Here is a 57671-nt window from a genome sequence, read left to right on the forward strand (position 1 = left end):
AAAGTCCAACATTTATTGCTGTATTATCCAAGTATGAAAAACATTATTTATTAGCGATAAGAAGTAATCATCGAGAGTTTAGCTTGCCAGAGCAAGAGGCTAAGTATGGTTTGTGGCAAGAGTTTGATATGAATCCTGTGTCCAAATATCGTGCATACCTCATCAGTTCTTCCTCAAAAGCTTTTGGTATACGGATTGTGCTTGTTTCTTTATGATTCCATGTAGATTTCCTGCCAGATTTTTCTCTATACCCTCCCCAGCTAGGGTTTAAGGCTTTTTTAGTAGTTTTTTTATTCACGTTCAACATGATTTTGTGGCTAAATCATGTTACCTCTAATCTATGCCATGACTTGGTTTTTTCACGGATATATTTGATTACTTCTCAATATTTCCGACATAGCAGCGCCTGTATTGTTCACAGTCTTCAAGGAATTTCAAAAATCTCAGCAAATCAGAGCATTTTTCTCTCACCAGAGACATAAAAGAGCGTTAGCCATTAATACCAATGACTAAGGACAAATGACTAATGACTAAAGATTTTCGTTAACCAAACCAGTGAGAGGGTTCACAAGCTGATTGAACTGTTTCACAAACATGATGGCTAATCCAATCTGACTTTTCTTGAACAATTAAACAAATGCCTTGGTGAATCAAATTCTGTAAATGTAGTTGCTGCTCTAAGGGTTTACGAGGCAATTTGTAATAAGCCAAGCTTCCTTCTTCAGCCTCCGCTAGCGGAATATGTCCGTCAGACATCGTGCTGTAAAAGGAGGGAATACGGTTGAGAACGAAAGTAATTAACTCTTGGCGTAAGTCAGGAATTGCAAAGGCTTGTTGATATGGATGGTATGGATATGTATCCAAAACGCTTTCAATCTCTCCTACTATCGATTGCTGTGTTAAATTGACTACCGTTTTCATGATTTTTAAACTCCTTTTTTAATCCCAATAGGCTTGGTGTTCGCGATATTTTGCCCCGGAAGCTCCCCCCAACCCCCCGATAAATTGGGGGGCTAAATTCCCTCCTTTTTAAGGAGGGTTAGGGAGGATCAAGTCTTAACTGAATCGTATTGTTTTTAATCCAGTCAATGATTGGTGGAAAAAACAAATTTTTTAGATGGCAACGTCGTCATGACAATCAGTTAGAAGTGATTCAACTGACAGATGCAATAGACACTGAAACTAGCCTTTTATCTTGGTCGAATATCAGACATTTGGCTTCGCTTATTTTAGTTAAAGTTTATACTGTTTTACAGCATGACTTATTAGAGCAGCGTCCAATATGCTGGGAAGTTCGCTACATTTTATATTTATAATCCTAATTATTTCAAATTTCTGCCTTTTTGGCAGAAATCTTCTACATAAAACGCAGCATCAAGGCTAGGGGATCAAGATTAACGGCAATAAAACAACTTGAATTAGGAACAAGTTTTTAATGAAGTTAAGCTCTGTTTTTAATTTACATCACTTTTTAGAGTTGCGGCAAAATTTGCTGTTTCATCTAAAAAACTTATTTGTTGCATGTTGATTTAGTAACTCAGAAAAATAGCGACTCGCTAGAGGGCAAAATCAGTCTAGCGACAGATGAAGGGATCAGACAAAAACGTTTAGAAAGTTCACATTATCTAAAGGTAGATGATGCAACTTATTATTAATTTCATCAGCAGCAGCTAATCCAGAAAGCATTGCACCTTCGGCAAGATTGCCGCCACACCAATCACCACAGCAAACTAAAGGTAAGGGAGTTCCGGTAGACAAAAAAGCTTCATGCCAAGGACGGCTAGGAAAGGCATAACGCCAACGATGTACTTGCATCCATTCGGGTGTATTCAGCCAAGGAAGGGACAGAGATTCAGCTGCTGGTTGCAACATAAGCTGTCCGACAGGTTGTAAATCCTGGGATTCTAGATGGCGTTGAGCGAAATCAGCGCTACTTTGCACCACAAAATGTGGTTGTTGAGGGTTTGGACGCTTGCTACTGTCCAAACCAATCCATGCTAAATCAGCATCATCCACAAAAGTTAGAGCTTTCCACTGAGGGAGTGGTTGGGATGTGGGAGAATATCCAGCGATGTCTGACGACAAGCCGCTTTGCGTCTACGCACTAATTGAAGGGTAAAATTCTACAGAACGCAAATTTTGAACCTCACACGACTCAAAGTCGCGTGATTCCTGCTTCAACGATCTCTGCCTGAAGTAATTCAGGACTTACAAGTTCTCGACAAGCGTTTAGAGCCTCCGGGATACCCACGGCGGCTATTAATCTCAAGCCCTCTCCCAATATGTTTAAACTTGCGTTTACGTCTCTCAAGTTGTAATTACTGCAACTAGGACAACACCATTCACGCAACTTTAAATCTTTAACTAGTGGGTTGACAAAACCACAACAGTTGCAAGTCTGAGATGAGGGATAAAACGTCCCAACTTTTTGCACAATTCTGTCATGCCACAAAGCTTTATATTCAAGCATGGTAACGAATTTTGACCAACTAGCGTCTGAAATACTCAAAGCTAATTTGTGATTTTTAACCATGTTAGCAACTCGCAAATCCTCGATACAGATAATACTGTTTTCTTTGATTAAACGAGTTGACAACTTATGCAGAAAATCATCTCTCAAATTCGTAATTCGTTCGTAAGTACGAGCCAGCTTGGTTTTTGCTTTGACTCTATTATTACTACCTTTTATACTGCGGGATAGCTTTTTGTGGCATGAGCGTAACTTACGAGTTTGAGTCCGGTAATATTTGGGATTATCTACAACTCCACCACTGCTTGTAACAAGATAAGATTTAATTCCCAGGTCTAGCCCAATATTTTTTGTGACTTGAGGGTATTTTTCTATCTCAGTCTCACACAAAATACTAGCAATATATTTACCAGATGAAGTGCGAGTTATGGTAACGTTTACAAGCTTACCTTGAATGTCTTGTGATTTGTGGAACTTTATCCATCCCAACTTGGGAAGCTTTAAACGATTCTCTATAATTTGAATATTGCCATTGGTGAGATTAGTTTTATAAGACTGCTTGCATCCATACTTCTTTTTGAATTTAGGAAAACCTACACTTTTCTTCCCTTTAGCCTTTTTAAGGTCAGCAAAAAAGTTTTTATATGCTGTCTCTAAATTCTTGAGGGAGTTCTGTAACGCAAACTTATCTACCTCTTGGAGCCATTCAATTTCTTTTTTTAGTGCAGTTAGCTGCTGACTGCAAGCATGATAGTTTAATGTTTTTTGCTCGGTACTGTATAACTCCTTTCTTAATGCCAAAAAGCGGTTGTACACATACCTGGCACAACCAATAGTCTTGTTGATTAAGACTTCTTGATTGTGGGTGGGAATGAGAGTTACTTTAAATGCTTTTTGGATGGTTGGCAACTTTTTGCAATTACTAGGATACATTTTAATTTTAACACGAACTCACACTCAATATAGAACGCCTAACTCATGACTTCTAGTCACGAGTGTGCGGCTAAAGACATCAAGAAAGACTGCATCCAATACACTTTCACCCAAAGGTTCCAACAGCATCACAGCTTGAGGTGCAGGAATGGCGACAACTAAAGCTATTACCCAGTTTAAAAAGAAGACACTGGTATAAGCGGAAAGTGCCACAAGATACAAAGTGTCCACAGCCTATGTCCCACGCTGTTGCGTGTTGGTTACTCCTACCTTCTACCTCCTGCCTCACCTCGACTGCGCTCGGCAACCACCTGCCTCCTGCCTTCTGAATTGTCATTAGTTATTCGTTATTATCAAAGGACAAAATTACTACTAATGACTGCTGAAAGCTAATAGTAGAATAAGGTACACAAAGCTGCATAGAAGGGAGGAAGGGAAATTGGATGAAATGAGGGCGGCGCTAGAGTTAGCGACCGAAGAAGAATTACAAGATTTAACGGCAATTCTATTTAGTCGTAAGTTCAATCCCCTAGACTATGTACACACACCCGAACCCATTGAAGTGCAAAGCCAAGACCGCAAAGCTTGGCTAGACGCACTAGAGGGCCGCTTTCGCTTTTTGGCGGCAGACGGGATGACAGTATTGCGGGGACGCACAGGCCAGGTAACTTACCGAGAAGCATTAGTTCACGTATGTAAGTATCTAAAAATTACCTATTCTAATCAGCTGGCAACCATTGATTTAGAATCAGAAGTATTTTTGCATCTGCTAGGACAAGTGTGGAAAAAATTGCCTGAACAAGAAAAGCAAAAATTGACTCTACAAGTGCAGCGTCAGCTTGTCAAATCAGAATTAAAAGAACCGCTACCACTTTTATTGCAACGTGACCCCTTGGGCTTACTTTTCAAAGGCGGTAGTGCGATCGCTGTTACTTCTATGCTTCAGCCACTTGTACTTAAACAAATTGCCCGTCAATTTGCCATCCACTTTGCTACTTATGAAGTAGCCAAACAAGCGGCGATTACAGGCTCACAAGCAGCTACAAAGCAGTTTCAAAGCTATGTAGCTATGCAAATGGCGCAACGGGGTATGACTGTGAATGCAGCTCGTTATGGGGCAGCCCGGACTATGTTTGCTGTGATTGGGCCAATAATGTGGACTTGGTTTTTTGCGGATTTAGGTTGGAGAGCGATCGCCACTAACTATGGTCGGATCATCCCGACTATTTTCACTTTAGCTCAAATTCGCCTCACTCGTGAGGAATGTTGGGAGCCAGCTTGAACAAGGTTTTTGACTATTTCAAGTCTCGTTGGCAATCTTCTTGGAACTACTCTCTATGGGCACTGTTAATCTTCCCATTGAGTCCTTTGGTGGGGGCTGTGACTATCGGTTTTGTCTCATTAATCACTTGGTTGAAACAATCCCGCAAAATTAGTCGCCGCCCCCTCAACTGGGGATTTGCCCTTTTGAGTGTCTTGCTGATCGTGAGTGCTGGGTTTGCCGATGATAAGACAGCAGCTTTCCTCGGCTTATTTAATTTATTACCCTTCTTTTTACTTTTCGTTGCCCATAGCGCCCTGATTCAAACATTTACCCAATTGCGGCAAATGGCTTGGGTTTTGGTGATCGGTTCCATGCCCCTGGTAATTATCGGCTTGGGGCAGTTATTTTTAGGCTGGAGTTTGAATTTAGAGATTTTATGGGTTGTGTTGAATTGGATAATCGTACCAGGAGGAAATCCGCCAGGTCGCATCGCTTCACTCTTCTTGCACGCTAACACCTTCGCAGCTTATCTAGCGATAATTTTCATTCTTGGTTTAGGGTTGTGGCTAGAAAACTATCAGCAACTAAGAGTCAAAAATAAACAGTCATTTCTCCCCCATCTCCCCAGTACAGACGGGATTAATCGCGTCTCTAGCCACTCTCCACTCCCCTTTCTCTTCCTAAGCGTGGCGATGATTACAAATTTCATCGCCTTGATTTTTACCAACTCGCGCAATGGGTGGGCGATCGCTATTTTTGCCTGTTTAGCTTATGCACTCTACCAAGGTTGGCGCATTCTTGTGGGTGGCGTCGCTGCGATCGTCTCTAGTGTGCTTTTGGCAGCTTTTGCTCCCTCGCCAGTCGCTCAAATTTTTCGTCAGTACGTTCCTGCCTTCTTTTGGGCAAGGTTAAATGATGACATGTATCCAGATAGACCAGTCGCTTTAATGCGAAAAGCTCAGTGGCAGTTTGCCTGGTCTTTAGCTCAGGAACATCCTTTGACTGGCTGGGGGTTACGCAGCTTTAGTGGACTCTACCAAGCGCAGATGCAGATTCCCTTGGGTCATCCCCATAACTTGTTTTTGATGTTATCTGCTGAAACTGGTTTTCCCAGTACTCTGTTATTTTTTGGCTTACTCGCTTGGATTTTGATTACAGGTGTCCAATTACTGCGAAAGTCAAAATATATAAATAAAGAAGACAGATTGATATTTTTCAGTTATCTTCTGGCTTTTGTTGGGTGGGTTCTATTCAATACAGTAGATGTAACCATATTCGATTTTCGTTTGAATGCGTTTTCATGGTTAATTTTGGCTGGCATCTGTGGAGTAGTACATCGTTATAACCTACATGACAGGCTTGCATCTCATCCAAATTAGTCAAGTCAGGAAATGACAAACAGCAACTTCAAATATCCATCATTTCATTTTCAGTGTATGCACTGGGGACATTTAGAGTTTCAAGTTAATAAGATTACTATATTCACGTCTGTGAGTGTGACTAATACCTAATTAGTTACTGTTGCTGATTGTTGGGAAGGTGTAGGGACAACCCTTTGGGGTTTTCCTGCATGACGGGCATCTCTTGTAGATGCCTTTTTGTATATATATTTATTATTTCTCTTCAGTTAAAGCACAATTTTAAAACCTATTGATTTGACGGAATATCTAAAAAAATCTTATCTTTCATCAAGGAATGTAAAACATGGTCACTGAAATGAAATTAGGTCTTTGTAACCCGCCAGAACCTATTTATTTGCATGTGAAAAGCGGAGAATTAAACGGAGAATCCTACCTATGGTATAACTACGATATAAATAATGATCAAACTATTCCTGTCCACAAAACAGGGCTAACTGGGTATATCTCTGAACTGAAATTAAAATCGGGAGAATTTAAGGGAAATGTCAACAATAAATTACACATCGTTGTTAGAGCGGATGAAATTTATGTTGTTAGGACTGGGATAGAAACGAACTTTGCTAAAACTTTCCTTTTAGCTGCATCATGTGTCCAGGATTTTTCCAAGCCCCTGATTATCGCTGCAATTGCTGGAAAAGAGAATGTGGTTTTTTGTAACCTCTACGACGCGGCGACTAAAACCAGGATTCGCTCTGAATGGAACAGAGATGCCGATTGGCTAGCAATCATTGATAGTGTTCAAACTAAGTTGCAGACATCTCAAAATTCCCATATTGTCTCTGGTGAGCCAATACTATTCTAGAAAAATTGTGGAGGCTGGGGAAGTTGGTTAAGCAATTTCTTTCCCAGCTTTATTCGCTACAACCTAACAAAATCGCATTGCTCCCTAACGGAGTGATGATTTGTTTTTTAGCTATGGCTCTAAGCCTTGGTTACGTTTTTCTTGGATGACTTGTTGTAGTTCATCTACTGAATTGAGACGTTTGCCATTAGACTGAACGTGTAATGCTAGGGCGTGAATTGCTTCGGTATCGCCACGATTTTGTAAAATATAATCTCGCAATTGCTTGCGTGTCATTTCTCTAAAGTTAGGCTTATTCATAATCAACCTCTGCTTCTGGATTAATTACTACAACTGTCTCTTCACTGCTATTACTACGATGTTATTTGTTCGCTCATCTAAGGTAACTCGGTATAACTGTTTCAATTGTTCTGAGGTTGGCTCCATTTCACCGCTCAACTTAGGCTAAACCCAAGTTTAAACTTTATTATGACTGCGATCGCACCCAATATTCTTAGGACTTACTCAAAAAACCTCTCAAACTCTTATTCCTCCGTGTCGCGCCAGTTGCTTCAAGTCGGGGAACCCGCAAGGGCGCACTGGCTTCTCTGCGTCGCGCCAGTTGCTTCAAGTCGGGGAACCCGCAAGGGCGCACTGGCTTCTCTGTGGTTCGATTTTCCGTTCCTTGTGCGTAAGTCCTGATTCTGATTGGCATTAAAGACTACGATAATCAGTATGGTGTAAGCTCTCGGTAAAATGGGTGTGTCGGTAACGAAAAAAAAGACGCATCCATAACCAACCTTATGCTCACAACAGCTAACTTTCTTCAGTACACCCAATGGTCAGGTATAGCTACCTTGCTATTTGCTGCCTTAACAGTTTTGGCTTTTATTCTCAAATGGGGCCTCCGCTTTCGCTTGGTGGGTACGACTGGCTTTATGCTGGTGGTGACGGCTGGTTTATTTGCACTCTCGATAGTCCCCTTGAGTCGGACTGTGATTCCAGGAGCAGCCCGGTACACTTTAGTTTATGACAATGGGTCAACACAAGCCGTGATTGCCACATCACCCCAAATTACACCCACACAATTAGATGCAACTTTACGTCAAGCAGTTAGTAATCTGTTTTCTTCTGGTCGCTCAGGTACACGGCAAGACGATAACTTGACAGTTCGCGCTCGTACCATTATCCACCCAGAGCCAGGGACTTCTGTACCAGTTTACTTGGGTGAGGCCAAGCGATCGCTCGTTTCTCGTGAAAATTCTGCGATCGCAATCGAAATTTACACAGAAAAATTCGCCCAATTGCCAAAACCTACCGCTTAAGAGGCAGTTCTTGCTGGGGGCAGGGGGAATTTTTGTACAAGTTTCTCCTTATCCCCTGTCTCATGCAAGAGGACAAAAATAATTTACCTGTTATCAGGATGACATAATTTATTTTGTATTTACCGATACATTTATAGTTATTTTTAGATTAAGATATTCACACTTTTAGTGGTTACACTTTGGGAAAAAGTTAATTAGCGTGCAGGTAATGGGTACTGGCAGTTGTGATTTGTCAGTTGTTATTCTAATTACCACTGTTGACATTTTCACAAGTCTTTGCAGCAAATGAATTAGCTGTCGGGGCGTACAGATAAATGTTCGCCCCTACGCACCTATCCATAGCTGGAATGACCATTGACAGATTATTCAGTTCTCAATCCCTTTTCTTGAGAATCTGAGAATGGTAATGTTAATTAATTATACGGTTATTCAAAACTTTGATAGTTCGGAATTTCAAGCTAATGGGCATTATAGATTCAAGCAACTTCGTGAAACTACTCTGTCTAGTTGATTGCTTGGCTCAAATCCAAATGAGTCGGGTGTAAGGTTGGAGCCATCCAAAAACCAGTTTGGCAACAAGTATTCCTTGTCACCAGTCTATTAGATTAAGAAATATCAAGGTTTTGGCAAACTAGATTATATGTCTAATCAAATTTCTACTCAACCTTCTTTGTCTACTCAAACCTCTAGTTCATTATTTACGCTCACAGTTGCCCCAGCAAAGGTAATCCGTGGTTCTGGGGTGTTGCAAGCAGCCGCAGCAGAGATCGCCTGTTTGGGAAGTCGTCCCTTAATTGTGGCGGGTGAGTCTACTCTCGCCATCAGCCGAAAAAATTTGCTCCCAGTTTTAGAAACGCAACAGTTACATACTGCCCAAGCTTCCTATGGTGCAGATTGCTGCGAAGCTAGCCTGAAATCTTTACAGAAGAAAGCAAAAGAACATAAAGCTGATGTAATTATTGGTGTTGGCGGTGGCAAAGCCTTAGATACAGCGAAATTAGTCGCGCATCAGTTACAGTTACCAGTGGTGACAATTCCGACATCAGCGTCTACTTGTGCAGCTTGGAGTGCCCTGTCGAATGTTTATTCCGAAGAGGGGGCGTTTCTTTACGATGTGGGGCTGTCTCGTTGTCCCGATTTATTGATACTTGATTATGACTTGATTAAAACTGCACCACAACGGACTTTAGTAGCTGGAATTGGTGATGCGATCGCTAAGTGGTATGAAGCGTCAGTTAGCAGTGGGCATTTGCAAGACACTTTAATTATTGCTGCGGTGCAACAAGCACGAGTTTTGCGAGATATCTTGTTGCAAAAGTCAGCCCCCGCCCTGAAAGAACCAGCTAGTGAGGTTTGGCGAGAAGTCGTAGACGCGACTGTTTTATTAGCTGGGGTAGTTGGAGGACTTGGAGGGGCACAGTGTCGCACAGTTGCGGCCCATGCCGTGCATAATGGTTTAACGCACATTTCAGGGCATGGCAGTATTCATGGCGAAAAAGTTGCTTTTGGAATTTTGGTGCAATTGCGTTTAGAAGAAATGCTACAAGGCAATCAACTAGCAGCATCGGCACGACAACAATTGTTAAAGTTCTACACAGAAATTGGACTGCCCCAAAAATTAAGTGATCTGGGATTGGGCAATATTACATTAGGCGAGTTGCAAACAGCGGCCGAAATTGCCCTAGTTCCTAATTCTGACATCCATCGACTACCGTTTAAAGTCGCGCCAGAACAGTTGATGGCGGCAATGGTTTCTACCACTGCACCCATAGATAGTAAAGATATGAATCGAGTTTCGCCCAAGGGAATCAGTGACGAGGTTGAAGCATGAGTTTAAATTGGATTGTCCCAGCAGAACGTATACAAAAACTGCCGCCCTATGTATTTGCCCGTTTAGATGAACTGAAAGCTAAAGCGCGGGAACAAGGGTTAGATTTAATTGATTTGGGTATGGGAAACCCCGATGGTGCAACACCAGCACCAGTTGTAGAAGCTGCGATCGCCGCCTTGAAAGATCCCGCCAATCACGGTTATCCTCCTTTTGAGGGGACTGCTAGTTTCCGCCGGGCGATTACCAACTGGTATCATCGCCGTTATGGTGTGGTTCTCGATCCTGATAGCGAAGCTTTACCGCTACTCGGTTCTAAAGAAGGATTAACCCATTTAGCACTTGCCTACGTTAACCCTGGCGATTTAGTTCTAGTTCCTTCCCCAGCTTATCCCGCCCATTTTCGGGGGCCAGCGATTGCAGGGGGGAAAATTCACAGCTTGATCCTCAAACCAGAAAATGACTGGTTAATTGATTTAGCTGCAATTCCTGACGAGGTTGCAATACAAGCTAAAATTCTCTATTTCAACTATCCCAGCAATCCCACCGCTGCCACCGCACCCCGCGAGTTTTTTGAAGAAATCGTCGCCTTCGCCCGCAAATATGAAATTTTGCTGGTGCATGACTTGTGTTACGCCGAGTTAGCTTTTGATGGTTATCAACCCACTAGCTTGCTAGAAATTCCTGGCGCCAAAGAAATTGGTGTGGAATTTCACACCTTATCTAAAACCTACAATATGGCTGGTTGGCGCGTTGGGTTTGTGGTGGGTAATCGCCATGTAATTCAAGGTTTACGGACACTAAAAACTAACTTGGATTACGGCATTTTTGCCGCATTACAAACAGCAGCCGAAACCGCCTTGCAACTGCCAGATGTGTATTTACACGAGGTACAACAACGCTACCGTACCCGCCGCGATTTCCTGATTCAAGGGTTAGGAGAGTTGGGTTGGGATATCCCCAAAACCAAGGCGACTATGTATCTTTGGGTGAAGTGTCCTGTGGGTATGGGTTCCACGGACTTTGCCTTGAATGTATTGCAGCAAACTGGCGTTGTTCTTACCCCAGGTAATGCCTTTGGGGTTGCAGGTGAAGGTTATGTCAGGATCAGTTTGATTGCCGACTGCGATCGCTTGGGTGAAGCTTTACATCGCTTCAAGCAAGCGGGCATCCGCTATCAACCTGAAAGCGTAGTTTCTACTTCAGAAGCGATCGCCGATCTCGTCAGTTGATTAGAGGAAGGAAACCCAACATTACATGACTAAAATGATTGCTGATCGTGTTTGGTATAATGTAAAAAAATAGAAAGAGTTAACAATGATTGGTACTAATATATACATCAGTCAAGAAACTCAAGAATCTCTAATTAAAGCTGCGGCTTTAAAAAAAATGTCTGTTGAAGAACTAGCTTCTTCTATTTTGAGTGAAAGTATCCAAGAAAAATTGGGGCAAATCAGCTATTCTTCGGAAAATAAAAGCAAATTTGCCGTTAATCCTCTTGGAGAAATGCAACCCTATGCTTATTTGGCAGATCCTAATGAACCCGTTATTTCTGATGATGATTGGGAAATGAATGAAAATTATGAAGTGAACGATTTGTGATCATTCTTGATACTCATATTTGGGTTTGGTGGAATCACAATGATTCAAAGTTGACTCCTCCCCACCGTGAAGCAATAAATAGGGAAAGACTTCATGGTTTAGGTGTTTGCTCCATAAGTTTGTTAGAGATTAGCAGACTTGTTACCCAAAATAAGTTAATTCTTCCATGTTCGATTCAAGAATGGTTCGATATTGCTTTGGCACAAGAGGGAGTAATTCTTCTATCAATCACTCCCCAAATTGCCATTGATTCATACTCCCTTCCAGGAAATTTTCATAAAGATCCAGCCGATAGAATTATCGTTTCAACAGCAAGAATGTATGATGTTCCTTTGGTGAGTGTAGATGAAAAAATACTTGCCTATTCTGATGTAAAAAGAATTCTTCCTTAATCTTTAGTGCGTAGACGCTTCTTCGGCTTGTCGTCAGACATCGCTGTTCTTATAGTGTCAGCATTCCACTCAAAAATTGCTAAACCCATAAAAGCATAAATGCCAATGCCCACGCTAGAATCTCTGAAACTGTAGTCTCTGCTGCACAATAGAGATAGCATACCCCGATCGAAATCTAATTCATGCAAACCCCCGCCGCCACTATTCCTCATTTAATTGCTGCGGGCTTTCACGCCCTTTCTGATCCACTCAGGATTAGTGTGCTGGAATTGCTACGAAAACGAGAATTATGTGTATGTGATTTGTGCGAAGCCTTGGGGGTTAGTCAGTCGAAACTATCTTTTCATCTGAAAACCCTCAAGGAAGCTGGCTTAGTTCACTCCCGCCACGAAGGACGCTGGATTTACTACAGTTTGAATTTACCCCAATTTAGTGTTTTAGAGGAATATTTGGCAGATTTTCACCATAATGGTGTAATTTCATCGGTGCGTCCCTGCTGCGATTAGCGACAAGTTTATCTATGCTTGGGTAATTGTCTAATATCATGTCCGCTTGATTGCTTATTAAATCCGAAGAACCCCACCCCCGCCAAAGCTACGCTTTGTCTCCCCTCCCCGCAAGCGGGAAGGGGCTGGGGGTAGGGTGCAATGACTGTGGGAATCATAACTAATTACCCGAACATGATATAACTGGTTCACGTATCAATATAGTTACAAGACGGTTGTTTTGTAACTATATTGCTTGACATATCAACTTTTTTTGAAATAAGATATATACATCAACTTTTCTTGAAATGAAGGGTTCTAAAGTGCCTACCAGAGGCATGAAATCAAATTTACAAAAATCGCTGGCGTATTGCTGGCGAGAAGCTTTAGCAGAAGGAATTGGCACCTTTATTTTGGTGTTTGCCGGGACTGGTGCAGTCATGGTGAACTCGATTAGTGGTGGCAGTATAACGCATATCGGTATCAGTTTTGTATTTGGTGCAGTCGTGACTGCGTTGATTTACGGAATTGGCCATCTGAGCGGCGCACACTTCAATCCTGCGGTGACCTTGGCATTTTGGACGAGTGGTTTTTTTCCAAAACAGCGAGTATTGCCGTATATTTTGGCACAATTAGTAGGTGCGATCGCAGCTTCAGCTTTACTACTAATTAGTTTAGGGCGAGTTGCGAATTTAGGGGCGACTCTACCACTGAATGGGAATTGGTTGCAATCTTTGGTGTTGGAGTTCGTTCTCACCTTTATATTGATGTTTGTAATTTTGGGTTCTGGACTAGATCGCCGCGCCCATATTGGTTTTGCTGGGTTAGCGATCGGGTTGACGGTGGGGATGGAAGCAGCATTTATGGGGCCAATTACAGGTGCAAGTATGAATCCAGCGCGTTCTTTAGGCCCGGCTTTGGTGGGAGGAATTTGGCTGCATCATTGGGTTTATTGGGTTGCACCCATTTTAGGAGCGCAATTAGCAGTAATAGTATATCGACAACTTTTCAACGGATTTAGCGATTTCAAAGAATAAAGGAGCAAGATTTATGGCGATTTTATTTCTATGACTGAAACAGAAAAGGATACAGAGCAACTAAATTTCTTTATGGGGATTATTAATTTTGAATTTTGTTAGCGCAGCGTAAAGCCTTCGGCATGGCAACGCTATGAGCGAGTCCGCGAGCGTCATTTTGAATTTTGAATTCGGAGCGAAGCGACGTGACCTCTTTCAAACATCCACCAAAAATATTGTTTTTATATGGTTCTTTGCGGGAGCGCTCCTATAGCCGCTTGTTAGCAGAAGAAGCCGCTCGAATCATTGAGGGATTGGGTGCAGAAGTCCGGTTTTTCAATCCTCATGAATTACCCATTTATGGCAGTGTGCCAGATACTCATCCCCAGGTACAAAAATTACGGGAATTGAGCATCTGGTCTGAGGGGCAAGTGTGGTCTTCTCCTGAGATGCACGGTAATATTACTGGCATTATGAAAAACCAAATTGACTGGATTCCTTTAAATTTAGGAGCAGTTAGACCGACTCAAGGCAAAACATTAGCAATCATGCAAGTAAGTGGTGGTTCTCAGTCTTTTAACGCTGTTAATACGCTACGAATTTTAGGGCGGTGGATGCGAATGTTTACGATTCCCAATCAGTCTTCGGTGGCGAAAGCTTACCAAGAGTTTAATGAAGACGGAACGATGAAGGATTCACCTTACCGCGATCGCGTCATCGATGTTATGGAAGAACTTTACAAATTTACGGTGTTATTGCGCGATCAGGTTGACTACCTAACAGACCGCTACAGCGAACGTAAAGAAAAAGCAGTACAAGAAACCGTTAGAGTAGCCAATAGTGCGCTTGAAATGAATACCAATTAAAGTTTATCAGATTTTTCTTCTGTCAACTTATCAAAAAATAACAACATCATGAAAAAAGTAATGTTTGTTTGTAAGCATAATTCCCGCCGCTCGCAAATGGCAGAGGGATTTACGCGAATATTAGGAGAAGGTAAAGTAGTTGTTGCTAGTTCAGGTTTGGCAGCAAGTGAGGTAGATCCTATCACTGTTAAAGTGATGTCAGAAGTTGGGATTGATATTAGCAATCAGACTTCTAAAGCTTTAAGTAATTTCAATGCTGATGATTATAATGCTGTGATTTCATTATGTGGTTGTGGTGTTAACTTACCCGAAGAGTGGGTGTTAAGAGATGTCTTTGAAGATTGGCAACTTGATGATCCAGCAGGGCAATCAATTGAAGTTTTTCGGCGGGTTCGAGATGAAGTTAAAGAACGAGTTGTGCAGTTAATTGAGTCTCTCAGTTAATTATGTCTTTTTAGATTTTAAAAGGATCGTAAGTTAGTTTGCAGGTTGCTACAACTATAAATCAGGTTTGCGATCGAGTTAATTATGTCTTTTTAGATTTTAAAAGGATCGTAAGTTAGTTTGCAGGTTGCTACAACTATAAATCAGGTTTGCGATCGCTTGAAGTAACTTAGCTGGTTCCACAGGCTTGGTGATATGTTGCCCAAATCCGGCGGCAATTGCCTGTTGATAATCAGCCTCAGCTGCGTAAGCTGTAAGAGCGATCGCCGGAATTGTCCCTCCCATCTCTTGTGACATGGCTCTGATTTGACGCATCAGCATATAGCCGTCTACTTGCGGCATTCCAATGTCGCTTAACAGCAGATTTGGCTGGAACTCAGGCATAATTCGTAGTGCTTCCATAGCAGATGCTGCCTGAGTTACTACCGCGCCAGACTGCTCCAGAATGAAAGCAATTAACTCTCGCGTATCACGCTCATCATCCACAAGTAGAACTTTCACCCCATTTAGATCAGGCGAATTATCAGGTTGTCTATCAATTTGATGGCTATTGAGATGAATGTTTATTAGAGGTAACATGACTGTAAAGGTTGCTCCCTGTTCTTCGCCCAAACTTTCAGCCTTAACTGTGCCGCCATGTAGCTCTACGATGTGACGAACAATAGCTAATCCTAATCCCAGTCCGCCGAATTTCCTGGTAGTTGCGCCATCAGCTTGTCGGAAGTAATCAAATACAAATGGTAAAAAATCGGGGCTAATTCCTTTACCTGTATCACTGACTCGAAGTTGAGCCTGAGAACCAACAGACTGTAAACTGATTTCTACCTGTCCACCTTGGGGCGTAAACTTAATAGCATTGGAAAGTAGATTCCAGATAACTTGCTGCAAGCGACCGGAATCACCAGTTACTAGGAATTTTGGATCGCACCTTTGGGACGCTGGAAGTGCAACTTGGATTTGGGATTTTAGATTGTCAGGTTGGTTGTTAAAATCGATAGATTCTAAATTTCTGTGAGAATTTTCTAATCCAAAATCGTTCGATGGTTCCTGAGCGTTCGCGTAGCGTCTCGTAGAGAAGTCGTTGGCGTAGCCGTTTGCGTAGTGTTCTGCAGGAAAGTCTAAAATAGTAAATCGCAAATTGATAGATTTGGCTTGGGCGGCTAGACGTATAGTTTCTATTGCAGATGCGATCGCAGTTTCCAGATTCACAGGAGCAATATTCAGACTGAGTTTACCTTGCAAAATGCGAGAGACATCCAACAAATCTTCAATAAGTTGAGTTTGAAGCTTGGCATTGCGCTCAATGGTTTCCAGAGCGCGAGTGGTGGTTGCTTGATCATACTTTTTAGTTTGCAGTAACTTCGACCATCCCAGGATCGGGTTTAGCGGTGTGCGAAGTTCGTGGGAAAGAACCGCCAAAAATTCATCTTTGATCCGATTAGCTTGGACTAATTGCTCTTTTTGCTGCTGTAACGAATCCATCAACTGAGCGCGTTCCAGAGCAACCGCCACCTGATCGGAAGTTGCTTGCAGCAGTGCAATTTCCCCAGAAGTGAAGCGGGTACGGGTGGAACTGGCAAAGGAGAGGACACCAAGCAGTTTTCCCTGAGCAATTAATGGTTGACCTGCATAAGCTGTGATTCCCAAAGCAATAAGGATGTCGGCATTTGGATGAGTAGAGTGCAGCACGTCATTGAGGACAATTTGATGACGTTCTTGCGCCACTAGTCCCCACATTCCTTGATTAAATTCCAGATATTGAATTGCTTGAAATACTTCATCAGTAATCCCGTTCCAACCCACTAACCGAAGTTTCTGCTTATTCTCGTGCGTCTCAATTAAATAGTGGAAGTAAAAATGCAAATCCATCTGCGCCGAGAGCTTGCTAAATAAGCTGTTCATTAGATCCAAGGGGCGCTCGGTTGAAAGCAAATCACTGGTTGTTTCAGAGAGCAGTTTGAGTCTTTCACTGCGCTCTTGCAAGGCAAGTTCTGCAAGCTGCCGTTCACGAAGGGTGCGTTCGCGTTCAGTGATGTCAACTGCAACCCCTCCTACCAGACATTGCCCAGATGCATCGGCAATGGGAAACTTATATACTAAAAATTCCCCCAGAGTACCATCTGTGCGTGGAGCAGACTCGATCGCTTCAATAACCTGATTTGTCTGGGCAACCATTCTAATGTTATCAAGGAAGGGTTGAGCGATTTGGGCTGGGTATAGGTCAAAAATGTTTTTATTAATCGCCTTATTTGTTGCTACATCGAATGTACTCAGATAAGTGGGGCTGAGGTAAAGTACACGTCCGTCTGCATTCGTAATCCATGCTGCGGCTGGAATATTGTCCATAAAAGCTTGAAATTGCTCTTGACTCTGACTCAGCGCTTTTTTAGCTTGCTGGAGATCACTAATATCAAGAATGAATGCAACTGAGTTCTGTTGAGATTCGCCTAACAGAGAGTAGCCAACTACAACCGGCACACTAGAACCATCCTTGCGAATGCATTCCTTCTCATAAGGAGTACAGGTTCCCTTTGCTGTTGCCTCGGCAATAGCCAGTTCATCTAAATATTGGTATTCAGGAGGCGTGATATCAGTCCAGCGTAGTCTGCCTGCCTGGATATCTGCTTGGGTATAGCCCACAATTCGCAAGAACTCGTCGTTGGCTTCAGTGATGCTACCGTTCACATCACCAAAGAGAATGCCAACTATATTCGCTTTTACAAAACTCCTGAGGCGTTCTTCACTTGCTTGGACTGCCTTCTCTGCTTGCTTGCGTTCGCTGATATCTGTAGTGCTGCCAACTAAGCGGACTGGTTTTCCATCACCATCTCGCTGCACCACTATTCCCTGATCCAATACGTAGACGTACTGGTTATATTGGTTGCGAATGCGATACTCGGCAGCATAGCGATCGCCATTTGCCAAAGCGATCGCCGCATCTTCTTCTACACGTTGCAAATCCTCTGGATGGACAAGCTGACGCCACCAACTACCTGTTGGTTGGGCGATGTCGAGAGAATAACCCAAAATTCTGGTTAACCCCTCGGTTCTTTCAACGGTATCCTGCTCTATATTCCAGTCATAAATGAGACAGTTGACCGCAGCAGATGCTAACTCAAAACGCTCGTTAGCTAATCTCAGGCGTTCCTCTTTCTCCCGCAAAGTTTGTTCTACTTGCTTGCGTTCGCGTAGTGCAGCTTGCTGTTCGCTCAAATCAACAACGAAGCCAATGACCTTTTCTTGAGTATCTCCCACGAGGACAGAACCGAGCAAAACGGGAATGCGATCGCCATTTTTGCAGATGTATTCCTTCTCAAAGGGTTTACATACTCCGGTTGTTCTAAGTTCTTCTACTGAACGTTCACTTAAAAGAAGATACTCGTGTGGGGTAATCTCACGCCAGTTCATTTGGTTAGCGGCAAAATCTTCTCGTGTATAGCCCACCATCTTCAGAAAAGCATCATTGGCTTCTATGATCGAGCCGTTGTTCATATCAGTTACGATAACTCCAATGATGTTGGATTCTGCTAGGCGGCTAAACCGCATTTCGCTATTTTGCAACAACTTTAAGCTTGTCTCTGCCTTGCGTCTGGCAGTTCGTAACTCTGAAGAGAGGGCGGTAATTAAGAAGGATACTAGTGAGAATGAGGTTAATCTTACCAAGACGTTCGGGCTGAGGAAATCGAAGGAGTAGACTGGCTCGATCAAAAAATAGAGCGCAGTTGTAACAGAAAGAGCGCTCGCTAGTACTCCAAGTCTCATGCCGCCATACCAGGCACTGATTGCCACAGCAGCATAAAATAATGTAAATACGCTCGGATCGAAGACTGGCAACAACAGTCGCGTCAGCAGCAGTGCCGCCATGACCGCCAGAATCATCACACCATAGGTTAGTAACCAAGAGCGCATCATCAAAATTTTTTCGAGTACTTTTACCATCATCTTAAGAGTCCTCCCGTTGCTTTGCCTTTAGGAGATACTCGTTCAGTAGTCTTTTACCTGGTTCGCCCATTTTCTGTAACATTTCTTCAATTAGCTTTAGTGCCATCTGTGAAGGCACTGTAGATCCGTTCTCCCAGCGATTAACTGTTCGCAGGGAAACTCCCAACTTGGCTGCAAACTTTTCCTGAGAGAGATCGAGCTGCTGCCGAAGTTCACGGATTAAATCTGAAATTTTTAGTGACTTTCCTAGTTCCATAATAGGAAGAGTAGGACAGGTGTCTCGCCATTTGTCTCCAGCTTGAGGAAGAATTTAAACTGTCATTAGTTATTATCAATTTCATCTTTTGGCTAAATACCAATATTATTTATTAGTCCTCATGAATTCCTGTTCACTGATTTAAGTCCTCACCATACTTTTGATAACTGTTAACTGTTTTAACATGGTGCGACAAAAACTTCTTGAGACAAAATAACTGTAGAAGGTAACTATAAAATAAATATTAATTTTTGTCAGGTGCGTGATGCCAAAATAATATTATAAGAGCTTTAATAATTTTCAAGGATCATGCACCGCCAAAAATCTATGAGTGGTGTATTACATGTCATAGTTCGTAACCTACTTAATATTTTATAATACAGCAGATTTCAAGGAAAGTGAGGTACACAAGCTCGCGTCTGTTATCCAAGTATAAAGCGTGTTTTACTCCTGAATTCTGTATTCTGAATTCTGAATTCTGCTGTATATATAGCAGCAATCCTAAATCATTCGTGAAAAGTTAGATCCGGCGAATTTTAACAACTTAGATAGGATTGCTACAGATATGCTGAATACATAAGTTTTATCTAATACTTTGCATTTATAAGTGTTTGCAAAACATCTAGTTAATTTTACTTCTAAGGTAAGATGCCAATGGCAAAGCTATAAAGCTACAATAAGATTTAAATAAAATTTTTGCCTAATTAACTAGTTCCGTGGGTTTAAGTCCCCCGGTTCTATAATCGGCAAGTTTTGTGTTGGGGTTAAATCCACATTACAAAACAAAATTTACGTTAGCGCAGCGTAAAGCCTTCTCTTCTCCCAAGGGGAGACGCTAACGCGAACGAGAGGCTTCGCCAACGGCATGGCTTCGCTTAGAGCGAGTCCGCGAGCGTCATTACGAATTACGAATTACGAATTATTTAATATCATTGTTTTGATTAATCAACACTCCGAAAACCTCCTAAACACTCAACTGGAAAATGCACCAGGTGAAGACTATATATTTAGCTGGTTTGATTGGTTTTGTCTTTGGTATCCTCCAGGCTGGCTAATTATATTTAACCGTCATTGGCAGCACTATCATACCGATTCAGACGGTTGGAATTGGCCCGAATATGGATTATTTTTAATTCCTGGCGGATTTTATCTGGCGCTGCTGAGTCGTTGGTTCCGTCTTGGTTTTCGTTCACCCCGAACAGAAGTTAGTGAATTTGATTCCAAATATCAACAAGCTTTTCGCAAAGAAGTTCTCGGCCCCATCGTCAAATACTATTTTCGTGGAGAATTACAACAAGTCGAAAACTTGCCGCAAACAGGGCCATTGATTGTGGCGATGAACCATGCAGGGATGAGCTTTCCTTGGGATTTTTTGACTTTAGGTTATTTATTAAGTGAAGCTAGAGGATGGGTGTTACAACCCGTAGCAAGTCCAGCATTATTTGAGCATCCTTGGATGATTTGGTGGCTACCACCTAAATGGTCGCAGGTTTTGGGTGGTGTGCGAGCCGAATTAGATGATTTTGAAGCAGCGATCGCCCAAGGTAAAATTCTCTTATATGCACCCGAAGGTATCCGCGGCCCTCTGAAAGGTTGGAAGAGACGCTATCAACTAGAAAAGTTTGATGTAAGTTTTATTAAGTTGAGCGATCGCTATCAAATTCCTATTCTGCCAGTAGTTTGCATCGGTAGTGAATCTTTACATCCTTGGGCTGTTAATGTCAAAAAATTACAACGACTAGTCAAATTACCATTTTTGCCTATCTCGCCTTTAATGCTTGCCTTAATTCTGTTTCCTTCAATGGGAGTTTGGGCAATGAGAACTCGCCTGCATTACTTTATTCAGCCTTTGGAACCAGCAGAATTGCACAACTATTCAAACAAAGGGCGTACAGTAGCTTATCGGCAGGCACAACAATTACGAGAAAAACTGCAAATTAAAATTAATCAGTTATTGAGATAAATTTAATCCTATAGCAATCCGATTTGATTTTTGGGCGTTGCTGAATCAAGGGATGATTCTTGTAGGGTGGGCGTCTCGCCCGCCCTGAAATACAAGGGACGGGCAAGATGCCCATCCCACAAAACTAGCAAAATCATCCCGCAAATATGCAACGCCGATTTTTGAACTTCTTTACGTTTGTCAGTCTTCTTTAGAAAACTTTAGCTAAATGAAGTACACAGGTAGGGGCACAGCACTGCTCATTGGTGTCAACTTAAGCTCAAACCTATGTCCCACAACCGTTCTACCCCACCCCTCAATCCCCTCCCCAAAGCATCGGGGAGGGGAGGTTTTGCGTCAGCAAAGCCGGGGTGGGGTAATGCGGATCGTGATGGTAAGTGAATGAACTCAATATCACGTCTTGACAAGGGTTTCACGTTAAGTTGACACCTATGAGCACTGCTGTGCCCTTAAGATCATCTGTACCTCACGTAATTATGCAATCTGCTGTAAGCTGTTCCACATTTAAATTGCATAATTACGGCGGGCAAGATGCCCACCCCACAAGAGTTATATAAATTTTAGATATGCAAACTAGATGTGGTTTAGCTTATTAGCCTCAGAATTCATTGAAAGTCGGCGGGAAACTCAATTCCCAAGAGTTGGGTGTTCCGGGATAGTCGCCCCGTCGCTTGGGCCAAACAGGGCATTGGGCATTGGTGACTCTTCCCCATGACGGCAGTTGCTCTCGCGCGGGGTGAACCCCTGCGTACCCGTCACTGCCTCCCCCATACTTCGGCTTCGCTCAGTACAAGTGCCCTATTCCCCATGCCCAAAAACTCCATCCCGCAAGTGGCGTGGAGTTTTTTATTCTGAGGCGGTTGCTGAAACTCGTGCAAGATATCAGTTTAACCAAAATTACGATATTCATAACCAACATCACGACATTCATAACCAACATCACGACATTCATAACCAACATCACGACATTCATAACCAACATCACGACATTCATAACCAACATCACGACATTCATAACCAACATCACGATATTCATAACCAACATCACGATATTCATAACCAACATCACGATATTCATAACCAACATCACGATATTCATAACCAACATCGTAATATTTCGGTGTAATTATTCAATTGATTTTTCCATAATAAAATTTATTAGCTTTTGCCCTCTACGTTCTACCTCTTGCTGTTTTACAACAATAAAGTTCTGGCTTTCAAAAAAAGGTTTAGCTGTAATACTAGCTTCTGTAAATAACTTTTCAATTTTCAAAGATTTTGCTTTTAATTCAAGCTGTTTTAATATTTTCTTACCAATCCCTTTTCTTTGAAAATCTTTATGACAGTAAAAACGATCAATATGTCCATTAGCCTCTAATTCCCCAAAACCAATAATTTTACCCTGCTCCTCTGCTACATAAGTAAACTTACTTCCTAAACCTTTAATCCATACGTCAATATCCATATTTGCTGGCGCCCAAGCGTCTACTTGTTCTTGTGTGTAATCATGAATATTCACTTCATGAACAGTGTCGTAGAACAATTTCATAATTTCTTCGGTATCAGCTATTTCGTATATTCTTAATCTCATAAAAAAGGTAATTAATCACAAATAACTCTACTAGAAATATTATCAGCGCTGGCGGGTCTACTTCAGCTTCCGAGTGCAGTACAGTTTTGACCTCACTTCCATTCCTCTCTCCTAAAAGGAGAGAGGCTTTGAGTCTTACTCCCCTTCCCTTGAAAGGAAGGGGTTGGGGGTTAGGTCTGTATTGGACTCAACTGCAAGCTGCTATATACAGCAAAATTTATTAGATGAAACTTTTATATACACAATTTTATAGTACAAGTATACTAATTAACTGCTAAAATGCCTTAAAAGTCAGCTAGCTTTGCTTGAGGTAGTATGAAAAAAATCCAAGACACGGACAAAAAGCCCATTTTGCTGTTCCAGCCTACATCTGTAATTACTGCTATAGTGCCACTGCAACCCCAAGAGGAAAAAATCATCAGTGAACGGGAGCGTTTTATAACACAAGTCGAACGCATCAATCAGATGGCGGGAGAGTTAGAAGCAGCGATATTAGAGTTGAAAGCGATCGCTAACACACTGAATACTCAAAAACCTTACCCATTCTTGATAAAGCAGCTATGCAAAAATATTTGTCAGTATTTCGCAGTTAGGGTGCCTTGGGTGAAGCGAAAGTCTAACGAATCATTTATTTTGACAACGCGAAAAGTTGATTTATTCCGAGCTGAAAGGGAAGCCGCACTGCTAGCACAGCAACTTCGTCAGCAAACCAAAAAAAGATTAGCATCGCAGCGACACAGAAAAAACAAGAATGGGGCTGAGGCTGACACAAAACGCTTCCTCAAAAAGGTATTAGTCAACAAATCTTAAAATTATCAACATTTAACGCCAGATCACCCTGAGGTTGTAACAGTTATGCTGATTAAAGTGGCAGAAGGAAATTCTTGCTCAAAATTACTCACTACACTGCCATTGCTAATTGCTACCAACTGTGGTATTAAGTAGGCAAACCTGCCCTAATATTTGCACTTCCGTAAAACCAGAGTGCAACATCAGGCACAATCAATCAGCGCACAGAAGAGGTAAAAAGAAGGTGTTAAAGACACTTTTAGTGATTGCCGTTGGTTTTTTACCGTCCCTGATTTCTCTGTGGGCGATCCGCAAAACCCATGCGCGATCGCGCTTACCGATGAGGCAAGCAGCCATGAATTTTCCAGTAGTGCAGGGACGACAAAACCTTAGACCTGTAGAAGGCGATCGCTATTATTTAGAAGGCGTGGGTTATCTGATTGGCGATATCAGCTGCAAATTTAATGCCCGATCTGGCTACATGCGTTGTGCTGTCAATCCTGAAGGCCCCTGTAATGGTTGCCGTCACTACGAACCTAAGGAATTAGCTGGTAGTGAAAAAAGGGCTTAATAAATTTTACCTGCCTAATACTCAAACAATCTCAAATTACTAAAGAAGGGGAAGGGGATAACTGGGGAGAGAGCAATTTATCCGATGTCCTAAACTAACCCTACCCTTCACCCTAGAGAAAAACCTCTGTAACTATGGGCCAGCATTAACAAAAAGTGCATTATTGGTTCCTAGACCGGCACAGATAACCTGACTTGTGCCTAAAGAAGCACAACTAGGATCTGAGACGTATGTACCTCCCAGACCCTGAGGCCCACTCCAGGAACTGCCATTGAACTGATTAACAAAAAGTTCATTATTGGTTCCTAGACCGGCACAGATAACCTGATTGGTACCTAAGGAAGCACAACTAGGATTTGAGGCGTATGTACCTCCCAGACCCTGAGGCCCACTCCAGGAACTGCCATTGAACCGATTAACAAAAAGTGCATTATTGGTTCCTAGACCGGCACAGATAACCTGATTGGTACCTAAAGAAGCACAACTAGGATCTGAGACGTATGTACCTCCCAGACCCTGAGGCCCACTCCAGGAACTGCCATTGAACCGATTAACAAAAAGTTCATTATTGGTTCCTAGACCGGCACAGATAACCTGACTTGTACCTAAGGAAGCACAACTAGGATTTGAGGCGTATGTACCTCCCAGACCCTGAGGCCCACTCCATGAAATGCCATTGAACCGATTAACAAAAAGTGCATTATTGGTTCCTAGACCGGCACAGATAACCTGATTGGTACCTAAGGAAGCACAACTAGGATCTGAGGCGTATGTACCTCCCAGACCCTGAGGCCCACTCCAGGAACTGCCATTGAACCGATTAACAAAAAGTTCATTATTGGTTCCTAGACCGGCACAGATAACCTGACTTGTGCCTAAGGAGGCACAACTAGGATTTGAGGCGTATGTACCTCCCAGACTTTGAGGCCCACTCCATGAAATGCCATTGAACCGATTAACAAAAAGTGCATTATTGGTTCCTAGACCGGCACAGATAACCTGATTTGTCCCTAAGGAAGCACAACTAAGATTTGAGACGTATGTACCTCCCAGACTCTGAGGCCCACTCCAAGCTGCAAGAACTGGTTGGCTTACCAGGGATAAAATTACTGATGTTGTGCCTGTTAAAATTGTAAATTTCTTTTTCATAGAATCTAATGTCTTCCTCCTTAATACAGCTCTGTGTTTTGTTGCAAAGATTTAGACAGATGTAAAGTTTTAATTCCTGAATTTTTCTTTCAGTTTGATTGGTATTGTACGATGAAACCACGTACCTATTTTGGATTCAGTTTCAGTTCTAAAAGCTACAGAAATCAGTTACAAACCTTTACATTATCCAGTTCAAACTCAGAACCTTCGTGCGATAGAACTGCTATTATCAGCCGTTACATTAACACTCATCAAATTCAACTCTAGCAAAGTAAATTTTAGGTAAAACTTTGTTTATACCAGAGTTTAAGTCTGAACAAATCATTCATCAACTTAGTCTGATACTCCGCCGTTAATCGGTTGCATGAGTTGAGACACTTAAGTTTGACTTGAACATCTGACACCTAACAGCGCTCACGCTTAACGATTCCCAAGTTTTACCTGGGAATGGTAAAATTATGGCTAATTATAATTTGTATTTACAAACACTTTGAAAATTTGCCTTTGCATGGTCAAATAAGAATGATTTAATATAATTAATTCGTGCAAAAGTGGAAATCTGCGTCATTTTCTTTGCAGATTATGAACTTTAGTATTAGCTTTTGTCGAATATCTAATAACTACATGATTATTTAACGATGAACAACGCGATCGCTCAGACAACAGCATTATTATCAACTTGCGCTTTACTACTAACAGGCTGTGGTGGTGGCGGCGGCCCTGTGACTGTGACAAATTCTCCAAATATTACCAGAAATAACACTACAACTGACACCGCCGAGACAACGACTACATCAGGTGCTATTCCCATCGGTATTGCCTTAGCACAAACCAGCAACGTAGCATTACTTGGTCAAGAGGGATTTGTTGGAGCCAGAATTGCCGAGAAGTATTTCAATAGTAAAGGTGGTATTAATGGCACTCCGATTAGATTGGTAAGCCAAGATACTAGCGGTGATGAAGCTGGAGCAATTAACGCTTTTCAAACTTTAATTAACAAAGATAAAGTTGTTGGTATTGTTGGCCCTACTTTGTCACAGCAAGCTTTTAGTGCTGACCCCATCGCCGAACGTGCTAAAGTCCCAGTTATTGGCGCATCAAATACCGCAAAAGGAATTCCAGAAATTGGTGATTATGTAGCTCGTGTATCTGCCCCCGTGTCTATAGTTGCCCCTAATTCGCTGAAAGCTGCACTAAAACAGAATCCTCAAATTAAAAAAGTGGCAGTTTTTTACGCCCAAAATGATGCTTTTAACAAATCAGAAACGGAGATTTTTCAAACAGCAGTAAAAGAACAAGGGCTAGAATTAGTAACAGTTCAAAAGTTCCAAACTACTGATACAGACTTTCAAGCTCAAGCTACCAATGCAATTAACTTAAAACCAGATTTGGTAATTATTTCGGGACTAGCTGCTGATGGTGGTAACTTAGTGCGACAACTGCGAGAACTGGGTTATAAAGGCATAATTATTGGTGGTAATGGTCTGAATACACCCAATGTTTTATCAGTGTGTAAAGCACTTTGCGATGGTGTACTGATTGCTCAAGCTTACAGTCCTGAATATCCTGGTGAGATTAATAAGGTATTTCGCCAAACCTATATTGAGCAATATAAGAAAGAACCAGCCCAATTTACTGGTCAATCTTTTGCGGCGGTGCAGGTGTATGTTGAAGCTCTTAAAGAGTTGGATAAAAAAACCAAAATCAGCACATTACCTCTTGAGAAACTGCGGACAGAATTGAACAAGCAAATACTTGCTGGAAAGTATGATACTCCTTTAGGTGAGATTGCTTTTACACCAGTAGGTGATGTGATTCAAAAGGAATTTTACGTTGCCCAAATTAAGATGGATAAAGATGGAAACACTGGAAAATTCGTATTTATAAAATAGTTGCAATATGGATATAACTCTATTTCTGCAACAATTTTTGAACGGATTATCTATCGGTAGTATCTATGCAATTTTTGCTTTGGGCTATACCTTAGTTTATTCTATTTTGGGCATCATCAATTTAGCTCATGGTGCGATTTTTGCCTTGGGTGCATATTTCACTTATGCACTCATGGGTGGTAACTTTGGATTTAACGGCTTGCTAGCTAATGTAGCCCTGCCGATAAAATTACCATTTGTTATAGCCTTGATTTTAGGAAGTACCTTGGCGGGATTGGTAGGGGTAGTGATGGAACGGGTTGCTTTTCAACCTTTGCGCCGTCAAGGATCTGATCCCTTGCTAACTGTTGTTTCCAGCTTGGGGGTAGGAGTGGTAATTGTAAATTTAATCCAGTATTTAGTAGGAGCAGAAAGTTACACATACCCCGCAAATACTTACGGTAATTTGCCACCTGCGATTAATTTTGGTAGTCCAGATAATCCAATTCCTATTCGCAGCGTTCAGGTGGTAATTTTTGCTGTATCAGTGGTGATTGTGGCAATTCTTACCTATTTTATCAATCGGACTAAATATGGTAAGGCAATGCAGGCGATCGCAGAAGATCCAACTACAGCTAGTTTGTTAGGAATTAATAGCGATCGCTTTATCATTCTAACATTCTTCATCAGTAGTTTTTTAGCAGGATTAGCAGGAACTTTAGTTGCCTCTAGTGTTAGTATTGCTGGGCCATATTTTGGCATTACTTTTGGGTTGCGGGGTTTAGCGGTAATTGTCTTAGGTGGTTTAGGTAGTATTCCCGGTGCAGTGGTGGGAGGCTTAGTAATTGGATTAGTTGAGGCGTTTGTTCCTGCTGAATTCTCTGGATATAAAGACGCAGTAGCCTTTGGAATTTTGTTTATCATGCTATTAGTTAGACCCCAAGGTTTGTTAGGACGGCGGTTTATTCAAAAAGTTTAAATAGATGTAGCACTATGAAAACATACACCAGACAAAAACTAACTTTCGAGCAATTTGTAGAACAGTGTCCAGAAGAAGGTTTATATGAACTTGTAGATGGAGAAATTGTAGAAGTGCGTGCAACCAGAAATCATGATGATGTCGCCAATTTTATATTGTTTGGTTTCAATGATGAAATTAGGCGACTAAACTTAAATTATGTAGTTAATAACACAGCAGTCTTTAAAACTATAACTGCCAATGAAATAGAACAAGGGCGTAAGCCTGATGTAAGTGTTATAGATAAAGATACATGGCGCTCAAATCGTTCTGCGTACTCTGCACTTGAAGAACCTATCCAGTTAGCTGTAGAAGTGACATCAACTAATTGGGAAGATGACTACATTGATAAATTGGATGAATATCAACGTTTAGGTATTACAGAATATTGGATTGTAGATTATTTGGCAATTGGACTAAGAGAGTATTTAGGAAATCCAAAAGTTCCGGCTGTATTTGTTTTTCTATTAGATGCTGAGGGAAAATACCAACGGACACTGTTTAGAGGTTTAGAACGGATTGTGTCACGAACTTTTCCTGAACTGGCGCTGACAGCAGAGCAAATATTAACAGCTTAATAGTTGATAAAACTGATAGTTTGATTAAGCTTAATCAAAATGTTTTAAAATGGCTGATTTTTTCGCTACTTATGGTTCTCTAATTGTCTCTATGGTATTAGGGGCGCTAATAGGATTATCGCTTTACTTACCGCTAATGACAGGACAATTGTCTTTAGCTAGCCCAGGATTTTATGCTTTAGGTGGGTATATTGCAGCAATTTTATCCACAAAAGTTTTGACATCTAGCAGTACTTTATTTCCCATTCCATTGTTATTATTGGAGATGTTAATTGCTGGTGTAATTTGTGGCTTTTTGGGTGTAATAGTGGGAATTCCAGCGTTGAGATTGCGAGGAATTTATTTAGCGATCGCTACTATCGCTTTTGTGGAAGTTCTGCGCGTCATCTCCCTCAATTTGGATATTACAGGCGGTGCTGTCGGAATTTTTGGCATTCCTCAACCTTTCCAAACACCAATTGAATATTTATGGATTGCTCTGCCCTTACTATTAATTAGTATGGTGCTGCTTTATCGTTTAGAACGCATCCGTGTAGGAAGGGCTTTTATCGCTATCCGCGAAGATGAATTAGCTGCGGGTGCAATGGGGATTGATCCTACTTATTACAAAGTTTTGGCGTTTACATTAGGGGCTATACTTGCAGGGGTTGTAGGTGCAATTAGCGCCCACTTCCTTAATACCTGGAATGCTCGTCAAGGTACTTTTGATGCTAGTATTATATATTTAACTTTTGTTTTGATTGGTGGTTCGAGAACTTTTTTAGGTTCGGTAGTCGGAGGTATGGTGTTTACAGCCTTACCAGAAATTCTGCGAAGTCTAGCTGATACTGGTGGTTTACCTAATTGGCTAGCACAATTTTTGCGCGATGGTAGATTAATTATTTTTGGCTTACTAATAGTAATAGGTACAATATTTTTTCCCCAAGGGCTAATTACTCCAGATATTTTTCAAAGACGGAAAATCATGAATAAACGAACCGCGAAGGACGCATAGACACGAAGTGGCTTCCCGCAGGGTAGGGCGCGTTCGCGCAGCGTCTCGCAGAGAAGTAAGAAAAGTTTTAGAGAGTTATTGCGTAAGTTTTATATTCATAATAATATGCACAAATGTCACATAGTATTCCAACAGGTAACAGCAGTATTGTCTTAGAAGCAAGAGCATTGACTCGCCGCTTTGGTGGTTTAGTGGCGGTAAATAATGTATCTTTTAGTGTAAATAAACATGAGATTTTTGGACTGATTGGCCCTAATGGTGCTGGCAAAACAACACTGTTTAATTTGATTACTGCTTTCATTCCACCTTCTAGCGGTAAATTAATTTATCAAGGTGCAGAAATTTCCCAACTGCGTCCTCATCAAATTGCTGCTTTAGGTATCGCCCGTACTTTTCAAAATATCCGCTTGTTTGGGGAATTATCGGCATTAGAAAATGTGATTATTGCTCGGCATTTACATACTAAAAGTAATATGATTGCAGGAGTTTTGGGATTACCACCAGCGCCTAGTGAAGAACTTAAAACTAAGCAGAAAGCTTTAGATTTATTGGATTTGGTGGGATTGAGCGATCGCGCCCACGAAAAAGCCAAAAACTTTGCCTACGGCGATCAACGTCGCTTAGAAATTGCCCGCGCTTTAGCATTAAAACCGCAAGTCTTACTTCTCGATGAACCTGCGGCGGGGATGAACCCCAACGAAAAGCAGCAACTCAGTGAATTTATTCGTAGCCTGCGCGATCGCTTCAATTTAACGATCATCCTCATTGAACACCATGTACCATTGGTTATGGGTTTGTGCGATCGCATTGCTGTATTAGATTTTGGGCAATTGATTGCTTTGGGTGAACCAGCAGTTGTCAGAAATAATCCGGCTGTAATTGAAGCTTATTTGGGAAATGAATAATATCTGATTATCTATCTTACAATTACAAAACCTGTTGTAATTCCTCAATATTATTTGCTGTTACAACGTTCCGTAAAATTATCTTCAAACGCTCTATATCATTAATTTCCGTGATTTGTGGCATTAACTGTAACCCGTTGTTGCCAAATTTTAACTCCAAATTAATTTCAATACTAGAAAGTATTCCTCGCAGCTCTCCGCGTGCTTCTCCGCGTGCTTCTCCGCGTGCTTCTCCGCGTGCCTCTCCGCGTGCCTCTCCGCGTGCCTCTCCGCGTGCCTCTCCGCGTGCTTCTCCGCGTGCTTCTCCTTCGCGTAAAATTTCTTGATACCAAGGCGACTCACGTAACACAGCCATATCCCACCTCATGATTTCTTGAACGAGTGCAGTTTCTAAAACAAACGTAGCAAAAAAAGCTAAGACCGTTTCCAGTTGGTTCAGTTGTTCATTAGCACGGAGAATTTGCAATGCTTCTCTAATAGTAGATTCATTTTCACCACCTTTGAGAATGGGTACAAACGGCAGTAAGGATGGTAAGGGTTGTTGAAAAGCAATATTGACATCAACTTCCCACAGGTTAATTACCCGATAATCTTGTATTGCCCGTAATCCAGCAATATTTGATGTAAAGCTTGTGGGTATTTCGTTGTTGCCAGTTTTAAGAATGTTAATGAGAACCGGGTATGTTGGCAAGTTATATTTTTCTTCCGCAAGTGCAGCGTATGCACGCATCCGACGTGGCATTTTGGATTGATAGCGTAATTGCAATTCGTTAAGAAGCAGAAATTCTCCGTGTTGGGGACTGTTGACACGCATTAAAACATCAGTTTCCCGGCTAATCCACTGAAATTCGCCACTTACAATTTCTTCAGCAACGACATCAGAAATCTGCGTTACCCATCTTACCCAGTTATCGGGTGCAAGGCTAATTAATTTTTTGGTGCTGACATCGGCAGGCCTTGTCATCAGGGTGTAAATGCTCTCAATAAGTAAGATTTATCGTAACTTGAAGTGTGGCATTACACCAAAGAATATCTGTCAGGTAAGATTTTGCCTGACAAATATTCCTCAGCAATGTTGGTAACGGCTAGTGATGGGTTTGTGCGATCGCAAGCTATTAAGAATGAGTTACGAAAAAATTTATTTCGAGATTGTAATGGGATTACAGATTTTTATCCACTTCATCATCATTGCACTTGCCGACTCGAAAATTTCGATTGCATCGTCTGAAATTGTTTAGAGAATGCGATACTCGCCTTGATCAACTCGATAAACACCTAAATATTCCTTGAGTTGCTTACAATCTTGAGGTCTAGGATCTTCCGGTAGCAACAAAATTTTAGTCATCACCTGCTTAAAAAACTTCGGCTGCAAGGCGATGTCTGACGACAAGCCCTCCGGGTTCGGCAGTTGCTTCAAGTCGGGGAACCCGCCCAACGCACTGCCTCACCGATGCAGCGTCTACACTTTGTATCAGTTCAACTCTTGCGTAAACGTAGCCCGTCACAAACATCGCTTTCGTGTTTAATAAAAGCAAATTTGCTAAGTTCCTATATAGAATTTGGACAGTCGTTGATTGAATTTGGACAGTCGTTGATTGAATTTGGACAGTCGTTGATTGAATTTGGACAGTCGTTGATTGAATTCGGGCAGTCGTTGATTGAATTCGGGCAGTCGTTGATTGAATTCGGGCAGTCGTTGATTGAATTTGGACAGTCGTTGATTGAATTTGGGTAGCCACAAAGGGCTTACGCACCCTGCTGAATACCTCTTTGCTCAATTTCTTGATACCAAGGCGATTCTCGCAATACTGCCATATCCCACCTCATGATTTGTTGCACTAAAGGCGATCGCACCTGTGAAATTTATATAAACAAAATATTCACAAATTCGTCTAAAGAACTCACAGCGATCGCACTATCCATTAAGCTTTCTAATTTTTCCACACTCTCGCCTTCAAACCTTACTTCCACTTCATGAGGAATTTCGCCAAAGCGTTGTTCTAATACCCGGATTAGCTGCCGTCGCGCACCCTGCTGAATACCTCTTTGCTCAATTTCCTGATACCAAGGCGATTCTCGCAATACTGCCATATCCCACCTCATGATTTGTTGCACTAAAGGCGTATCTAACACAAAGCTAGCAAAAAATGCCAGCAATGATTCTAACTCGTTCAACTGTGCATCTGCTCGTAGCGCCTGTAATGCGCGTTGCACAACTGATACCTCTCCCCCTCCTCGCAGAATTGGCACAAAGGGTAACAACGATGGTAGTGGTTGCTCAAATACTATTTCAGCATCAATTTCCCACAAATTAATCACGCGATAATCTTGGATAGCACGTAATCCCAAAAATTCCTGCTCGTAACTATTGACAATAGTTAAGGTGGATGGGGGCGGTAAAATGTTGATCAGTACTGGGTAAGTTGGCAATCGGTAGCGTTCTTGTGCCAAGGCAGTATATGCTCTCATCCGTAGAGGCATCTGTGCCGTGTAACGCAACTGTAGTTCGTTAAGTACCAGAAAATCTCCGTGAGTAGCACTGTATGCCTTCACCAACACATCTGTTTCGCGGCTAATCCAGTGAAACTCAGAGCCAAGAATTTCTTTGGCCACAACTTCAGGACGCTGTGTCACCCATTTTACCCATGCATCGGGAGCTAAATTAATTAGTCGTTTGCTACCAATATCTGCTACTTTTGCCACAGGACGCTTGATATCTTTATCAGTAACTAATAGTACATCATAAAGATTGCAGTATTCTGGCGTTGGTTTTTAAGGTCAAGCAAAAGTATTTTTAACCCACGGAGGTGGGTAAAGTCTCGTGTAGCCGCGACTTCTAGTCGCTAGGACTTTTCTGCATCGCACTGTTTTAAGAAATGTATGATTGATGTATCTTAAGTTTTGAATCAACATTTCTGGATGTAAACCGCCATGAAAGCCGATAGTAAGCCAAACTATACAATTTTAGAAGTTCAAGAACTTGATGTTAATTATGGCGGTATCCAAGCTCTGAAAAAAATTAATTTAATTATTCAACAAGGGGAGGTAGTTACTCTAATTGGTGCTAATGGTGCTGGTAAAACTACCACACTCCGCGCCATATCTAAAGTAGTTAATCCTAAGAGTGGTGTAATTATCTATAATGGACATAATATTAACCGCCGCCAAACTCACGAAGTTGTACAACTTGGCATCGCCCACTGTCCAGAAGGACGGAGAGTCTTAGCACGGCAAACAGTATTGGATAATTTACTTTTGGGTGCTTATATTCGCTCCAATCAAGCTGAGGTAAAAGCAGATATTGGGCGCCAATTTGAGCTATTTCCACGTTTGTCACAAAGACGCAATCAACTAGCAGGAACCCTCAGTGGTGGTGAACAACAAATGTTAGCGATCGCTCGTGCTGTCATGAGTAAACCACAACTATTACTTTTAGACGAGCCTAGCTTAGGTTTAGCACCTGCGATCGTCCGGGAAATCTTCTCTATTATTGAAAATCTCCGGGCTACAGGCGTGACTATTTTGTTAGTTGAACAAAACGCTAATCTGGCACTACAAATTGCCGATCGCGGTTATGTTTTGGAAGCTGGTTCTATTACCTTAACAGGTGCAGCCTCAGAATTAATTAGTGATGAGCGAGTTAAAAAAGCTTATTTAGGGTAATTAATTAAATGAAAGTTTTTGAGGTAGAAGCAGATGGTAAAATCACCAACTAAACCCCTAACTTTAGAAGAGTTTTTGAAACTACCAGAAACAGAACCTAGTTCAGAATACATCAATGGTCAAATTATTTAAAAGCCAATGCCACAGGGAAAATATAGTAAATTACAGGGGAAGTTAGTCACAGGTATAAACCAGGTAATTGAAAGTCGAAAGATTGCCCTAGCTTTCCCAGAACTGCGGTGTACTTTTGGCGGACGTTCAATTGTCCCTGATGTAGCTGTGTTTGCTTGGGAACGGATTCCCATAGATGAGCGTGGAGATGTGGCTAATGTTTTTCACACATATCCAGACTGGACAATTGAGATTCTTTCGCCGGATCAAAACCAGACTAAAGTAACCGGAAATATTCTACATTGTTTAAAACATGGTAGTCGTTTAGGTTGGTTAATTGATCCAGGCGATCGCTCTGTTTTAGTTTATCCACCAAAGCAGCAACCAGAACTTTTACAAGAAGAACAAGAAATATTACCAGTTCCTGATTTAGTTAGCGGCTTTCAATTAACTGTAGGGCAATTATTTGGATGGTTGAAGTTGTAAGTAATTGTATAGATTCATGTCTAGCTTTGGGAATACTAAAGGCAATACGCTTGGTTAAGGCTAAAACTCTTTATCAAAGTCAAATTTTTAACGTAGACGCAAAGCGGTGAAGCAGCGCGGTCTTCTCCCAAGGGGAGACGCCAAGGGCGATGGGGGTTTCCCCCATGAGCGACTGCACCAAGCCGGAGGGCTTGCCGCAGGCTACCGCAGGGGCGCAGAGAAGCCAGTGCGTTGGGCGGGTTCCCCGACTTGTTCGCGCAGCGTCTCCCCTTGGGAGAAGCAACTGGCGCGAAACAGAGAGAAGAGAAAAAAATCCTTAACTGAACTGTATTGATACTAAAGATAGTAATTTACTGAAGTCAGAGCGAGATAATGGATTCCGTAAATTTAATAAAAACGGGTGATAGTTGGAAATTTGCGACTGAAGCTGATTTAGAAGATTTTGTCTGGGCGAATTTAAAGGAACTTTTCGGGTTAATTCCGCTAAAGCGACAATATTATATTAAAGGTCAAATTTGCGACATTTTAGCCTTGAATGAGAAGAGACAGTTAGTAGTGCTGGAATTGAAAAACGGTGAAGACAGATATATTGTTCAGCAACTAACTCGATATTATGAAGCTTTAATTGAGAATAAACCCTTTCAGGAAGAGGTTGATTATGGACAACCCATTGGTTTAATAGCGATTACAGCCAGGGAATACATCAACGAAGACAAAAGACGACATCAAGAGTATCAAAATGCTATTAAATCTCGAAAAACTTTGAATGAGCTAGTCGATATTGCTTTAGAGACTTGGCTAAAAAGGCTTTAAGAAAAGCTACATTGACAGCATTTATAACTTTTCCTAATCATTAGTATTATTAAATATTATTACGATTTTTGTCATATATTAATATTTGCAGCCCTCCTTGCAGATATCTATATATTTGTTTAGCGGCGAATTCTATTCACCGGAATAATTAAACCCATGAGTCAAATAGTCTGGATAGCAAGACACGCTAACCGCCTCGATTTCGTAAACCCTGATTGGTTTCTCACCGCCGAACGACGCTACGATCCACCCTTGTCTGATGATGGTATGGTGCAGGCACAACAGTTAGCTAAACGATTAAAAGGAGAAAATATTGCCCATATTTTCGCTTCTCCTTTCCTGCGAACCGTACAAACGGCAAACGCAGTTGCAGAAATACTCAACTTACCAATCAAATTGGAAACAGGCTTGAGTGAATGGCTAAATCCAGTTTGGATGACAGAAGAACCCGAAAGACTCTCAACTCCAGCATTAGCAGACTTATTCCCCAGAATTGACACCAGCTACACGTCGCGCATCGCCGCTAAATATCCTGAAACTCGCGAAAAAGTCCGAGAACGTTCTGGGCAAACTGCGAGATGTTTAGCTACTGAGTTCCTCCCAGAACATATCCTGCTAGTAGCACATGGTGCATCTGTGTTGGGGGGAGCAATGGGGTTAGTGGGGGAAATTGCCAAAACAGAAGTCAAGGCTTCTTTATGTTCTCTAGTGAAAGTGGTACGCGAAGATCCAGAATGGTTATTAGAACTAAAGGGAGATACTTCCCATTTAACCCACATAGAAGAAGTTATTCGATTTGCTTAAACCTCTGATAGAGATTTGGGTTCATGACTTCTGCTAGGTTGGGTATATCCTACAAAAAAAGTAATTTAATTCACCAATAAATTCTATGACTTTGTTACTAGCTGGAGACATCGGCGGTACGAAAACTATTCTGCAATTGGTTGAAAAATCAGACTCACCAGCAATACATACTATTTATCAAGAAAGTTACCACAGTGCCGATTTTCCTGATTTAGTACCGATAGTGCAGCAGTTTTTGGTCAAAGCTAACACACCAATACCAGAAAAGGCTTGTTTTGCGATCGCAGGCCCCATTGTCAAAAATACTGCCAAACTGACCAATTTAGCCTGGTTCCTAGATACCGAACGTTTAGAAGAAGAATTGGGTATCCCGCATATTTCTTTGATTAACGACTTTGCCGCCGTTGGCTATGGCATTTCAGGTTTACAAAAACAAGACTTGCTGACGTTGCAAGTTGGCAAACCTCAACCCGAAACCCCCATTGGAATTATTGGTGCTGGTACTGGTTTAGGACAAGGATTTTTAATTAAGCAGGGAAACGAATATCAAGTCTTTCCCTCAGAAGGTGGACACGCTGACTTTGCCCCTCGGAACGAGATCGAGTTTCAACTATTGAGATACCTGCTGGATAAACATGATATCCAGCGCGTTTCTGTGGAACGCGTGGTTTCTGGAATGGGAATTGTGGCAATTTACCAATTTTTGCGCGATCGCAAATTTGCCGCCGAATCACCAGATATTGCCCAAGTCGTCAGAACTTGGGAACAAGAAGCTGGACAAGAAGAGAAAAGTGTCGATCCCGGTGCTGTCATTGGTACAGCTGCATTACAAGGTAGCGATCGCCTCTGTGAACAAACTTTGCAATTATTTATAGAGGCTTACGGTGCAGAAGCTGGCAATCTTGCCCTTAAACTCCTACCTTACGCTGGCTTATACATTGCTGGTGGAATTGCGCCCAAAATCCTGCCCTTAATTGAAAACAACGGTTTCTTATTAAATTTCACCCAAAAAGGCAGGATGCGCCGCCTCCTTGAAGAGATCCCCGTGTATGTTATCCTCAACCCGCAAGTGGGGCTAATAGGTGCTGCTTTATGTGCTGCTAGGTTATAACAGCTAGCATCATCAGTGAGATCAGCATCTCAAAAGGCAAAAAATATGACAATTAAAAGTCTGTTGCCATTAATCGCCGCCACACTTGTCTGTGGTGGTTCTGTTTTTGTGGAAGCGCGTCAACCCAAACCTCCGGCGGCTGTTGTCAAACCAAAGGTTTCTCAACCCGTGCAGCCACGATGGAAGTTATACACTGCCCCAGATGGGCGCTTTAGTATTTTGATGCCGGGAAACCCCAACAGAAATACTCAATACCAAAAAACTTACATGGGGGAAATTACCTTACAAATATTTGTCGCTCAACCACTAAAACAGCAAGTAGCTTATGTAGTTACTTACAATGATTTTCCTTATAGTTATGGTCAAATAACTGACCCCCAAGCTTTACTTAATAATGCACGGGATATGGCTTTAAAGACTACGAAAAGTAATTTAATTAGTCAAAGGAATATTCGTAGTTCCAATAATCATCCTGGCAAAGAAATTGAATATATCAATTCTGGAGGAAAAATCACTAAAAGTAGAATGTATGTTGCTGAAGGAAGGTTATATCAAGTAATGGCAATAACTACAAAAAAACAGCAAAAGACATTAGCTAAAACCATTACGGGATATTTAAATTCTTTCCATGTAGTTTTGAAAAAGTGAAATAATTAAAACCTCTACTATATTAGTCTTGGAATCAATTGCGTGGTTTATATAGCGTATTTGTCGCATTCTTTTTTCAAATTGGTATCACTTTTATTCCTCTTTCCTAAAAGGCTACGGTCTACACACAAGTCAGATTTACCCCCCTTAATCCCCCCTTATCAAGGGGGGAAATAAGAAATCTAGTTCCCTTCCCAATACATCGGGGAGCCACTGCGTTGGGGAGCCAGTGCTGTGGGCGGGTTTCCCGACTTGAGGCACCTGGCGTCCGGCTCTGCCGACTTGTTCGCTCTTAGCGTTCCCGCAGGGTAGCAAGTGGCGTGAGGGTTAGGGTGGGGTAAAACTGATACTAAAACCTCGTTTTCTTACAGATTCTGCGATACACCACAAACCGGATAAAAAATTTTGGATTGTCGCTAACAATATTTTTCCAGGAACTCCAAACTTCTAACTCCTAAATTCTGCTGTATTTTAATTTTTTTAGCTTATATCATACAACTTATACGCTACTCAACCGCTTATTAAAACATGATTTCTAACACTAGGATGTCATGTTAATAATCATTCATGACCAAATTAAATAAAACCAAGTGAAATAAATGGCTAATACTACTGATACTGGCGTTACCTCTAGTTCTTTTAGCACCCTGGTTGATGCAATCAAGGCTGCCAATTTGATAGATACTCTCAAAGGTGTTGACTCATTTATCGCCTCTCCATCCACAAATCAAGCTTTTGCAAAGCTTCCAGCAGATACTGTAGAGACATTGCTTAATAATATTAATAAGCTCCAGGAACTCCTGACGTATCATATTGTTTCCGGCAAGGTGATGCCCATAAAGCCGATTGAAGGTTCAAGTTTTAAAATTGACCCTTTTTATCGTTTCAATGCAAATTATGAACCACAGCCTCAAAACCCGATGCTGTTGATGATAACGGTGTCATCCACATCATTGTTGATTCCTCAGTCAACAAACGTATAGATAGCGAATAACGTGTGTGGGCTAGAAACTATTTATAGTCATAGTCACTACCTCACGGCTGGCTAAATATATTTTCAGGAACTTAACCAAGTTAAATGTTATACCTACGCGCGTTTAAAATCGCTTGCTCTAAACCAACCTGAGTTCGCTTTATCATTCAGAATCCCCAAGCTGGATTCTGGCTCACCTCGACTGCGCTCGGCGACCACCTGACTCCTGAATTCTTCTTCGGTAACTACTCTTCTCCTGAGACAGAAGCTGCGCGTAGCTTACTTAGAGTGCTACGGAAACGTTTCTAATGAATGCGCTTTTTGAGCGAATCAACTAGAGACGCCTTAGAGGATGAATGAACAAGTCTAATTTATTACTAGCCCTAGCGACTATAAGTCGCGGCTACACGAGACAAAACCCACCTCCGTGGGTTATAAAACCCTTGATTTTGCATTCAGTCTACAGAGGTAGACTTTGATTGTGTAGTAGCGAATTCTATTCGCCTAATACTTTTCAAACATCCTCTTAGCGTAGCGGGGCGTTCCCGTCTCTAAGAGTTGCCCAGTGTCATTTTCCATCTCTAGTTACTCATTTTTAAGCCCACTTTGCACTTAGAGCTTTAATAGCAGGTCTTGTTATGAATTCACTCAATGGCTCTTGCTTGACAGATGGGATACTCAAAGGTGTACAAGTACTCGTTGTAGACAACGATCGCGATAGTAGAGATTTGTACAGATTTTTACTTCAAGACGAGAGCGCAAATGTGATTACTGCTGGTTCGATAAAAGAAGCTTTAGAAATCCTGAGTTGGTTCACACCCAACATCCTTGTCTGCGAAATTAGGTTTTTAGGTGAAAGTATTTATACATTACTAAATACATTCAGTGCTATGGAAGCAAACAATGGTAATCATATCCCCATTATTGTGACCTCAACATCTACCACAGGTACTAATGACCAAATTCCGGATGTCGAGTTTGAAGAATATTTACTCAAACCATTCGACCTTGACAAATTTGTTTCCATGATTAGGAATCAAGTACAGGAAGATGTGGCGGAAAATTTTTACCATGTATTAGTTTACACTAATATACTAAGCACTTCTCAAGGCCACAATCGGGTCGAGTTTAGCAGCGCGACGTGCAGGAACAACACCAAAGAATAAACCAATACCACCAGAGACACCAACTGCCATAGTAATCGCTGCTGGAGAAAGTGCCGCTTCTAAGGGAGTCAAGGCTCCCACTAATAGAATGCCACTGATGCCAACCGCAGTCCCAACTAAACCGCCAGCTGCGGAAACTATCACTGCCTCAATGATGAACTGTAGCAAAATATCTTGTTCAGTTGCCCCGATCGCTTTCCTTAATCCGATTTCTTGAGTGCGTTCGGTGACGGAGACAAGCATAATATTCATGATACCAATGCCGCCGACAAATAAAGATATCCCAGCGATCGCAGCTAGCATGATTGTCAATGCACCTGTAATTTGACCGACAGTTTGCAAAGCATCCTTTTGAGAACGGATAGTAAAGTCATCTTCACCATTAATTTTGTGCCGTAGACGCAGTAAATTAGTAATTTGAAATTCTGCTGCATCCACACTCTCTGAATCACGAGCGGCAGCAACGAGATAATCTAAAGCAATACCATAAGGAGAATTTTTTCCCACAAGTCGGTTTGCTGAAGTCGTGATTGGTATTAAAGCAGCATCATCATAATCTGCTCCCACGCTGGAACCTTTAGCTATTAACGTCCCAATCACTTGAAAGCTAGTATTTCCAACTCGCAATTGTTGACCGATGGCGTTACTATTACCGAATAGTTTTTCTGCCAAGTCTCCACCTAGCACAACAACTTGGTTACTTCCCTTGATGTCTACCTCAGAGAAAAATCTGCCTTTAGCAGTTTCAAAATCCCGCACCGACAGGAAGCTAGGAGTTGTACCAATGATGTTGACATCGGTGTTTCTGTTGCGGTATACAACTACCTGTCTCCTGTTTAACTCCGGTGCAACTCCTACTACTGTTGGGACTTGAGAGGCGATCGCTTCAGCATCTTGTAACACCAGAGTTTTTGGCACTTCAAAGGAGATACGCTGAGTTTCTCGATTACCTGGCAGTACAAACAGCACATTTGGCCCTAATGACTCCAACTGTTTATTAACGTATTTTTGCCCACCTTCACCAATGCCAATCATGGCAATCACTGAGGCATTGCCAATAACTATACCCAACATAGTGAGGGCGCTACGCAGCTTATTCGACAGCAGAGTTTTCCCCGCCATTTGAATACTTTCTAAAAAATTCATGTCTTAAAAATTACGAATTACGAATTACGAATTACGAATTATTCTGTTCTTTTTTGTAGTCTTTGGGTGGATTAACAAAAACGCGATCGCCTTCTTTAACTCCACCTAAAATCTGAGTTTCGTTTTGGATTTGTGCCCCAACTGTAACTTCGCGGAACTGGGGTTTATTGTTTGCATCTGGTACAAGTACGCCAGTTTGACCCTTTTCGGTGACGATTGACACCGTTGGTAACACCAAGGCATCATTGACGCGATCGCCCAGGAAGGTAAGATCCACATTTAAGCCAGAACGCAGTTTATCTGTACCACTATTCAGAGCAACCCGCACCTGGAAGGAAGTCACACCTTGTTCCACTACAGCTTCTGGAGCAATTAGGCGCACATTACCTTTAAAAACTTGATCGGGATAAGCATCAGCGACAATTTCCACCTGCTGTCCCGGTTTAATTCTGCCAAGATCAGCTTCGGGAACTTGAGCTAATATTTCTAACCCGCGTGCTACAGCGACAATTGAACTGGAAGTTGCCGACGCACTAGTAGAAGCAGAGGTTGTGGGTGTCACAAAAGCACCCACGTTAGCATACTTTTGGGTGACAATTCCCGAAAGAGGAGCGCGAATAATAGTCTCATCTAACTGCACTTGCACACCCTTCAACTGAGCCTCAGCAGCTGCAACAGCTGCTTGACGCTGGACAATTTCTTCAGAACGAGTGCCATCTTCTAACAGTACCAATGCTGCCCGTGCTTCATTAACTGCTGCTTGACGTTGGGCGATTTCTTCAGTGCGAGTACCAATTTGGAGTAACGACAATCGTTTTTTAGCTTCTTCTAAACTGGCTCTAGCACTTTTGTCTTCGCTGATGGCTTGATCGAGTAATTGTCTTTTCTCTGCTCCCTGTTCGTATAGGTATTGATAACGCTTTACCTGTCCACTGGTGTAATTCACCTTTGCTTGAGCCGCATCCACTTGGGATTGAGATTGAGCAATCTCTTGAGGACGATTACCAGCTTTAGCTTGGGTTAGCTGGGCTTGAGCTTGTGCTAATCGCGCTCTGGCTTGAGCAATTTCTTGAGGACGACTACCGGCAAGGGCTTCGGCTAGTTGTGCTTGACTTTGGGCTAAGTTAGCACGGTACTGGCTTCTTTGAGCCTCAATACCTGCGCTATCCATACGGGCGAGAATTTGCCCTTGTTGAATGCGATCGCCTTGTTCTACATATAATTGCGACAGCACTCCGGGGTTCTTCGGACTAATATTTACGCTCTGAACTGGCACAACTTTGCCACTAGCTGTAATCCGCAAGGTGACGTTTTTCGCTGCTACTGGCACAGTCAATTGAGCAATGTCTTCTTTTGTCCCTTGGTTTATCAAAGTATAGGTTGTGGCTGTACCAACAACCAAGACACCCCCTGCTATCACCCCCATCAGCCAGCGTAATGGATATTTAACTTTGCCAATAACAGGAATTTCTATGTTCGTAGCCATATCTAAAAGCCTATAAATCTTATTTTATGAAAGTAGCTTGTTGTTATATGATTCCCATCGAATTGCCCATAGTAAAATCACCCCTTCAGAGCCAACAGCTGCGCTTTTGCTCCCCTTTGCGCTTGTGGGGAGTGGTTGGGGGTTCCTCTTAACTATGGTTAATTGAGCGGACATAAATATTAAAGGGTAGGTGCAGAAATGCGGAGTTGTTAAAGTTTTTGGATTAAATCTTTATTAAAAAACTAACAACTAGACGCATAGTTAGCTTCATGTTGCTTAATCTTACTTCATAATAGGTGTTACATGCCTGTATGCCTTCACCTGAAAGGGTGACTTTAGCCACATTATTATTTGACACCCTGCCTTGCTTATAATTTGCACCTTTTTAGCGACGCCGATAGCGAAGCGTTAGCGAGTCTTCGAGCGTCATAGCCCGCACTTCGGCTGCGCTCAGTGACCGCCGCAGGCATCGCTACTATTGCAATACAGTTCGGATAAGATCCCCCCGCCTGTGGCGACCCCCTTAAAAAGGGGGTAATTAGAAAAAAAAAGCCCCCCAATTTATCGGGGGGTTGGGGGGATCTCCGAGGAATAAACACGTTAAGGGACTTCCAAATAAAAAAATATCCCAAAACTGACGCAAAAATCTTCTCTATTTCTCCCCTCTCTGTGTTCTCTGCGTCTGGAGTGGTTCGTTCATTTGGATAATTTATTTCTTGGAAGTCCCTAACCGAACCGTATTGGCTACTATTGCACCAAAGAAGCCACAATACTTAGGATAGTCGGCTTGCAGTATTGAAGCATTATGCTTGACGTAGACGCAAAGTCCTAACCCGGAGACTCCCGGCTTGTCATTAAACCGATAATTATACCTAGTTACTTCATTGAAAAAACAAATAAAGTCGAATTTAATAAACAAAATACCGAAATGAGAAAGCATTTAGACTAAATGCTTTCTCAAACCCCAGTTTGCTTTCTCATTTCAGTAGATTTAGCAAGTAAAAAGGCATATTGCTTTCTCAAACCCCAGTTTGCTTTCTCATTTCGGTAGATTCAGCAAGTAAAAAGGCATTTTGCTTTCTCAAACCCCAGTTTGCTTTCTCATTTCGGTAGATTCAGCAAGCAAAAAGGCATTTTGCTTTCTCAAACCCCAGTTTGCTTTCTCATTTCAGTAGATCGCGCATTAATTTTAGTGTTTTGGGCAAGCAAAAAGGCGTATTGCTTTCTTAATTCACCTGATTGCTGACTCATAACATAAATTTCAAATTTGAAATTTTCGTCTTGGAAAATTCTGTTTGCGCTTGGTGAACGCCAGGGCGTTTCGTAGAGAAGCGATGCCTGCGGTGGTCACTGAGCGCAGCCGAAGTGTGGGCTATTCGGCGTCGCCAAAAACCGCCGCACCCTGCGGGATATTGTTACAGACTTTTCATTTTTAGATTGCTTGGATCGAAAGTAGCCATAAAGTTATCAGAAAAATGGGTTTAAAACCCCGTGCTTCTAGCACGGCTTTTCTTGGTCTTGGATGTATTTTTTGAGAACTTCAATGGGCGCACCTCTAATCGTTGATACAAAATAACTAGGACTCCATAGAGCTTGCTTACCATAAGGTTTAGGGTATCCAGCTTGACCATATCTACGGCTAGACACACCTTTTAACGCATTAACAATTTGAGATATTGAGAGCTTAGGTGGAAATTCAATTAATGCGTGAATGTGATCTGATTCCCCGTTAAATTCAATGACCTCTCTATTCGTTCAATACTTTGCTTAAATTGCAACACTGAACACGATAGAGATGGGAACGCAGCCAAAAATATAGAACAAGTCGGGAATAGAACAAGTCGGGATGGGGAATCGCCACGACTATAAACGGACGCAGAGGAATTGTAAGACTATTTCGGTAGCAGAATCCGTTGAAGCGTCAAGAATCACCGCTCCTTTATGAAGGTGAGTATTTCAAAAGGTGCTTCCTCGCATTCTACGTTAGGAATTTGCAGCCAGTGATTTCCTAAGCAAAAACCTCTGTGGTTGCGATCGCAGATTTAGGTGATATGCTCAGTGCTGACATCACGAAGTTTGTTACCAACAGCAGGGCGATCGCAACGACAACCCAACAATTTATCTTGTAACAGTGGTTACCATAGTGATAATTGGATAATACCAATTTGAGCAATGATTACAACAGATGGAGCGCTCAAAGCAATTACCAGCAACTCTTTCTCTACGATACGCTCTGGCGTTCACAATCCAAAATCGTTCGACTGAGCGTAACCGAAATCCAAAATCGTATAATAAACTACTCTCTTCCCAGTCCAAGATTACCTATCTTCTTATGGCAAACACTATTACAATTACCGATTCCCTGGTTCCTAATCCTGTACCGAAACCAGCAATCATTAGACTAGAAAACATTTTCAAGATTTATGGTAGTGGTGAAACAGAAGTACGAGCGCTGAATGATGTCAACCTAATCGTGGAACAGGGCGAATATTGTGCAATCATGGGGCCTTCTGGTTCTGGTAAATCCACAGCCATGAATATTATCGGTTGTCTCGACCGTCCCACAGGCGGACATTATTATTTAGATAACCTCGATGTAGCCCAAATGGAGGATCGCTCATTGGCACACATCCGGAATAAAAAGCTGGGGTTTGTGTTTCAACAATTCCATCTATTGCCCCAACTAACAGCCCTAGAAAACGTGATGTTGCCAATGGTATATGCTAGTGTGAACCCAAAAGAAAGAAGCGATCGCGCAACAGTTGCCCTGACGCGAGTAGGTTTAGCAAATCGCCTCAACAACAAACCAACTCAACTATCTGGTGGACAACAACAACGAGTAGCGATCGCGCGTGCGATCGTTAATCGTCCCGTGCTACTCTTAGCCGATGAACCTACAGGCGCACTTGATTCGCGCACAACCCAAGAAGTCTTAGATATATTTAGCGAACTCAATGCTAGTGGAATTACCGTTGTCATGGTAACTCATGAACCAGAAGTTGCTCGTCAAACCCAGCGCATAGTTTGGTTCCGAGATGGTCAAGTAATACACTCCAATCTCACACCATCTGACTTGAGTAGCGTTGCTGTGTCATAACTTATTAAAGTCCGCCTACCCTTGGCATTCTCACAGGGTAGGCGGACGAGAGTTTGTGTAGCCGCGACTTCTAGTAGTCTGTCAAGTTTAAGCAAGTAAGTTCGTAGTAAGGACTTTAGTCCTTATCCTCTAAGCACGCTTTGTGCTTACTACAAACTTTTCATTACTAGCCTAGACATTGTACTAGTACAGGCCGGCGGAAATAAACCTACCATTTCATTAGAGCCAGAAAGCCCAAAATTAAAGCATATGTGAATGCGTGACTTTTGATTTCCGCCTTGCGATACTAGTCGCCAGTTCCGATTACAAACTAGACGTTTTCCCAGTTTCTGCTTGCGTCTCAATGGGCTTAACATCGGTGTAACCCACTTCACCAGCTATTGTCCGAAACACCGAAATTTGCTCGTCAAAATCTAATCCTTCAATCTGGGAAACCAGATCATTAATTGCCTTAGTTGGTTCATAGCTAGCTGGTAAGTCAACCACCTTATCTCCCATAGCTACTGCCCAAGCATACCAAACTAACAGCTGGTTGTTTTCTTTTATCGCTCCATAAGCACGGGAATATTCTGTATCTTTGCGGTTAACTATATCCCGCATAATATCTAGTTGCTGCTCATCTGATAACTCAAAATAATCTCCTAGCAGAAGTGGTGCTAACTCAGGTTCGGCCGCAGCAGGAGCAGCTGGTGTGATAGAATCACCCATTTTTTTATAAACTAAATAGAACCAAGCTAATTTTGCATCGGTATCTAAATTATTAAACCCATCTACCAAATTTTGAGATTCATTGCTCTGGGCTTGAGAAATATCTTTATCGTAACTTGCAGTCATAATTTTATTTCCAAAGAAATTTTACACGCCAAACTAAGGCTTACCAAAGTTTGAGCATCAGCTTCTACTATCGAGAGAAAGAGTTATATTAATTGTCAATTGCACCTTTAATCTATCTTTTAATAGAGGTAAAGCCTCACCCAAGGGAGCAAGGAAAGAATTAATTACTTTGTTATGCTCTTTCAAGTAAGCAATAAAAAATTTAACCTAAGGATTTTAATTATGCCTGATGAAGTAAAGCCCAATGTTAATGAAGCTCCCACCCATGATGCTCAATTAGCTGCCGAAAGCATAGCTAGTGGTGAAGAAAATGCGCCAAACGTCGATTTTGATGCTGATTATGCAACTGCACAACAATTCAGCGTTAGTGAAGTTGATCGCACAGGTGAAGGCGCAGCAGCAGCCGAAGCAGCCACTGCACCTCAATATCAAACCTCTAAACCAGTAGAGACAAAAACTCAAGCGCAGTCAACTGGTAATTCTGATGATTTTTTAGAGTTAGCAAAGGAAGTTGGGAATTCTAACACTGAGGGTGTAACTAATGTCAGTGATGATCTATTACAACAAGCTTTAGAAAAGGGTGAACGGAAAAATTAAGTTTTCCTGATATTTTGGTATTTTGTAGGGTGGGCATTAATATACATGGCCCACCCTACTGTTTTGATGAATCGCCAATAGTTAATATTTTCACTATCGACTTTTGATATCATGTCCGCATGAATAGTTATGCTTACCACAGTCATTAGACCCCACCCCTTAATCCCCTCCCCGCAAGCGGGGAGGGGAGACAAAGCATAGCTTTGGCGGGGTGGGGTTCTTCGGGTTTAAGAAGCAATCAAGTGGACATAATATGACTATTAATAAAGAGTTTTTGGTACATACCTCGTCCCTTCTGGGCGAAAAAAACTAATAATTAAGACTAATTCAAACCACGTCCCTTATAGACGTGGTTTCTTTTGGACTAATGACTAATGACCAATGACCAATGACCAATGACCAATGACTAATGACGACCATTCATCACTTCTAGTAGTTCGCTAGGCCGCTGAATTAAATAATCTGGATTTTGCTTGGCTAATACTTCCGGTGAATTAAAGCCCCAAGTTACTGCAATCACTTGGATATTTGCTTTCTTTGATGCTTCAATATCTCTGGTTTCATCTCCGACATAAATAACTTCTTGAGGTTGGAGTTGATTTTGCCTTAATACATTATTGATTATGGTTGTTTTACCAAAAATCGTAATTCCTGAGTAGATAAAATCAAATAAGTGATTTAAATCATTGATTGTCAAGAATTGCGTCACATTTTCTTTAGAATTAGAAGTGATAATTCCCAGTTTATATCCTTCATTTTGGAGTTCGATTAATGCTTCTTTAATTCCCGGAATAGGCTTTAATTCTGGGATTTTGTTTTTTAATTCTCCTTTCACTTTTTTAACTAAAAAAGGTATCTTAAATAGAGAAACTCCTGAGTACTTAATAATTTCCCTAGATGTTAAGTTTTTAAGGAAGGATAATTGCTCTGGGCTTATGTGCCTATAACCAAAGTCTACAGCTAGACGATTGGCAATACTTACAAGAGCATCTACTGTATCAGCAATAGTGCCATCAAAATCAAAAATAATTACTTTCGGGGTCATTATTTCGCCTGGATGCGTCAAGATTAGCTAGGGCGTTGCGTCGTAACATTTCTGGCTTAATCCGCCGCAAGGCAGATGCTGGAAATCGTTTATCCCACTCCTGATCTGAGATTTGGGCTAATTCTAGCAGTTTGGGAGCAATATTCGCAGGATTTGGCTGAAACTCTGCAATATCAGTTGTTTGGGAAAAACGTTGATTCCAAGGACAAACATCTTGGCAAATATCACAACCAGCAACCCAGCCTTGTAAATGAGGTGTCACTGCCTCTGGTAATTCCTCTGCCCGATTTTCAATCGTATGATAAGCAATGCAGCGATTAGCATCCACAACAAAAGGCTGAGTAATTGCACCCGTAGGACAAGCCTGAAGACAACGAGTACAGCTACCGCAGTGTTTTGTATGCGGGCGATCGCTCTCTAATTCTAAATTGGTCAACACTTCTCCCAAAAATACCCAAGAGCCATATTCTCGTGTAATCACATTACCATTTTTGGCAATCCAACCAATTCCGGCAAGTTGAGCCAACACTTTATCTTGCACTGGGCCAGTGTCTGCATAATAACGAGCTAATACACCTTTTTCAAGTGATTCTACCCATCTGGCTAGCTGCTTAAGTTTTTTATGCATCACCTTGTGATAATCCCTTCCCCAGCCATAACGAGAAATTTTGGCGTATTCCTCGCCTTCTGGACGTTGATGTGGTGTGTAGTAATTTAGCGCCACACACACTAGCGATCGCGCCTCTGGCATAACTAAGCGAATATCCTGGCGTTTTGGGTTAGCCATCCATTCCATATCGGCGTGATAACCCAGTTCAATCCATGCTTGTAACCTCTGCGCTTCTGTGGTGTCTACCCTATCTACAGCAGCAATTCCAACTTTGTGAAAGCCCAACTCGCTGGCTTTCTCTTTCACTACATTGCTGCTTGTTACGGAATACTGATTCATTTTTTTATCTAGATTGTGCCTAAATAAAGGCGATTTAATTCTACATTACGTAGTCAATACCTTTGATTAACATTTGTTGCTTATTCTAAGTAGGTCGGCATAAATAATTATCGTTGGGATAAAGCAGGGGGTAGGGGGCAGTTCTTGGTGGGGGAAAAAGGGTTTGAGCCTTGTTTACTTTTCTTCACACAGTTTGCTTTTATTGTGCCGACTTACTTATATAATTTTTTTTATAGCAGTTATCGTTTGGATTCAAAATATGGTAGGGGCACAGCATTGCTCATTGGTGTCTACTTTTGCCTTGGCTCAGGGAATTCGCGGCACTCTCGCTCTCGTCCACCTCCGTGGACTAATACAAAATCTTTGATTGCTTAACCCACGGAGGCAGGTTTTGTCTCGTGTAGACAAGCCAGTGCGTTGGGCGGCGAGCCACTCTTGTTGCAACTGGCGTGCGGTTTATAACCGCCCTTTTAACGTTAAGTTGACACGCATGAGCAAAGCTTAGCCCCTACGAGTGGTCTGTATTCCCATGCAATTGAGAACCGCTATATTGCAACATCTCAACCATCGTGAGGAAGATTTATACAAATGTGGCAATATCTCAACAGCAGGTTTCTTTTTAGCTATTTTTGTATTGAAATTAATATTTAGGTAGCATAATACAGATAATTCTCTGATTAAAGTAAAAAAGGATACATTGCCATAAATTTATTATTTATGGAGATTGTTAATTTTGAATTTTTAATTTTTAATTTTGAATTCGGAGCGAAGCAACGTGACCTCTGCTGAACAATTGAAAGAAGAATTCCAGATTGAGGGAATTACAGAAACAAGTGTACTGCGTTATTTTGAAACCTTAAATGCAGGAGAATTTGAGGCAACTGCTGCCTTATTTGCCGTAGATGGTGTGATGCGTCCACCATTTAAATCTGATATTGTGGGAACACATGCGATCGCAGCCTACTTAAAACAAGAATGCCAAAACATTAAAGCTTATCCCAACACCGGAATAGCTGAGACTTTAGAAAATGCTACGATTCAAGTCCAAGTAACAGGCAAAGCACAAACTTCGTGGTGTAGTGTAAATGTCTTGTGGTTATTTATCCTCAATCAACAACGACAAATTTCATATACTAAAATCAAACTTTTAGCTTCTCCCCAAGAGTTACTTTCTTTACGTCGTGAAAACTAGCAAATAAGTATAAAAGCTTAGGCAATGTTTGATCGTACCCCAAACAAAATCTAATCACAGGAAATTCACATAACACATTACTTGAAAAGTAATAAATTTTGTCTATTTCACTAATTCGGGTAAAGTAGCTTCTAACTTTAGACAGTTGGCACCATCAATCTGCAACTGGTAGTCTACTTTATCCATGAGACGATTCATAATTAGCCAACCATAACCACCTTCTTGTTTTTCCATAGGGTTTGGAGCATAGTAGTCAGACATATCAAAGCCTTCGCCGTAGTCCCAAACTTCGAGGGCAAGATCCCGGTCTTTCACTTCCAAACGCAGTAAAATCGGTAAATTTGGTTTGTCCTTATGGGCATGACGGACTGCATTTGAGTAGGCTTCTACTAAAGCCAGCCTCAAACGGCTTGATTGCCGTGACCAGTCCACAGATTCTCCTAACTGGATTTTCAAACATCCCAGTAGCCAGGTTTCGACAATATTAAGAAAACTCAAGTCACTTGGTACGTGAAGCTCACTTTTCATTACTTACAAAATCTCCAGTGAAAGTATAGTTTGATCATCTTCTTGAACGTGGTTGTCTGCCTGGATGCGAGCTAGTAAATGGTTAAGAGAAAGGGGTTGTTGCTCTTGTTGCAAGAGTTGCCAAAGACCATCTTGATTCAGCATAGAACGGTTAACTGGGTCAACGCCAGACTCGGTTTTTACTGTTGAGTCAAAATTATTTGATACCATTGCTTCTGTAATTCCATCGCTGGTCAGTAACAATGTGTCTCCGGCAGCGAGAACCAAACGACCAGACTGTGCCTGCCACTTAGGCAAGATCCCTAAAGGAACGCTGCGAACTTTCAGGTAATTGGGATTGTTGGCTAAAGCACCTTGGCGTGACCATAACAGTGGATAAATATGACCAGCATTAGTGTAGACAAGTTCCTTAGTGGTAGGGGTATAACAGGCTAACACAAGAGTGATGAAATAATTGTTGCTGATCAAATCTTCACTGAGAGCGTGGTTGAGGTTCTGCATGACCACATTTGGCTCGGCTGGTGCTTCTTGAGATAATTCCCGGCGCAAAACTGAAATAATACTAGCCATAAATAAAGCAGCTGGGACGCCCTTGCCAGAGACATCACCCACTGCCAACCACAAGTCGCCTTTGGGATGGACAAAAACTTCAAAAAAATCGCCTCCTACTTCCCGCGCTGGGTAACAGCAGGCTTGCACTTTTACACCTTTGATATCAGGTAAAGTTTGACGTAGCAAGTTGTATTGAATTTGGCGGGCTACCTCTAACTCATTGTGAATCTGCTGCTGCTTTTCTTGGAGGCGCTGGTAGAGTTTTGCTTGAGAGAGGGCTAAGGCTGCTTGTTCAGCAACACCTGCAATCAGTTGGATGTCTTCGTCTTGCCAAGGGCGATCGCGTCCCCATTGATGGAGAACCAGCACAGCCAATAAATGCTGCTGATAGCTAAGTGGCACTACCAGGTGGTGAGAAGGATTACCCTCATATACATCTTGAGCAAGTTGATAATGACGGGTTTCCAGCACTTTTTCAATTAAAACACTGGGGTCGAATAAGCAATCTGATACATCTGATTTCGGATCGCGGTATGAGAACTGGTCTTGTGTAAGGCGATCGCCCTCTACTGGTCTGAGCAAGCAATTGCTAGCTTCAAATGTTTGTCCAATAGTTGCTACAATTTTTTGCAGCATACTGTCGTAGTCTAGAGACTCCCGAATTGCCGTTGTTACAGCATTAAACAAAGATTCTCGCTGTAGGGCCCGACCCAACTCTTGGGTGCGCTTCTTAACTAGACGATATGTATCAGTGGCTTGCTCAACTAAGGCTCTGAGCCGTTCAGGATTCCAGGGTTTGGTAATGTACTTGAATACCTGACCGGAGTTAATCGCGTCCACCAAATCTTCGACATCAGTAAAACCAGTTAACAAAATCCGAATGGTGTCTGGAAAGCGCTCTACGGTGCGACTAAAAAATTCAGTGCCATTCATTTCTGGCATTCTTTGGTCAGAAATAATCACCGCCATTTCACCAAACTGATCCAAGATTTCCAGAGCGCCAAAGGCATGATTGGCTTTATATACTTGAAAATCTCGCCTAAAAGTGCGGTAGAGTAAATCTAAGTTATCTGGCTCATCATCTACCACCATGAGCTTAAGTTTGTCCACCCCAATATCCGCCATATTTGACTTTAGTTTTCACATATTTGAATGGCGAGATAATATAATTTTTATCCCACCTGAGAATCAACAAAAAATTAATAACTAATCATTTTCAACAGCTATCAATTATCAGTTATCAGTGTTTCAAACCTTGATAACTGTTCACTCAATTTAACCTTATCCTACTAGCCCAGAACGCAAGGCGCGGACTGCTGCTTGGGTACGGTCATCGGCACATAGCTTATTCAAAATATTGCGAACGTGAGTTTTAACAGTCCCAACAGTGATGTAAAGCCTTTCGGCAATTACTGCATTACTACAACCTTCGACAATCAACTGTAGCACTTCCAATTCCCTTTCTGTCAGGGTGTAAGGTTGAATTCCTTCCAGATTCTCGACATAATCAGGGTTAGAGGCAATGGTCTTGGTATCTACAAAAGCTGATTCTAACTTTTGGGGATTTTGTTGCGCTTGTTGTAATACAATCCGAGCGATCGCGGGATCAATCCAAGCGTTGCCGTTGTAAGTTACTCTTATTGCTTCCAGCAAATTATCGAATTTGATATCTTTCATACAGTAAGAGTCTGCACCAGCCGCAAAAGCTGCCAAAACAGCTTCTTTGTTATCCCGCAGCGTCAAAATTAACACTTTTGTTAATAGCTGTTGCCCATTAGCAGTAGATTTTACCTCCCGTGTCAGTTCAATGCCATCCTTATCTGGTAAACCAATATCTATAATGGCAATATCTGGTTGTACCATTTTTAACATCTTTAGCCCCTCGGCAGCATTAGCAGCTTCACCTACAACTTCAATGTCATCCTTTTGTAGTAGTGCTGTCCGAATACCTACACGAGTTAGGTCATGATCTTCAATCAGAGCGATACGAATTTTACTCATAGCCAACTTCAGCCCGTTACACTACCTTAACCAGAAAGTCGAGTTTCGTGACATATTCCCACACTAACTGTAAGCAGTATAGTGGGGGCTTCTGTTCCCGGAACTAGAGTTGCGAGTTGAGCGTTTTATACTCAGTGAATATTACACTTCAACAATAAAATTTGGACTGGTTCAGCCCAAGTACAAGCGCCCAAGACTAATTAGTTCAGGACTTACGCATTAAAAACCTGAAACCTCGATCCCCCCTAACTAACCCCCCTTAAAAAAAGGGAGGGATCTTAAAAACCCCCTTTTTAATGGGTTGGGGATCTCCTGTGCGTAAGTCCTATAGTTCACTTATGCTTTCTATTGTTGCAGGGCAATGGGAATCTCTCCTGCCTAAGTTCTAATTACATAAGATACTTGAATCAGTTGTAAAAGATTGCATTACAGCAGGATAAAGGAAAGCGTCGGTGGTTTTCATCCCTGGTCTAAAGTACGGAATACGACACTACGTGCCTGTTCCTCCAAGGTTTTCAGCCTACCATACTTATAAAAAATTTGATAAACTTAACATTCAAGTAAATCTGGTGTGAGGTTAATCCAGAATAGGCTATGTCTAAAGGCAATGAAGTATTTTCAGTGTTGGGAATACCAGTTCATGTGATGGCTAACTATCCAGGCTGGTTGTTAGAATGCCTGCGTACAGGCAAAGGAATTCATGTAGTAACGCTCAATGCAGAAATGACTATGCAGGCAGAGCAGAATAAAATCCTAGCTCAGGTCATTAAAAATGCTGAACTAGTTATTCCAGATGGAGCAGGGGTTGTTCTGTATTTGCGATGGCTGTTATGGCAAAAAGTGCAGCGTTTTCCGGGGATTGAACTAGCAGAAAAACTTTTGCAAGAAATCGGGCAACAGAAGACAGGGGCAAAGGTATTTTTCTACGGAGGAGCGCCTGGAGTGGCCTCAACTGCGGCAGATTTTTGGCAGCAGCAAATTCCAGATTTGAGTATAGTAGGCACTCACTCAGGCTACCATTCCCCAGAAGAAGAAGCACAATTGCGAGAAACCCTCGTTCAATTGCAGCCACAAGTGATTTTTGTCGGTTTGGGAGTGCCACGTCAAGAGTTATGGATTGCCGAAAACCGCCATTTGTGTCCTCAAGCAATTTGGATTGGTATTGGTGGTAGTTTTGATATTTGGTCGGGAACTAAAACTCGCGCTCCCGCCTGGTTAGGAAATAATAATTTGGAATGGTTGTATCGTCTTTATCAAGAACCTTGGCGTTGGCGGCGGATGTTGGCTTTGCCAGCGTTTGCTGTGAAAGCGTTTGTTTATCGTTTGACAGCAAGGGGTGCAATTAGTTGAGAGTGGGGAGTGGGGAGTTATGGGTGCTATTACTTAGTTAGTATTGAAGTCTTCAAAAAATTTAAATTTTCTTTGTTAAATTTTCAATTCCCAGTCCAAACCTGGGAATCCTTATTTTTGAGGGGAATGTCAAATCTAAACCCGTAAGCTATTTGGTTGTGGGGATAAGGAAAATTTAACAATGCCAGTATTAACAACTCAAGTTAAGAAAGACAAATCCCTTCATAGAGAGGACAATAAAACTCAACAGCACGGTAGCAATACTACTGTCAAGGTGCAATTGCAATCTGTAACCAAGACTTATACTAATGGCTGTCACGCCTTGTTGAATGCGAACCTTGAGGTAAAAAAGGGAGAATTTTTGTTTATCACAGGGCCAAGTGGTTCTGGTAAATCAACGCTCTTGAAACTGCTGTATGGCCAGGAGTTAGCGACGCAGGGAGAAGTAATTGTTGATGGATGTAATGTAGCAGGTTTACGGGGCGATCGCTTGTCATTATTGCGGCGACGGATTGGGATTGTGTTTCAAGACTACAAACTGATTACTCAACGAACAGTAGCAGAAAATGTAACTTTTGTGCTGCAAGCTCAAGGGTATACCCGTAAAGAAATTCAACGACGTTTAGAACCAACCTTGAAGCTGGTGGGTTTGCTGAGTAAAGCTGACTGCTTTCCAGATCAACTGTCTGGAGGAGAGCAACAACGGGTGAGTATTGCTCGTGCGATCGTTGGTACACCACCCCTGCTGTTGGCGGATGAGCCAACTGGAAATCTCGATCCAGATAATTCCTGGCAAGTGATCCAGATTCTCCAGAAGTTAAATTCCTTTGGAGCTACAGTAATTGTTAGTACCCACGATGAACAATTGGTACGGCGATGCAATCATCCGGTAGTGCAAGTTCGCAATGGACAGTTGTCTCGAAAATAGTCATTTGTCATTAGTCCTTGGTCATTAGTCATTTGCAAAGGACAGAGGACAAAGGACTAAAAAACGTGGTGTTTGATTTTAGCTGATACGGGTGTGAAAGTTGCTGCTGTTTTGGGGGGTAGAACTTGTAAGCGATCGCAGGCTTGTAAACTCTTAAAAGCTGCCTCTCTGATGGCAACTTCCTCCTCTCGACTGAGTAGGAGTTGCAAGCATTCCACAACATCTTGCTGCACTGAAGAATCAACTCGCTTACGGCTGATGACTTTAGTTAGTTGACGTAGGGCAATCATCCGCTTTAATGGATCTTTTTCTGTTAAATTTACCAACAACTGATCGAGGTGGTCTTCTTCTCGATTTCCATAGAAGTTGACAATTTGCCAGACCAATAAAATTAAAGTTAATAGTGTTCCCACGCCTTGCACAATAGCACCAGCAGCAATCCAGGAACTGTGAGAGTCAACCCAAATTGCAGCGGCCATGTAAGTAGTGACAGTAGCAAGACCACCACTTATGACTGCTAAAGCTAACCGACGATTTGAACTGTTTAAGAACTTACGTATCTTAGACCAGTGTAATTGCCAGTCCCACTCCTGCATTGAGTAAACCAATACCATTATCCCAACGCCGATTAAAAGAGCCAATAGCAGCATCCAGTTCCACAACAACATGGCGACGACGATTGTCAAGAACCCAAGAAAGCCTCCAGGCCCAGAGAAGCGCTTAAATGTTTGCTGCTTTGTTGCTCCCTTTGTCTTGAACAATGGATGCGACCAGTTCCAGTTGGGAATCTGGTTGATCAATTGCTGCCAAGAAGACGAAGCCTGTGCCACAGTGTTTACCTACTTGATTACGAAATTAACTATTGTATAAGTTTTACTACGGTTGAAGAAAGGGTGAAGACCCAAACCAGAAGATGCCCGGTTTTTAAGGACAGCATAGTAGACTAGTACAGCACGGCGGAAATCAAGATACCATTTTAAATGCCTCAGAGCAAGGGCATAAAGGGTTTTTAAAGACAAAAACGAAAGTTATCAAGGGTAAATTGGCCATCAAAAGCACAGAAGGTAACGCTGTAGATGTTATTCGCAGTTATAGATAATAAGGTATTGGGGGAAATTGCTGAGTCTGAATTGGCAAGATTGGCGCTTGGTAGTGCAGTTTGAGCGATGAGTTGCCGATCGCGATCGTAGGCGGAAAGCACTAGCCGTTGCGAACTAGTGACAAAGGCGCTAACCGAATTAACCGGATGCAAGAAAGTAGCTTCTAAAAATCCGCTTTTGGGCGCTCCCATTAAAACTGTTAGCCCTGAATAGGCTGGAAATGCTGGATTTGATGGCTGTATTGCTATAGAATTGTGAAAAATTACTCCCCAGCGTTCATATTGGCGCTCTACTGGTTCAAAACACTTTAAGTCTTCTAAGTCTAAACAAATACAAGTAGGTACAGTCACTCTGCCAGCGTCAATAGCTGACTCGACCTGATCCCCCCAAGCTGAAGCTTTAATTTCATTTTGTATATTAAAGTCAAGCGCAAATTTAGCGTCTTCAATCGTTGGTAGTTTATTTAATTGAAGAGTAGCCTGCTTTACCATGACATCCCGCCTTACCATTACCTAGATAATAAATAGATTTAGTAATACATCAAAAGCTATGTTTCTACATGTCTAACTAGAATTAATAGCTTTTTAAAATGAGAATTTTGAATCTTATTGACGCTCAGAATTATTTATGAGTTTCT

General features: G+C 41.9%; 57 protein-coding genes and 4 pseudogenes. 37 read left to right on the forward strand and 24 right to left on the reverse strand.

The window, feature by feature from the left end; genetic code table 11:
• Positions 1-215: pseudogene (locus tag LC653_RS08565) on the forward strand (hypothetical protein); the annotation flags it as partial.
• Between the two features lie 328 nt (positions 216-543).
• Here the strand turns inward: LC653_RS08565 and LC653_RS08570 are convergent.
• The 4 genes and pseudogenes from LC653_RS08570 to LC653_RS08585 all read right to left on the reverse strand — a co-directional run bounded on the left by LC653_RS08570 (position 544) and on the right by LC653_RS08585 (position 3634).
• Positions 544-921, reverse strand: a complete 378-nt coding sequence (locus tag LC653_RS08570) for a hypothetical protein (protein WP_229494087.1) — start codon at positions 919-921, stop codon at positions 544-546.
• A gap of 672 nt (positions 922-1593) precedes the next feature.
• Positions 1594-2145, reverse strand: a pseudogene (locus tag LC653_RS08575) (NAD(P)/FAD-dependent oxidoreductase); the annotation flags it as partial.
• Between the two features lie 10 nt (positions 2146-2155).
• Positions 2156-3403: an IS200/IS605 family element RNA-guided endonuclease TnpB gene (gene tnpB / locus LC653_RS08580; protein ID WP_229494088.1), complete on the reverse strand. Its 1248-nt coding sequence runs from the start codon at positions 3401-3403 to the stop codon at positions 2156-2158.
• Between the two features lie 24 nt (positions 3404-3427).
• Positions 3428-3634, reverse strand: coding sequence for a hypothetical protein (locus LC653_RS08585; RefSeq protein ID WP_229494221.1), 207 nt, complete (start codon positions 3632-3634; stop codon positions 3428-3430).
• Positions 3635-3842: 208 nt separating this feature from the next.
• On the opposite strand from LC653_RS08585, the gene LC653_RS08590 reads away from it, so the two are divergent.
• The 3 genes from LC653_RS08590 to LC653_RS08600 all read left to right on the forward strand — a co-directional run bounded on the left by LC653_RS08590 (position 3843) and on the right by LC653_RS08600 (position 6890).
• Positions 3843-4685 (forward strand): YaaW family protein, encoded by an 843-nt coding sequence (locus tag LC653_RS08590; RefSeq protein WP_229494089.1) that lies wholly within the window; start codon positions 3843-3845, stop codon positions 4683-4685.
• The gene (locus LC653_RS08595) at positions 4667-6046 is read left to right on the forward strand and encodes an O-antigen ligase family protein (protein ID WP_229494090.1); all 1380 of its coding nucleotides are present in this window, start codon (positions 4667-4669) and stop codon (positions 6044-6046) included. Before LC653_RS08590 ends, LC653_RS08595 begins: the two co-directional genes overlap by 19 nt.
• A gap of 325 nt (positions 6047-6371) precedes the next feature.
• A complete protein-coding gene (locus LC653_RS08600) occupies positions 6372-6890 on the forward strand; it encodes a hypothetical protein (protein ID WP_229485238.1) in 519 nt (172 codons plus the stop codon).
• A 111-nt stretch (positions 6891-7001) separates the two neighbouring features.
• Here LC653_RS08600 and LC653_RS08605 read toward each other — a convergent pair whose 3' ends face one another.
• The gene (locus tag LC653_RS08605; RefSeq protein WP_229461752.1) at positions 7002-7190 is read right to left on the reverse strand and encodes a DUF6887 family protein; all 189 of its coding nucleotides are present in this window, start codon (positions 7188-7190) and stop codon (positions 7002-7004) included.
• A gap of 482 nt (positions 7191-7672) precedes the next feature.
• Here LC653_RS08605 and LC653_RS08610 point away from each other — a divergent pair, with 482 nt between their 5' ends.
• The 5 genes from LC653_RS08610 to LC653_RS08630 all read left to right on the forward strand — a co-directional run bounded on the left by LC653_RS08610 (position 7673) and on the right by LC653_RS08630 (position 12016).
• The gene (locus tag LC653_RS08610; protein ID WP_229494091.1) at positions 7673-8194 is read left to right on the forward strand and encodes a Ycf51 family protein; all 522 of its coding nucleotides are present in this window, start codon (positions 7673-7675) and stop codon (positions 8192-8194) included.
• A 640-nt stretch (positions 8195-8834) separates the two neighbouring features.
• Positions 8835-10025: an iron-containing alcohol dehydrogenase family protein gene (locus LC653_RS08615; RefSeq protein ID WP_229494092.1), complete on the forward strand. Its 1191-nt coding sequence runs from the start codon at positions 8835-8837 to the stop codon at positions 10023-10025.
• Positions 10022-11254, forward strand: coding sequence for an aspartate aminotransferase (locus LC653_RS08620; RefSeq protein WP_229494093.1), 1233 nt, complete (start codon positions 10022-10024; stop codon positions 11252-11254). Before LC653_RS08615 ends, LC653_RS08620 begins: the two co-directional genes overlap by 4 nt.
• 85 nt (positions 11255-11339) lie before the next feature.
• On the forward strand, positions 11340-11624 hold the full coding sequence (locus tag LC653_RS08625) for a hypothetical protein (RefSeq protein ID WP_229494094.1): 285 nt from the start codon (positions 11340-11342) through the stop codon (positions 11622-11624).
• A complete protein-coding gene (locus tag LC653_RS08630; protein ID WP_229494095.1) occupies positions 11621-12016 on the forward strand; it encodes a type II toxin-antitoxin system VapC family toxin in 396 nt (131 codons plus the stop codon). The genes LC653_RS08625 and LC653_RS08630 overlap by 4 nt, the downstream gene beginning before the upstream one ends.
• Here LC653_RS08630 and LC653_RS08635 read toward each other — a convergent pair.
• The gene (locus LC653_RS08635) at positions 12013-12204 is read right to left on the reverse strand and encodes a hypothetical protein (protein ID WP_229494096.1); all 192 of its coding nucleotides are present in this window, start codon (positions 12202-12204) and stop codon (positions 12013-12015) included. The two genes, LC653_RS08630 and LC653_RS08635, sit on opposite strands and share 4 nt — an antisense overlap.
• Between LC653_RS08635 and LC653_RS08640 the strand changes: the two genes are divergently transcribed.
• The 4 genes from LC653_RS08640 (at position 12199) to arsC (ending at position 14827) form a co-directional block, all read left to right on the forward strand.
• On the forward strand, positions 12199-12522 hold the full coding sequence (locus LC653_RS08640) for an ArsR/SmtB family transcription factor (protein WP_229494097.1): 324 nt from the start codon (positions 12199-12201) through the stop codon (positions 12520-12522). The two genes, LC653_RS08635 and LC653_RS08640, sit on opposite strands and share 6 nt — an antisense overlap.
• Positions 12523-12839: 317 nt before the next feature.
• Complete coding sequence (locus LC653_RS08645; RefSeq protein ID WP_229494098.1) at positions 12840-13538, forward strand: MIP/aquaporin family protein; 699 nt, start codon at positions 12840-12842, stop codon at positions 13536-13538.
• A 185-nt stretch (positions 13539-13723) separates the two neighbouring features.
• Positions 13724-14383, forward strand: coding sequence for an arsenical resistance protein ArsH (arsH, locus tag LC653_RS08650; protein WP_229494099.1), 660 nt, complete (start codon positions 13724-13726; stop codon positions 14381-14383).
• 48 nt (positions 14384-14431) lie between these two features.
• A complete protein-coding gene (arsC, locus tag LC653_RS08655; RefSeq protein ID WP_229494100.1) occupies positions 14432-14827 on the forward strand; it encodes an arsenate reductase, glutathione/glutaredoxin type in 396 nt (131 codons plus the stop codon).
• 99 nt (positions 14828-14926) lie between these two features.
• Here the strand turns inward: arsC and LC653_RS08660 are convergent, their stop codons facing one another.
• Both LC653_RS08660 and LC653_RS08665 read right to left on the reverse strand, forming a co-directional pair.
• Positions 14927-18769 (reverse strand): PAS domain S-box protein, encoded by a 3843-nt coding sequence (locus LC653_RS08660; protein WP_229494101.1) that lies wholly within the window; start codon positions 18767-18769, stop codon positions 14927-14929.
• 1 nt (position 18770) lies between these two features.
• Positions 18771-19025 carry a helix-turn-helix domain-containing protein gene (locus LC653_RS08665; protein ID WP_229452375.1) on the reverse strand — a complete coding sequence of 85 codons (255 nt, stop codon included), beginning with the start codon at positions 19023-19025 and terminating at the stop codon, positions 18771-18773.
• A gap of 937 nt (positions 19026-19962) precedes the next feature.
• Here LC653_RS08665 and LC653_RS08670 point away from each other — a divergent pair.
• Both LC653_RS08670 and LC653_RS08675 read left to right on the forward strand, forming a co-directional pair.
• Complete coding sequence (locus LC653_RS08670) at positions 19963-20988, forward strand: lysophospholipid acyltransferase family protein (RefSeq protein ID WP_229494215.1); 1026 nt, start codon at positions 19963-19965, stop codon at positions 20986-20988.
• A 793-nt stretch (positions 20989-21781) separates the two neighbouring features.
• Complete coding sequence (locus LC653_RS08675; RefSeq protein ID WP_229494102.1) at positions 21782-22114, forward strand: hypothetical protein; 333 nt, start codon at positions 21782-21784, stop codon at positions 22112-22114.
• Here the strand turns inward: LC653_RS08675 and LC653_RS08680 are convergent, their stop codons facing one another.
• Complete coding sequence (locus tag LC653_RS08680) at positions 22115-22579, reverse strand: GNAT family N-acetyltransferase (RefSeq protein ID WP_229494103.1); 465 nt, start codon at positions 22577-22579, stop codon at positions 22115-22117.
• Between the two features lie 315 nt (positions 22580-22894).
• On the opposite strand from LC653_RS08680, the gene LC653_RS08685 reads away from it, so the two are divergent.
• Positions 22895-23389, forward strand: coding sequence for a hypothetical protein (locus LC653_RS08685; RefSeq protein ID WP_229494104.1), 495 nt, complete (start codon positions 22895-22897; stop codon positions 23387-23389).
• A gap of 223 nt (positions 23390-23612) precedes the next feature.
• Positions 23613-23939, forward strand: coding sequence for a DUF6464 family protein (locus tag LC653_RS08690; protein WP_229494105.1), 327 nt, complete (start codon positions 23613-23615; stop codon positions 23937-23939).
• Positions 23940-24071: 132 nt separating this feature from the next.
• On the opposite strand, the gene LC653_RS08695 is transcribed toward LC653_RS08690, so the two are convergent.
• Positions 24072-25088 carry a DUF8189 domain-containing protein gene (locus LC653_RS08695; RefSeq protein ID WP_229494106.1) on the reverse strand — a complete coding sequence of 339 codons (1017 nt, stop codon included), beginning with the start codon at positions 25086-25088 and terminating at the stop codon, positions 24072-24074.
• Between the two features lie 638 nt (positions 25089-25726).
• On the opposite strand from LC653_RS08695, the gene LC653_RS08700 reads away from it, so the two are divergent.
• From LC653_RS08700 to LC653_RS08720, 5 genes are all read left to right on the forward strand, one after another.
• A complete protein-coding gene (locus tag LC653_RS08700) occupies positions 25727-26980 on the forward strand; it encodes an ABC transporter substrate-binding protein (protein ID WP_229494107.1) in 1254 nt (417 codons plus the stop codon).
• A gap of 7 nt (positions 26981-26987) precedes the next feature.
• The gene (locus LC653_RS08705; protein WP_229494108.1) at positions 26988-27938 is read left to right on the forward strand and encodes a branched-chain amino acid ABC transporter permease; all 951 of its coding nucleotides are present in this window, start codon (positions 26988-26990) and stop codon (positions 27936-27938) included.
• 14 nt (positions 27939-27952) lie between these two features.
• The gene (locus LC653_RS08710) at positions 27953-28555 is read left to right on the forward strand and encodes a Uma2 family endonuclease (RefSeq protein ID WP_229494109.1); all 603 of its coding nucleotides are present in this window, start codon (positions 27953-27955) and stop codon (positions 28553-28555) included.
• 49 nt (positions 28556-28604) lie between these two features.
• Positions 28605-29549 carry a branched-chain amino acid ABC transporter permease gene (locus LC653_RS08715; RefSeq protein ID WP_229494110.1) on the forward strand — a complete coding sequence of 315 codons (945 nt, stop codon included), beginning with the start codon at positions 28605-28607 and terminating at the stop codon, positions 29547-29549.
• Between the two features lie 113 nt (positions 29550-29662).
• Positions 29663-30454 (forward strand): ABC transporter ATP-binding protein, encoded by a 792-nt coding sequence (locus LC653_RS08720; RefSeq protein ID WP_229494111.1) that lies wholly within the window; start codon positions 29663-29665, stop codon positions 30452-30454.
• Between the two features lie 22 nt (positions 30455-30476).
• Here the strand turns inward: LC653_RS08720 and LC653_RS08725 are convergent, their stop codons facing one another.
• On the reverse strand, positions 30477-31418 hold the full coding sequence (locus LC653_RS08725) for an RpnC/YadD family protein (protein ID WP_229494112.1): 942 nt from the start codon (positions 31416-31418) through the stop codon (positions 30477-30479).
• A 45-nt stretch (positions 31419-31463) separates the two neighbouring features.
• On the opposite strand from LC653_RS08725, the gene LC653_RS08730 reads away from it, so the two are divergent.
• A complete protein-coding gene (locus tag LC653_RS08730; protein WP_229494113.1) occupies positions 31464-31682 on the forward strand; it encodes a hypothetical protein in 219 nt (72 codons plus the stop codon).
• Positions 31683-31806: 124 nt separating this feature from the next.
• On the opposite strand, the gene LC653_RS08735 is transcribed toward LC653_RS08730, so the two are convergent.
• Positions 31807-32193 carry a hypothetical protein gene (locus LC653_RS08735; protein WP_229494114.1) on the reverse strand — a complete coding sequence of 129 codons (387 nt, stop codon included), beginning with the start codon at positions 32191-32193 and terminating at the stop codon, positions 31807-31809.
• A 124-nt stretch (positions 32194-32317) separates the two neighbouring features.
• A complete protein-coding gene (locus LC653_RS08740; RefSeq protein WP_229494115.1) occupies positions 32318-33157 on the reverse strand; it encodes a DUF4351 domain-containing protein in 840 nt (279 codons plus the stop codon).
• A 228-nt stretch (positions 33158-33385) separates the two neighbouring features.
• Here LC653_RS08740 and LC653_RS08745 point away from each other — a divergent pair, with 228 nt between their 5' ends.
• From LC653_RS08745 to LC653_RS08780, 8 genes and pseudogenes are all read left to right on the forward strand, one after another.
• Positions 33386-34117, forward strand: a complete 732-nt coding sequence (locus LC653_RS08745; protein ID WP_229494116.1) for an ABC transporter ATP-binding protein — start codon at positions 33386-33388, stop codon at positions 34115-34117.
• 33 nt (positions 34118-34150) lie between these two features.
• A pseudogene (locus LC653_RS08750) lies at positions 34151-34714 on the forward strand (Uma2 family endonuclease).
• 372 nt (positions 34715-35086) lie between these two features.
• Entirely contained in the window at positions 35087-35527 is a 441-nt protein-coding gene (locus LC653_RS08755) for an endonuclease NucS domain-containing protein (protein ID WP_229494117.1), read from the forward strand.
• Positions 35528-35683: 156 nt separating this feature from the next.
• Positions 35684-36331: a histidine phosphatase family protein gene (locus LC653_RS08760; protein ID WP_229494118.1), complete on the forward strand. Its 648-nt coding sequence runs from the start codon at positions 35684-35686 to the stop codon at positions 36329-36331.
• A gap of 85 nt (positions 36332-36416) precedes the next feature.
• A complete protein-coding gene (locus LC653_RS08765) occupies positions 36417-37442 on the forward strand; it encodes a glucokinase (protein ID WP_229494119.1) in 1026 nt (341 codons plus the stop codon).
• Between the two features lie 45 nt (positions 37443-37487).
• Positions 37488-38090 carry a hypothetical protein gene (locus tag LC653_RS08770; protein ID WP_229494120.1) on the forward strand — a complete coding sequence of 201 codons (603 nt, stop codon included), beginning with the start codon at positions 37488-37490 and terminating at the stop codon, positions 38088-38090.
• Between the two features lie 599 nt (positions 38091-38689).
• Positions 38690-39073 carry a fasciclin domain-containing protein gene (locus LC653_RS08775; protein WP_229494121.1) on the forward strand — a complete coding sequence of 128 codons (384 nt, stop codon included), beginning with the start codon at positions 38690-38692 and terminating at the stop codon, positions 39071-39073.
• Positions 39074-39701: 628 nt separating this feature from the next.
• Positions 39702-40229 (forward strand): response regulator, encoded by a 528-nt coding sequence (locus LC653_RS08780; RefSeq protein WP_229494122.1) that lies wholly within the window; start codon positions 39702-39704, stop codon positions 40227-40229.
• Here LC653_RS08780 and LC653_RS08785 read toward each other — a convergent pair.
• From LC653_RS08785 to tnpA, 3 genes and pseudogenes are all read right to left on the reverse strand, one after another.
• A complete protein-coding gene (locus LC653_RS08785; protein WP_229494123.1) occupies positions 40158-41375 on the reverse strand; it encodes an ABC transporter permease in 1218 nt (405 codons plus the stop codon). The genes LC653_RS08780 and LC653_RS08785 overlap by 72 nt on opposite strands.
• Positions 41376-41406: 31 nt before the next feature.
• Positions 41407-42861, reverse strand: coding sequence for an efflux RND transporter periplasmic adaptor subunit (locus tag LC653_RS08790; RefSeq protein WP_229494124.1), 1455 nt, complete (start codon positions 42859-42861; stop codon positions 41407-41409).
• A gap of 1497 nt (positions 42862-44358) precedes the next feature.
• A pseudogene (tnpA, locus tag LC653_RS08795) lies at positions 44359-44607 on the reverse strand (IS200/IS605 family transposase); the annotation flags it as partial.
• Between the two features lie 12 nt (positions 44608-44619).
• On the opposite strand from tnpA, the gene LC653_RS47875 reads away from it, so the two are divergent.
• On the forward strand, positions 44620-44730 hold the full coding sequence (locus LC653_RS47875) for a hypothetical protein (RefSeq protein ID WP_443689853.1): 111 nt from the start codon (positions 44620-44622) through the stop codon (positions 44728-44730).
• Between the two features lie 463 nt (positions 44731-45193).
• Positions 45194-45958, forward strand: coding sequence for an ABC transporter ATP-binding protein (locus LC653_RS08800; protein ID WP_229494125.1), 765 nt, complete (start codon positions 45194-45196; stop codon positions 45956-45958).
• 303 nt (positions 45959-46261) lie between these two features.
• Here the strand turns inward: LC653_RS08800 and LC653_RS08805 are convergent, their stop codons facing one another.
• Positions 46262-46792, reverse strand: coding sequence for an orange carotenoid protein N-terminal domain-containing protein (locus tag LC653_RS08805; protein WP_229494126.1), 531 nt, complete (start codon positions 46790-46792; stop codon positions 46262-46264).
• A gap of 222 nt (positions 46793-47014) precedes the next feature.
• Between LC653_RS08805 and LC653_RS08810 the strand changes: the two genes are divergently transcribed.
• Positions 47015-47389, forward strand: a complete 375-nt coding sequence (locus tag LC653_RS08810) for a hypothetical protein (RefSeq protein WP_229494127.1) — start codon at positions 47015-47017, stop codon at positions 47387-47389.
• A 406-nt stretch (positions 47390-47795) separates the two neighbouring features.
• Here LC653_RS08810 and LC653_RS08815 read toward each other — a convergent pair whose 3' ends face one another.
• Positions 47796-48434 (reverse strand): HAD-IA family hydrolase, encoded by a 639-nt coding sequence (locus tag LC653_RS08815; RefSeq protein WP_229494128.1) that lies wholly within the window; start codon positions 48432-48434, stop codon positions 47796-47798.
• Positions 48409-49383 (reverse strand): tRNA epoxyqueuosine(34) reductase QueG, encoded by a 975-nt coding sequence (queG, locus tag LC653_RS08820; protein WP_229494129.1) that lies wholly within the window; start codon positions 49381-49383, stop codon positions 48409-48411. Before queG ends, LC653_RS08815 begins: the two co-directional genes overlap by 26 nt.
• Before the next feature lie 775 nt (positions 49384-50158).
• Here queG and LC653_RS08825 point away from each other — a divergent pair.
• Positions 50159-50575 (forward strand): ketosteroid isomerase family protein, encoded by a 417-nt coding sequence (locus LC653_RS08825; protein ID WP_229494130.1) that lies wholly within the window; start codon positions 50159-50161, stop codon positions 50573-50575.
• A 102-nt stretch (positions 50576-50677) separates the two neighbouring features.
• Here LC653_RS08825 and LC653_RS08830 read toward each other — a convergent pair whose 3' ends face one another.
• From LC653_RS08830 to LC653_RS08840, 3 genes are all read right to left on the reverse strand, one after another.
• Positions 50678-51103, reverse strand: coding sequence for an ATP-binding protein (locus LC653_RS08830; protein ID WP_229494131.1), 426 nt, complete (start codon positions 51101-51103; stop codon positions 50678-50680).
• A gap of 3 nt (positions 51104-51106) precedes the next feature.
• A complete protein-coding gene (locus tag LC653_RS08835) occupies positions 51107-52780 on the reverse strand; it encodes a SpoIIE family protein phosphatase (RefSeq protein WP_229494132.1) in 1674 nt (557 codons plus the stop codon).
• Positions 52781-52936: 156 nt separating this feature from the next.
• Positions 52937-53656, reverse strand: coding sequence for a response regulator transcription factor (locus LC653_RS08840; RefSeq protein WP_229494133.1), 720 nt, complete (start codon positions 53654-53656; stop codon positions 52937-52939).
• A gap of 594 nt (positions 53657-54250) precedes the next feature.
• Between LC653_RS08840 and LC653_RS08845 the strand changes: the two genes are divergently transcribed.
• Together LC653_RS08845 and ftsE are read left to right on the forward strand one after the other, a co-directional pair.
• Entirely contained in the window at positions 54251-55006 is a 756-nt protein-coding gene (locus LC653_RS08845) for a WecB/TagA/CpsF family glycosyltransferase (RefSeq protein ID WP_229494134.1), read from the forward strand.
• 181 nt (positions 55007-55187) lie between these two features.
• Positions 55188-55934, forward strand: a complete 747-nt coding sequence (gene ftsE / locus LC653_RS08850) for a cell division ATP-binding protein FtsE (protein ID WP_229494135.1) — start codon at positions 55188-55190, stop codon at positions 55932-55934.
• Positions 55935-55990: 56 nt separating this feature from the next.
• On the opposite strand, the gene LC653_RS08855 is transcribed toward ftsE, so the two are convergent.
• Both LC653_RS08855 and LC653_RS08860 read right to left on the reverse strand, forming a co-directional pair.
• Entirely contained in the window at positions 55991-56764 is a 774-nt protein-coding gene (locus LC653_RS08855; protein WP_229494136.1) for an armadillo-type fold-containing protein, read from the reverse strand.
• 179 nt (positions 56765-56943) lie between these two features.
• Positions 56944-57525 carry a hypothetical protein gene (locus LC653_RS08860; protein WP_229494137.1) on the reverse strand — a complete coding sequence of 194 codons (582 nt, stop codon included), beginning with the start codon at positions 57523-57525 and terminating at the stop codon, positions 56944-56946.
• Positions 57526-57671: the final 146 nt, after the last annotated feature.

It is taken from the genome of Nostoc mirabile CHAB5784, from assembly GCF_020829645.1.
Classification (GTDB): domain Bacteria; phylum Cyanobacteriota; class Cyanobacteriia; order Cyanobacteriales; family Nostocaceae; genus Nostoc; species Nostoc mirabile.

Bases quoted from the DNA above. Each gene is read 5' to 3' on its own strand.
- LC653_RS08595 (WP_229494090.1), top strand. From the start codon at position 4,667: ATGTTGGGAGCCAGCTTGAACAAGGTTTTTGACTATTTCAAGTCTCGT.
- LC653_RS08845 (WP_229494134.1), top strand. From the start codon at position 54,251: ATGTCTAAAGGCAATGAAGTATTTTCAGTGTTGGGAATACCAGTTCAT.
- LC653_RS08835 (WP_229494132.1), bottom strand. From the start codon at position 52,780: ATGGCGGATATTGGGGTGGACAAACTTAAGCTCATGGTGGTAGATGAT.
- LC653_RS08605 (WP_229461752.1), bottom strand. From the start codon at position 7,190: ATGAATAAGCCTAACTTTAGAGAAATGACACGCAAGCAATTGCGAGAT.
- LC653_RS08695 (WP_229494106.1), bottom strand. From the start codon at position 25,088: ATGAAAAAGAAATTTACAATTTTAACAGGCACAACATCAGTAATTTTA.
- LC653_RS08805 (WP_229494126.1), bottom strand. From the start codon at position 46,792: ATGACTGCAAGTTACGATAAAGATATTTCTCAAGCCCAGAGCAATGAA.
- LC653_RS08790 (WP_229494124.1), bottom strand. From the start codon at position 42,861: ATGGCTACGAACATAGAAATTCCTGTTATTGGCAAAGTTAAATATCCA.
- LC653_RS08770 (WP_229494120.1), top strand. From the start codon at position 37,488: ATGACAATTAAAAGTCTGTTGCCATTAATCGCCGCCACACTTGTCTGT.
- LC653_RS08755 (WP_229494117.1), top strand. From the start codon at position 35,087: ATGGATTCCGTAAATTTAATAAAAACGGGTGATAGTTGGAAATTTGCG.
- LC653_RS08830 (WP_229494131.1), bottom strand. From the start codon at position 51,103: ATGAAAAGTGAGCTTCACGTACCAAGTGACTTGAGTTTTCTTAATATT.
- LC653_RS08800 (WP_229494125.1), top strand. From the start codon at position 45,194: ATGGCAAACACTATTACAATTACCGATTCCCTGGTTCCTAATCCTGTA.
- LC653_RS08725 (WP_229494112.1), bottom strand. From the start codon at position 31,418: ATGACAAGGCCTGCCGATGTCAGCACCAAAAAATTAATTAGCCTTGCA.
- LC653_RS08780 (WP_229494122.1), top strand. From the start codon at position 39,702: ATGAATTCACTCAATGGCTCTTGCTTGACAGATGGGATACTCAAAGGT.
- LC653_RS08720 (WP_229494111.1), top strand. From the start codon at position 29,663: ATGTCACATAGTATTCCAACAGGTAACAGCAGTATTGTCTTAGAAGCA.
- LC653_RS08680 (WP_229494103.1), bottom strand. From the start codon at position 22,579: ATGAGATTAAGAATATACGAAATAGCTGATACCGAAGAAATTATGAAA.
- LC653_RS08645 (WP_229494098.1), top strand. From the start codon at position 12,840: ATGAAATCAAATTTACAAAAATCGCTGGCGTATTGCTGGCGAGAAGCT.
- LC653_RS08600 (WP_229485238.1), top strand. From the start codon at position 6,372: ATGGTCACTGAAATGAAATTAGGTCTTTGTAACCCGCCAGAACCTATT.
- LC653_RS08775 (WP_229494121.1), top strand. From the start codon at position 38,690: ATGGCTAATACTACTGATACTGGCGTTACCTCTAGTTCTTTTAGCACC.
- arsC (WP_229494100.1), top strand. From the start codon at position 14,432: ATGAAAAAAGTAATGTTTGTTTGTAAGCATAATTCCCGCCGCTCGCAA.
- LC653_RS08765 (WP_229494119.1), top strand. From the start codon at position 36,417: ATGACTTTGTTACTAGCTGGAGACATCGGCGGTACGAAAACTATTCTG.
- LC653_RS08660 (WP_229494101.1), bottom strand. From the start codon at position 18,769: ATGATGGTAAAAGTACTCGAAAAAATTTTGATGATGCGCTCTTGGTTA.
- LC653_RS08665 (WP_229452375.1), bottom strand. From the start codon at position 19,025: ATGGAACTAGGAAAGTCACTAAAAATTTCAGATTTAATCCGTGAACTT.
- LC653_RS08745 (WP_229494116.1), top strand. From the start codon at position 33,386: ATGAAAGCCGATAGTAAGCCAAACTATACAATTTTAGAAGTTCAAGAA.
- LC653_RS08570 (WP_229494087.1), bottom strand. From the start codon at position 921: ATGAAAACGGTAGTCAATTTAACACAGCAATCGATAGTAGGAGAGATT.
- LC653_RS08860 (WP_229494137.1), bottom strand. From the start codon at position 57,525: ATGGTAAAGCAGGCTACTCTTCAATTAAATAAACTACCAACGATTGAA.
- LC653_RS08705 (WP_229494108.1), top strand. From the start codon at position 26,988: ATGGATATAACTCTATTTCTGCAACAATTTTTGAACGGATTATCTATC.
- tnpB (WP_229494088.1), bottom strand. From the start codon at position 3,403: ATGTATCCTAGTAATTGCAAAAAGTTGCCAACCATCCAAAAAGCATTT.
- LC653_RS08715 (WP_229494110.1), top strand. From the start codon at position 28,605: ATGGCTGATTTTTTCGCTACTTATGGTTCTCTAATTGTCTCTATGGTA.
- LC653_RS08810 (WP_229494127.1), top strand. From the start codon at position 47,015: ATGCCTGATGAAGTAAAGCCCAATGTTAATGAAGCTCCCACCCATGAT.
- LC653_RS08840 (WP_229494133.1), bottom strand. From the start codon at position 53,656: ATGAGTAAAATTCGTATCGCTCTGATTGAAGATCATGACCTAACTCGT.
- LC653_RS08620 (WP_229494093.1), top strand. From the start codon at position 10,022: ATGAGTTTAAATTGGATTGTCCCAGCAGAACGTATACAAAAACTGCCG.
- LC653_RS08710 (WP_229494109.1), top strand. From the start codon at position 27,953: ATGAAAACATACACCAGACAAAAACTAACTTTCGAGCAATTTGTAGAA.
- LC653_RS08815 (WP_229494128.1), bottom strand. From the start codon at position 48,434: ATGACCCCGAAAGTAATTATTTTTGATTTTGATGGCACTATTGCTGAT.
- LC653_RS08685 (WP_229494104.1), top strand. From the start codon at position 22,895: ATGAAAAAAATCCAAGACACGGACAAAAAGCCCATTTTGCTGTTCCAG.
- queG (WP_229494129.1), bottom strand. From the start codon at position 49,383: ATGAATCAGTATTCCGTAACAAGCAGCAATGTAGTGAAAGAGAAAGCC.
- LC653_RS08615 (WP_229494092.1), top strand. From the start codon at position 8,835: ATGTCTAATCAAATTTCTACTCAACCTTCTTTGTCTACTCAAACCTCT.
- ftsE (WP_229494135.1), top strand. From the start codon at position 55,188: ATGCCAGTATTAACAACTCAAGTTAAGAAAGACAAATCCCTTCATAGA.
- LC653_RS08760 (WP_229494118.1), top strand. From the start codon at position 35,684: ATGAGTCAAATAGTCTGGATAGCAAGACACGCTAACCGCCTCGATTTC.
- LC653_RS08610 (WP_229494091.1), top strand. From the start codon at position 7,673: ATGCTCACAACAGCTAACTTTCTTCAGTACACCCAATGGTCAGGTATA.
- LC653_RS08640 (WP_229494097.1), top strand. From the start codon at position 12,199: ATGCAAACCCCCGCCGCCACTATTCCTCATTTAATTGCTGCGGGCTTT.
- LC653_RS08625 (WP_229494094.1), top strand. From the start codon at position 11,340: ATGATTGGTACTAATATATACATCAGTCAAGAAACTCAAGAATCTCTA.
- LC653_RS08700 (WP_229494107.1), top strand. From the start codon at position 25,727: ATGAACAACGCGATCGCTCAGACAACAGCATTATTATCAACTTGCGCT.
- LC653_RS08785 (WP_229494123.1), bottom strand. From the start codon at position 41,375: ATGAATTTTTTAGAAAGTATTCAAATGGCGGGGAAAACTCTGCTGTCG.